This is a genomic window from Rhodanobacteraceae bacterium, from assembly GCA_024234055.1.
Lineage (GTDB): Bacteria > Pseudomonadota > Gammaproteobacteria > Xanthomonadales > SZUA-5 > JADKFD01.
Genome location: JACKOW010000003.1, coordinates 115,344 through 173,014 on the forward strand (window position 1 = coordinate 115,344; position 57,671 = coordinate 173,014).

Annotated in this window: 46 protein-coding genes and 1 pseudogene (2 of these 47 cut by a window edge); 23 read left to right on the forward strand and 24 right to left on the reverse strand. The window is 64.0% G+C overall.

Features of this window, described 5'->3' with window-relative positions:
• The 3 genes in view from H7A19_07895 to H7A19_07905 are tightly spaced (at most 7 nt apart) and all read left to right on the forward strand, a layout consistent with a single transcriptional unit that may run on beyond the window.
• On the forward strand, positions 1–1,156 hold the 3' portion of the coding sequence (locus H7A19_07895; GenBank protein MCP5474752.1) for a transglutaminase domain-containing protein. 287 nt of this gene lie to the left of the window's left edge; 1,156 of the gene's 1,443 nt are visible here — the last part of the coding sequence; its start codon lies beyond the left edge, outside the window; its stop codon occupies positions 1,154–1,156.
• The gene (locus tag H7A19_07900; GenBank protein ID MCP5474753.1) at positions 1,156–2,103 is read left to right on the forward strand and encodes a hypothetical protein; all 948 of its coding nucleotides are present in this window, start codon (positions 1,156–1,158) and stop codon (positions 2,101–2,103) included. Before H7A19_07895 ends, H7A19_07900 begins: the two co-directional genes overlap by 1 nt.
• Positions 2,104–2,110: 7 nt before the next feature.
• Positions 2,111–2,839: a D-alanyl-D-alanine carboxypeptidase family protein gene (locus H7A19_07905; protein ID MCP5474754.1), complete on the forward strand. Its 729-nt coding sequence runs from the start codon at positions 2,111–2,113 to the stop codon at positions 2,837–2,839.
• A gap of 192 nt (positions 2,840–3,031) precedes the next feature.
• Here the strand turns inward: H7A19_07905 and H7A19_07910 are convergent, their stop codons facing one another.
• From H7A19_07910 to rpsP, 7 genes are all read right to left on the reverse strand, one after another.
• Positions 3,032–3,496, reverse strand: a complete 465-nt coding sequence (locus H7A19_07910; GenBank protein ID MCP5474755.1) for a hypothetical protein — start codon at positions 3,494–3,496, stop codon at positions 3,032–3,034.
• Positions 3,493–4,059, reverse strand: coding sequence for a DNA-3-methyladenine glycosylase 2 family protein (locus tag H7A19_07915; protein MCP5474756.1), 567 nt, complete (start codon positions 4,057–4,059; stop codon positions 3,493–3,495). Before H7A19_07915 ends, H7A19_07910 begins: the two co-directional genes overlap by 4 nt.
• A 200-nt stretch (positions 4,060–4,259) precedes the next feature.
• The gene (locus tag H7A19_07920) at positions 4,260–7,109 is read right to left on the reverse strand and encodes a penicillin acylase family protein (protein MCP5474757.1); all 2,850 of its coding nucleotides are present in this window, start codon (positions 7,107–7,109) and stop codon (positions 4,260–4,262) included.
• Positions 7,110–7,523: 414 nt separating this feature from the next.
• Positions 7,524–7,886, reverse strand: a complete 363-nt coding sequence (rplS, locus tag H7A19_07925) for a 50S ribosomal protein L19 (GenBank protein ID MCP5474758.1) — start codon at positions 7,884–7,886, stop codon at positions 7,524–7,526.
• 35 nt (positions 7,887–7,921) lie between these two features.
• Positions 7,922–8,674, reverse strand: a complete 753-nt coding sequence (gene trmD / locus H7A19_07930; GenBank protein MCP5474759.1) for a tRNA (guanosine(37)-N1)-methyltransferase TrmD — start codon at positions 8,672–8,674, stop codon at positions 7,922–7,924.
• Between the two features lie 341 nt (positions 8,675–9,015).
• Positions 9,016–9,501, reverse strand: coding sequence for a ribosome maturation factor RimM (rimM, locus tag H7A19_07935; GenBank protein MCP5474760.1), 486 nt, complete (start codon positions 9,499–9,501; stop codon positions 9,016–9,018).
• Positions 9,502–9,556: 55 nt separating this feature from the next.
• Entirely contained in the window at positions 9,557–9,826 is a 270-nt protein-coding gene (gene rpsP / locus H7A19_07940) for a 30S ribosomal protein S16 (protein ID MCP5474761.1), read from the reverse strand.
• Positions 9,827–10,242: 416 nt separating this feature from the next.
• Between rpsP and parC the strand changes: the two genes are divergently transcribed.
• The 5 genes from parC to H7A19_07965 all read left to right on the forward strand — a co-directional run bounded on the left by parC (position 10,243) and on the right by H7A19_07965 (position 18,688).
• Positions 10,243–12,483 carry a DNA topoisomerase IV subunit A gene (gene parC, locus H7A19_07945; GenBank protein MCP5474762.1) on the forward strand — a complete coding sequence of 747 codons (2,241 nt, stop codon included), beginning with the start codon at positions 10,243–10,245 and terminating at the stop codon, positions 12,481–12,483.
• Positions 12,484–12,516: 33 nt separating this feature from the next.
• On the forward strand, positions 12,517–13,191 hold the full coding sequence (gene rnt, locus H7A19_07950) for a ribonuclease T (GenBank protein ID MCP5474763.1): 675 nt from the start codon (positions 12,517–12,519) through the stop codon (positions 13,189–13,191).
• 10 nt (positions 13,192–13,201) lie between these two features.
• Positions 13,202–13,492: a zinc ribbon domain-containing protein gene (locus tag H7A19_07955; GenBank protein ID MCP5474764.1), complete on the forward strand. Its 291-nt coding sequence runs from the start codon at positions 13,202–13,204 to the stop codon at positions 13,490–13,492.
• 661 nt (positions 13,493–14,153) lie between these two features.
• Complete coding sequence (locus tag H7A19_07960; protein MCP5474765.1) at positions 14,154–16,313, forward strand: S9 family peptidase; 2,160 nt, start codon at positions 14,154–14,156, stop codon at positions 16,311–16,313.
• Positions 16,313–18,688, forward strand: a complete 2,376-nt coding sequence (locus tag H7A19_07965; protein ID MCP5474766.1) for a penicillin acylase family protein — start codon at positions 16,313–16,315, stop codon at positions 18,686–18,688. The genes H7A19_07960 and H7A19_07965 overlap by 1 nt, the downstream gene beginning before the upstream one ends.
• Positions 18,689–18,912: 224 nt before the next feature.
• Here the strand turns inward: H7A19_07965 and lolA are convergent, their stop codons facing one another.
• The 5 genes from lolA to ald form a co-directional block, all read right to left on the reverse strand.
• Positions 18,913–19,572: an outer membrane lipoprotein chaperone LolA gene (gene lolA, locus H7A19_07970; GenBank protein ID MCP5474767.1), complete on the reverse strand. Its 660-nt coding sequence runs from the start codon at positions 19,570–19,572 to the stop codon at positions 18,913–18,915.
• Positions 19,573–19,675: 103 nt separating this feature from the next.
• Positions 19,676–21,304, reverse strand: coding sequence for an ATP-dependent Clp protease adaptor ClpS (locus tag H7A19_07975; protein MCP5474768.1), 1,629 nt, complete (start codon positions 21,302–21,304; stop codon positions 19,676–19,678).
• Positions 21,305–21,505: 201 nt separating this feature from the next.
• Positions 21,506–21,916, reverse strand: coding sequence for an ACT domain-containing protein (locus H7A19_07980; GenBank protein MCP5474769.1), 411 nt, complete (start codon positions 21,914–21,916; stop codon positions 21,506–21,508).
• Positions 21,917–21,921: 5 nt separating this feature from the next.
• Positions 21,922–24,225 carry a DNA translocase FtsK 4TM domain-containing protein gene (locus H7A19_07985; protein ID MCP5474770.1) on the reverse strand — a complete coding sequence of 768 codons (2,304 nt, stop codon included), beginning with the start codon at positions 24,223–24,225 and terminating at the stop codon, positions 21,922–21,924.
• A 258-nt stretch (positions 24,226–24,483) separates the two neighbouring features.
• The gene (ald, locus tag H7A19_07990; protein MCP5474771.1) at positions 24,484–25,539 is read right to left on the reverse strand and encodes an alanine dehydrogenase; all 1,056 of its coding nucleotides are present in this window, start codon (positions 25,537–25,539) and stop codon (positions 24,484–24,486) included.
• A gap of 462 nt (positions 25,540–26,001) precedes the next feature.
• Here ald and trxB point away from each other — a divergent pair, with 462 nt between their 5' ends.
• From trxB to H7A19_08005, 3 genes are all read left to right on the forward strand, one after another.
• Entirely contained in the window at positions 26,002–26,946 is a 945-nt protein-coding gene (gene trxB / locus H7A19_07995; GenBank protein ID MCP5474772.1) for a thioredoxin-disulfide reductase, read from the forward strand.
• A 282-nt stretch (positions 26,947–27,228) separates the two neighbouring features.
• Positions 27,229–28,119: a hypothetical protein gene (locus H7A19_08000; GenBank protein MCP5474773.1), complete on the forward strand. Its 891-nt coding sequence runs from the start codon at positions 27,229–27,231 to the stop codon at positions 28,117–28,119.
• Between the two features lie 46 nt (positions 28,120–28,165).
• A complete protein-coding gene (locus H7A19_08005; GenBank protein MCP5474774.1) occupies positions 28,166–29,329 on the forward strand; it encodes an N-acetyltransferase in 1,164 nt (387 codons plus the stop codon).
• Between the two features lie 346 nt (positions 29,330–29,675).
• On the opposite strand, the gene H7A19_08010 is transcribed toward H7A19_08005, so the two are convergent.
• The 5 genes from H7A19_08010 to smc form a co-directional block, all read right to left on the reverse strand.
• Positions 29,676–30,854: an aminotransferase class I/II-fold pyridoxal phosphate-dependent enzyme gene (locus H7A19_08010; protein ID MCP5474775.1), complete on the reverse strand. Its 1,179-nt coding sequence runs from the start codon at positions 30,852–30,854 to the stop codon at positions 29,676–29,678.
• Between the two features lie 225 nt (positions 30,855–31,079).
• The gene (locus H7A19_08015; protein MCP5474776.1) at positions 31,080–32,657 is read right to left on the reverse strand and encodes a M56 family metallopeptidase; all 1,578 of its coding nucleotides are present in this window, start codon (positions 32,655–32,657) and stop codon (positions 31,080–31,082) included.
• The gene (locus H7A19_08020; GenBank protein ID MCP5474777.1) at positions 32,650–33,036 is read right to left on the reverse strand and encodes a BlaI/MecI/CopY family transcriptional regulator; all 387 of its coding nucleotides are present in this window, start codon (positions 33,034–33,036) and stop codon (positions 32,650–32,652) included. The genes H7A19_08015 and H7A19_08020 overlap by 8 nt, the downstream gene beginning before the upstream one ends.
• A 406-nt stretch (positions 33,037–33,442) precedes the next feature.
• The gene (locus tag H7A19_08025) at positions 33,443–34,465 is read right to left on the reverse strand and encodes a threonine aldolase (GenBank protein MCP5474778.1); all 1,023 of its coding nucleotides are present in this window, start codon (positions 34,463–34,465) and stop codon (positions 33,443–33,445) included.
• 193 nt (positions 34,466–34,658) lie between these two features.
• Entirely contained in the window at positions 34,659–38,165 is a 3,507-nt protein-coding gene (smc, locus tag H7A19_08030) for a chromosome segregation protein SMC (protein ID MCP5474779.1), read from the reverse strand.
• A 205-nt stretch (positions 38,166–38,370) separates the two neighbouring features.
• Between smc and H7A19_08035 the strand changes: the two genes are divergently transcribed.
• A complete protein-coding gene (locus H7A19_08035) occupies positions 38,371–38,817 on the forward strand; it encodes a hypothetical protein (GenBank protein MCP5474780.1) in 447 nt (148 codons plus the stop codon).
• Positions 38,818–38,917: 100 nt separating this feature from the next.
• Here the strand turns inward: H7A19_08035 and H7A19_08040 are convergent, their stop codons facing one another.
• Complete coding sequence (locus tag H7A19_08040) at positions 38,918–39,778, reverse strand: ribonuclease H-like domain-containing protein (GenBank protein ID MCP5474781.1); 861 nt, start codon at positions 39,776–39,778, stop codon at positions 38,918–38,920.
• Positions 39,779–39,809: 31 nt separating this feature from the next.
• Positions 39,810–42,207 (reverse strand): annotated as a pseudogene (locus tag H7A19_08045) (DEAD/DEAH box helicase).
• Between the two features lie 132 nt (positions 42,208–42,339).
• Here H7A19_08045 and lexA point away from each other — a divergent pair.
• The 3 genes from lexA (at position 42,340) to H7A19_08060 (ending at position 45,322) form a co-directional block, all read left to right on the forward strand.
• Positions 42,340–42,951: a repressor LexA gene (gene lexA, locus H7A19_08050; protein MCP5474782.1), complete on the forward strand. Its 612-nt coding sequence runs from the start codon at positions 42,340–42,342 to the stop codon at positions 42,949–42,951.
• A gap of 492 nt (positions 42,952–43,443) precedes the next feature.
• Positions 43,444–43,785: a hypothetical protein gene (locus H7A19_08055; protein ID MCP5474783.1), complete on the forward strand. Its 342-nt coding sequence runs from the start codon at positions 43,444–43,446 to the stop codon at positions 43,783–43,785.
• Positions 43,786–44,218: 433 nt separating this feature from the next.
• Positions 44,219–45,322, forward strand: a complete 1,104-nt coding sequence (locus H7A19_08060) for a cupin (protein MCP5474784.1) — start codon at positions 44,219–44,221, stop codon at positions 45,320–45,322.
• A gap of 142 nt (positions 45,323–45,464) precedes the next feature.
• Here the strand turns inward: H7A19_08060 and H7A19_08065 are convergent, their stop codons facing one another.
• Positions 45,465–45,893 (reverse strand): hypothetical protein, encoded by a 429-nt coding sequence (locus H7A19_08065; GenBank protein ID MCP5474785.1) that lies wholly within the window; start codon positions 45,891–45,893, stop codon positions 45,465–45,467.
• Between the two features lie 80 nt (positions 45,894–45,973).
• The gene (locus H7A19_08070) at positions 45,974–46,774 is read right to left on the reverse strand and encodes a helix-turn-helix transcriptional regulator (GenBank protein ID MCP5474786.1); all 801 of its coding nucleotides are present in this window, start codon (positions 46,772–46,774) and stop codon (positions 45,974–45,976) included.
• Between the two features lie 109 nt (positions 46,775–46,883).
• Here H7A19_08070 and H7A19_08075 point away from each other — a divergent pair, with 109 nt between their 5' ends.
• Positions 46,884–47,291: a phosphopantetheine adenylyltransferase gene (locus tag H7A19_08075; GenBank protein ID MCP5474787.1), complete on the forward strand. Its 408-nt coding sequence runs from the start codon at positions 46,884–46,886 to the stop codon at positions 47,289–47,291.
• Here H7A19_08075 and H7A19_08080 read toward each other — a convergent pair.
• A complete protein-coding gene (locus tag H7A19_08080) occupies positions 47,203–48,336 on the reverse strand; it encodes an AraC family transcriptional regulator (GenBank protein MCP5474788.1) in 1,134 nt (377 codons plus the stop codon). The two genes, H7A19_08075 and H7A19_08080, sit on opposite strands and share 89 nt — an antisense overlap.
• Before the next feature lie 32 nt (positions 48,337–48,368).
• Here H7A19_08080 and H7A19_08085 point away from each other — a divergent pair, with 32 nt between their 5' ends.
• Positions 48,369–49,325: a sterol desaturase family protein gene (locus H7A19_08085; protein ID MCP5474789.1), complete on the forward strand. Its 957-nt coding sequence runs from the start codon at positions 48,369–48,371 to the stop codon at positions 49,323–49,325.
• A 91-nt stretch (positions 49,326–49,416) separates the two neighbouring features.
• Here the strand turns inward: H7A19_08085 and fabR are convergent, their stop codons facing one another.
• Entirely contained in the window at positions 49,417–50,079 is a 663-nt protein-coding gene (gene fabR, locus H7A19_08090; GenBank protein ID MCP5474790.1) for an HTH-type transcriptional repressor FabR, read from the reverse strand.
• A gap of 126 nt (positions 50,080–50,205) precedes the next feature.
• Here fabR and H7A19_08095 point away from each other — a divergent pair, with 126 nt between their 5' ends.
• On the forward strand, positions 50,206–51,297 hold the full coding sequence (locus H7A19_08095; protein MCP5474791.1) for a 2Fe-2S iron-sulfur cluster binding domain-containing protein: 1,092 nt from the start codon (positions 50,206–50,208) through the stop codon (positions 51,295–51,297).
• Positions 51,298–51,313: 16 nt separating this feature from the next.
• Positions 51,314–52,402 (forward strand): acyl-CoA desaturase, encoded by a 1,089-nt coding sequence (locus tag H7A19_08100; GenBank protein MCP5474792.1) that lies wholly within the window; start codon positions 51,314–51,316, stop codon positions 52,400–52,402.
• Between the two features lie 482 nt (positions 52,403–52,884).
• Here H7A19_08100 and H7A19_08105 read toward each other — a convergent pair whose 3' ends face one another.
• Positions 52,885–53,313: a copper chaperone PCu(A)C gene (locus tag H7A19_08105; protein MCP5474793.1), complete on the reverse strand. Its 429-nt coding sequence runs from the start codon at positions 53,311–53,313 to the stop codon at positions 52,885–52,887.
• A 77-nt stretch (positions 53,314–53,390) separates the two neighbouring features.
• On the opposite strand from H7A19_08105, the gene H7A19_08110 reads away from it, so the two are divergent.
• The 4 genes from H7A19_08110 to H7A19_08125 all read left to right on the forward strand — a co-directional run.
• Positions 53,391–54,146: an enoyl-CoA hydratase/isomerase family protein gene (locus H7A19_08110; GenBank protein ID MCP5474794.1), complete on the forward strand. Its 756-nt coding sequence runs from the start codon at positions 53,391–53,393 to the stop codon at positions 54,144–54,146.
• Between the two features lie 163 nt (positions 54,147–54,309).
• Positions 54,310–54,969 (forward strand): ABC transporter ATP-binding protein, encoded by a 660-nt coding sequence (locus H7A19_08115; GenBank protein MCP5474795.1) that lies wholly within the window; start codon positions 54,310–54,312, stop codon positions 54,967–54,969.
• The gene (locus tag H7A19_08120) at positions 54,966–57,497 is read left to right on the forward strand and encodes an ABC transporter permease (protein MCP5474796.1); all 2,532 of its coding nucleotides are present in this window, start codon (positions 54,966–54,968) and stop codon (positions 57,495–57,497) included. Before H7A19_08115 ends, H7A19_08120 begins: the two co-directional genes overlap by 4 nt.
• Positions 57,494–57,671: the 5' portion of a carotenoid 1,2-hydratase gene (locus H7A19_08125; protein ID MCP5474797.1), read on the forward strand. It continues 980 nt past the right edge of the window; the window shows 178 of its 1,158 coding nt (coding positions 1–178); the start codon lies at positions 57,494–57,496; its stop codon lies beyond the right edge, outside the window. The genes H7A19_08120 and H7A19_08125 overlap by 4 nt, the downstream gene beginning before the upstream one ends.

A 57,671-nucleotide genomic window follows, 5' to 3' on the forward strand; every position in this document is an offset into this window, starting at 1 on the left:
AACCGCTGGCCAGGAGCTGCGTTATGTCGGTACCCGGGTGGGCCCGGAAGCCTTCGAAGTCCGCATGGATGGCGCCGGGGATACCCGCACCCAGACCATCCGGGTTCCGGCCCAGGCACTGTTCTTCGAAGGCCAGCGCAAGGCGCTGCTGGCGGGCCTGCGCGGCGAAAAGACGCTGATCGCGCTGGATGCCTTCATTCCCAGCCAGCTGATGGTGGTGCCCCTGGAAACCAGCTTCAAGCCCAGGCGCCGGATCGAGCTGATGAAGGACGAGGCCGAGCTGACCGAGGTCGAGCAGCTGGTGCGCTATCCGGACGGCCCGATGCAGGTCTCCGCCTTTGTCGACGATCAGTTCAACGCCCAGCGCATCCGCATGGATCTGGCCGGCATGAAGGTCGAGTTGCTGGCCTGTGATGAAGCCTGCGCCCGCGCCCCGAATCAGCCCATCGATTTCCTCGACAAACTGGTGATCGATGCGCCGCGCGCACTGAGCGCGAAGGAACGACAAGGCGCGCTGACATTCGAGGTCAGCATCCAGGGCACCGACATCGCGCCCACGTCGACCGGCCAGCAGCAGGTCCGTGAACTCGGGCCCGGACGCTTTTCGATCCGGATCGACCCGAAAGCCAGGTGGCCAGAGAGCGAGGTTCTGGCACTGTACAAGGAGCCTTCGGCGTGGGTGCAGTCGGACAGCCCGGTCATCAAGGACCTGGCGAAGCGCGCGGCAGGTGATGCCGCGGACGATCAGGCGCGGATGACCCATGCTGAAGCTTTCGTCCGCCAATACATCTTTGGCAAGACCCTGTCGGTGGGCTATGCCTCGGCGCTGGAAGTGGCGACGACCCGGCAGGGCGACTGCACCGAACATGCGCTGCTGCTGACCGCCATCGCCAGAGCTCTGGACATTCCGGCGCGGGTCGCCACCGGTCTGGCCTATGTACCGAGTTTTGGTGATCGCGACGATGTCTTCGTGCCCCACGCCTGGACCGAGGTGTATCTGGATGGCCGCTGGCAGGGCTTCGACGCCGCCCTGAACGGCTTTGATTCCGGACATATCGCCCTGGCCGTCGGCGACGGCGATCCGGTACGCTATTTCGCCGGTGTGGCGCTGCTGGGTCGTTTGCAGATCGATCGCGTCGCGCAGGTCCAACCCTGATGCGCCGGCTTGCGCTTGCGGCCCTCGGTCTGGCGCTGTCCGCGCCGCTGCATGCGGAGCCGCAAGCTCCGGTCAGTCGACTGGGAATTGCCGGCATCGTGACTGACCCTGCACTCGGGGAGCTCAGTGGCCTGGCGGTATCGCGGCTGGCGCCTGACCGTTTCTGGGGCATCAATGATGGCGGCAACGGCAATCGCCTGGTGTTGATCGATGGTCGCGGCCGGGTTCTGCGCGAGCTTCTGGTGACCGGCGCTGAAAATGTTGATTGGGAGGATCTGGCCAGCTTCGCCTGGAAAGGTGAGGACTGGCTGCTGGTGGCGGACACCGGCGACAACTCCGGAGACCGCAAGCAGGTGTCCCTCTGGCTGCTGCCGGAACCCGATCCCAACGGCAAGGCCAGTCAGACCAGCACCGCGCGCGAGCTGCGTTTCACCTATCCGGATGCGCCACACGATGTCGAAGCCATGACCGTCGATGCGCATGCAGGACTGATCTATCTGCTGTCCAAGCGCACGGTGCCGCCCATCCTGTTCCAGCTGCCGCTGAGCGGCTTTGATGGCGCCGAGCCGCTGGTGGCTGAGCGAGTGGCCACTCTGGATCGCATTCCGCAACCGACAGCAAGCGAGATCGAGCGCGATGGCAGCCTGAGCCGCTTTCGCTCGCAGACCACGGCCATGGAGCTGGACTGCACCGGCCTGAATTTTCTGGTGCTGACCTACGATGCGATCTACCGCTATAGCCGCTCGGAGCATCAAGGCTGGGCCGAAGCCATCGCCGATCAGGAACCCGCGCGATCCAGCATCAGCCTTCTGCCACAGGCTGAGGCCATGGCGCTGGATCAGGGCTGCCAGCATGTCTATGTAGGTAGCGAAAAGGCACCGGTGCCGCTGCTGCGCTTTCGTTATCGGCCCGCGAAACCGGTGCAACTGACACCCGTAGAACACTGAAGCGCCCATGCACGCCCGAACAGTCGCACATCATCGGCGAGCGCCGTCCCTGGCCCTGGATCGGGCATTTCTGCATGGATTGCGCTCGGGCAGATTGCGGCTGACCAGCCTGCCGGTCAAATTGCGCGGCAGCAGTTTTGCGCGCATACGCCAGCGCCTGGCGGAACTGGATTTGCGCCAGCTATCGAGCATCGACAAGGCCCGGCAGCTTCAGACAGCGGAACAACCGTGCGCGGTAGAGCGACTACCCCATGCCGAACTGTGGCTGAGTACCGCGGACGCACGACATCTGCCTGCGCATGGCGAAGCCGCCCTGCTGGAAAACGCCGGCCGCGATCGCTTTGGCCGCACCCACTGGCTGCAACCGGCCGCCCTGCGCGCCTTGCGACGCCTGCACCATGCTGCAGCGCTGGATGGCGTGGAGCTGGAGTTGATCTCCAGTTTCCGCAGCGCCAGGGACCAGCTGCGGATCCTGCTGCGCAAGCACGCCAGTGGCCAGAGCTGGGAGCAGATCCTCAAGGTCAATGCGCCGCCAGGTTTCAGCGAACATCACAGCGGTTGCGCCGTGGACCTCGCCGTACCCGGCGCTCCACCGCTGACCGAGGCCTTCGAATCGACGCTCGCCTATGGATGGCTGCAGCGGAACGCGGGAAGATTCGGATTCGAGTTGTCCTACCCCCGCGGTAATCGCTGGGGTTTCATCCATGAGCCCTGGCATTGGTGTTATCGGGGCTGAGGCTGGTCCTTCCAAGAACAAGCTACCCTTTGAGTTCGCTGCTCGAAAGACAGGGGGCAAGGGGCAGGGGTCCAACCTCGACGCATGATCTGATCGTGCCGCAACGTGGGTCCCCTGCCCCCTGCCCCCTGCCCCTTTCTGATGCGCGAACAACCGCACCGACCGGGGCGACCAGGACTCCCACCGACTGCGTCAGTTCAGCACCACCGGGCCGGCGGTGGGTGGGTTCTGGTTGAGCTGCTGCGGCAGGTCCATCGGCAGGCGGATATTGTGCAGCCCCAGATCCTGCAGCAGGGTCTGGGCGCGAATGGAGAGTACCGGGAACAACTGTCGCGCCAGCACTGTGTGATGAGTTGCGAAGTCGGTGGCGTTCAAGCCTTCTCCGCCGATCTGCCGGTACAGGGCGACGGCGCGTATCTCCAGATCGAAGAGCTTGGTGCCGGGCACGCCTCTCACCGGCGTACCGACGCAGGTCAGGCGGGTTTGCAGGGCAAACTGGGGTGGTACCGTGCCTTCAACCGCAGAAGGTGTGAGCTGAAACTCCACGTGGGCATTGCACTCGGTGGTGCGGGCTTCGTTGCCGTGCAATGCGGCCTGCATGCCCGTCAGGCTGAGATTTTCCAGCGTCAACCAGCGAAACAATTCGTCTGCAGTCATGATGTGCCGTCCCTGGCGCTATCCAAAGCCCGCCAAAGATACAGGCTTGCGAGGCTGCGGTACGGACTCCAGGCAGCACCGAGCTGCGATAGCTCAGCTGTCGAGGGCAAGGCTGGCAGTTCATGCACCAGTTGGGCCCCGGCACGCACGCCATAGTCGCTCAATGGCAGGATGTCGCAGCGACCCAGCCTGAACATCAACAGCATCTGCACCGTCCACGGTCCCACGCCGCGAACCACCGTCAGGCGCGCAACCGCATCCTCATCGCTCATCTCATGCAAGGCGTCCGGTGATGGCAATCGGCGCGCCCTGGCGTGCTCGGCCAGATCCTTCAGCGCCCGAGCCTTGGCATTCGAAACGCCAGCAGTGCGCAGTTCCTCCACCGACACGGCTGACAACGCTCGTGCCGTGACCTGGCGTACGCCCAGCAATTGCTGCATGCGGCCGAAGATGGTTTCCGCGGCCTTGCCATTCAGTTGCTGAAAGATGATCGAGCGCGCCAGCGCATCGACCACCGTGAAGCGCGTGCGGCAAGGCAAGCCAAGGTCGCCAATGCGTTCCATCCACACGGCCAGTCGCGGATCAGCCCGCCGCAGATGGTCTCGAGCTTGGGCGTCAGTGGTCAAGGGCGTGCGTCTTCAGACATGCGATAAGCCACTGAATTGAGGGCACGAGGGCAAGAGGGCGCGAGGGCACGAAAATCAGGAGCTCGCGTCGAACCTGCCTTTGCGTGCCCTCTTGCCCTCGTGCCCTCGCCTTGCGACTACGGACGGAAGTCCAGGCGCTCGCGTTCGGCGGCCAGTGCCTGATCGCGGTTGATGATGAGGGTCTTGTAGCGATTGGTCAGCCAGCGGCCAAGCTGACTGGCATAGGTCGGCGAGCCGAGTACGCCGGACTGACCGCCGGGGTGAATGTTCTCGGCGCTGATCGGTGTGTTCAGGTCGCCGACAAAACGTCGCGCCGGTCCTGATCCGAACATGAAGCCGTTGACCGTATTGGCCCGGACCGAGTGACCACCCACATCGAGCGTGTCATAGCCACCCGGACGGGCAACACCGGGCAATTGCGGCGACAGATTCGCGAAACCGTAGGGATTGGCGCCCGGCAGATTGAAGGGCCCGCCCAGCGGATGATCGAAGACGATGCGATGCAAGCGGCCCCAGCGGTAGTCGTCGAGATTGGTGGAGTTGCCGAAGGCCGCTGCGAAGCTGTCCCCGGAGAGCGCGTTCAGGCTGTCACGCAGTGCCCGCAGCAACACTACATCCCGAGCGGCCTCTGGACTTGGCGCACCCGCCACCTGGAAGAAGTTGACGCCACTGGCGCCCACGCCATGTGCCGTCGGATAGTTCTTGAGCAGATTGAGCAAGGCACGGATCGATTCCTCCGATCCGGGCGTCTGGCTGCCCAGGCCGATACGCGTCAATGTGCTGTCGACGACGCCACGAATCGCGAAGGAGCGCCACACTGCAAACAAGGTCGCCGCCGTGGAATTGCGGATCTCGGTGGCACTCGGCTGCGGCAGATTGCCCGGATCATCGCCCGGATCGAAGCCCTCGGCGATGCCGGTGGGGGTTGAATAATCCCAACTCGCCAGGCGATCGATCGCAGCCGCCACCCTGGCGTCGTTGATCAGTGTCCGCAACTCTGACCAGGCATTCGGCGCGCTGGCATTGGCGGCGGCCGTCAGCAGATACGGCGTCAGCTTCTCGGCATCCAGCGGCTGGTTGTTGGCCTGCGTCTGCTTGATGAAATCGACTGTCACGGGCTGCCCGGATTCAAGTCGCTCACTCAGCAGTCTGTCGATACGCCCCTGGCGGAAGCCGGAATAGGCGATGTCGAGGTAGTAGAGACCACCGCCCGGCCGCAACTGGTTCAAGCCGTTGTTGTCCAGCGTGTTTCCGACCGGATCATTGTTGCAGTTGGCGATGTAGCCCGACTGCGGATTGATCACGAAGGGCATTTCGCCCGGCGGCAGGATCTCGTAGGGCAGCGACTGATTCGGGTAGTTGCTGGTACGCGGCAACCAGTCGTGCTTGCGCGCCCCTGAACCGTCGCGAATCAGGAAGGGCGGAATGCCACCATCGGGCGCGCCCAACGTCTGCAGATCGGTGCGCAGTGGCGATTCGGCTGTCGTGAAATAGGCGATGTTCCCTTCGACGTCAGCATAGGAAAAGTTCTGCGAACCCACGTCGAAATAGGACAGGTTGTCGCGGAATTCCTGCACGTTGCGCGACCGCGGCAAACGCCGGAAGGTCTCCAGTTCGTTGGTCGCACCCCAGCCGGTATACGCTGCCGACAAGCCGGAGCTGCCGCTGATCTGCAGCACCGGGCCGTTGTTGCGCCGCGGCACGATGATGGTCACTCCGCCATTGGTGTAGCCGATGGCATTGCTGCGGGTGATGTTGTTGGCGATGCCGTCACCAAGATTGTTGACGAAATAGCTCTGGAAGATCCAGACCACCGGCTCGGCCACGCCATTGTGGATGGTATGGGTGGGCAAGCCGTAGGTGTTGAGGCGGAAGGTTTCCTGGAAGACGTCGGTGACGTCCATGGGGTTGGTGGTCAGACCCCAGCAGAAGCTGTCGGTACAGCCGAGCAGCGGTCCTGGCGCGCCGGCGACCGAGGAGCCGCTGAAGTTGTAGGGCACCGGAAAGCGGCCGTCGGTGGAATACAGACGATTTTCGTAAAAGGTGGACGGGGTATCCAGGCCCAGATGGGGATCATTGGCCAGAATCGGCTTGCCGTCGGCGGTCTTGGACCCGGACACCACCCACCAGTTGCTGGCGCCACGGTCCTCGCGGAACTTCAAGGCCGGACCGATCAGGGGATGATCAGCAATCTTGTCACGATAGGACTGGGCCAGCGCCACGGTCTGTTGCGACACCTGAGGCACTTCATCGGCGAGGCGCTTGTCGGCTTCGCCCTGTCCACCGATGGAGGCCAGGAAGCCCGGAATCGAAACTCGATCATCACCCGGCTGGGTGCGGTGGGTATCTTCGAAGAACAGCGCCGTGCCGTTGAAGTTGCCGGCGGCACCGGCGGCCTGGTAAGCAGCGAGGCGCAGGGTGAAATCGATATCCAGATCGAAGGAGAGCTGGAAGGCCAGTGCCTTGCCGATCACCAGCGAATCCACCGGCGACCACGGTTCGGCCTGGGTCAACTCCAGCGCACCGTACTCAGGCGGCAGCGCCGGCGTGGTACGCAACCAGTAGTTCACGCCGTTGGCGTAGGCCTGAAGAAACTCGCGCATGTCCGGCGACAGCTTGACGTAGGTTTCCCAGGCTGCCCGCCGCAGTCCCAACGTGCGGATCTGTACATCGTTGGCCAGCGCCGCCGCGCCCACGAGTTCGGAAACAGTCCCGCTGGCACCGCGGCGGGTGAAGTCCATCTGCCAGAATCGGTCCCGAGCATGGGCATAGCCCTGCAGATAGGCCATGTCCAGGTCGTTGCTGGCAACGATGCTGGGCACGCCCTCGGCATCGTAAGAGATTGATCCGTTGGCAATCAGGCCCGGAGCAACGGTAGGCGTCGATTGCGCCAGTGATGCGCCAGTCCAAAGTAGAAATGCGGTGGCAACCGCCAAAGGTCGCCGCGCCAGTTTGGCAATGCTCATGATTCACCCTCCCAGGCAGAACGCCACCGAGAGGCGGCGAGTCGCTCGATTATGCTCCTACGAAGGCGCAGGCGAGCAAGCGTCTCGGAGCCGGGTTGCATGGGAATGGGGAATGAATCTGCCGTGCTTTTGAGAGGCACGGGGCACGGGAAAAGCTACGGGTTTCGGGCTCTGGTAGGTCCAGACTTGTCTGGACGCTTCTCCAGCCATGTACCGAAAGCGTCCAGACAAGTCTGGACCCACCAGAGCACGCGTCATTGCGGGCCACCTGTTTCAGGCCGAAACAGGTGGCTCGCAATGACGCCGCGAGGCGGTATGGGGGCCGGGGCACCAGGCAGGATTATCGAGCCTGGGCTGCATGCAGAAACAACAAGGGCGCCCTGAGGCGCCCTTGTTGTGGAAAGTATCCGGCGCTCAGCGCTTGGCGTAGGCCGCCAGATCTTCCTTGATGCGCGCTGCCTTGCCTTCCAGCTCGCGCAGGTAGTACAGCTTGGCCGCGCGGACCTTGCCGCGACGCTTGACCTGCACCGAATCGATCGCCGGGCTGTAGGTCTGGAACACACGCTCCACACCCTCGCCGTGCGAGATCTTGCGCACCGTGAACGAAGAGTTCAGGCCGCGGCTCTTGATCGCAATGACCACGCCTTCATAGGCCTGGATGCGCTCACGAGCACCTTCCTTGACTTTCACATTGACCACGACGGTATCACCGGGGGTGAACACCGGCAGTTCGCGGTTCATCTGCTCAGCTTCCAGCTGTTGAATGATTTTGCTCATGGCACGTCCCTCGCAGTACACACAGACTTAGCCCGTCATTGTACACCGATTTTTGCTTTATGTTCATCCATGAATTCAAGCAAGAGCGCTTGATCCACTTTGTTCAGATTCAGCTGGGCCAGCAGGTCCGGGCGCCGCAGCCAGGTCGCTCCAAGCGACTGCTTTCGGCGCCAGCGCGCGATCAGCGCATGGTTGCCTGAAAGCAGCACCGCCGGCACCTCGCCCTCCTCCGACTTTTCCGGGCGCGTGTAGTGCGGGCAATCCAGCGTGCCGTCCATGAAGCTGTCTTCAATGGCTGAAGCATCAGTGTGCAGCACGCCCGGAAGCAACCGGGTCACGGCATCGATCACCGCCAGCGCCGGCAACTCACCGCCTGAGAGGACGAAATCACCAATGGACAGTTCCTCATCGACGTAGTGGTCGACGAAACGCTGATCCAGACCTTCATAACGCCCACAAACGAAGATCGCACCGCATCCGGCCGCCATGGATCTCGCCCGCGACTGATCAAAGCGCGCCCCCTGCGGGCTCAGCAGGATCACGGGATTGCCGGGAGCGACTGCTCGGGCAGCCTGCACCGCGCGGCGCAACGGCTCGATCATGAAGACCATACCCGGTCCGCCGCCATAAGGCCGGTCGTCCACGGTGCGGTAGTTGTCCTCGGTGTAGTCGCGCGGATTCCAGCAATCGAGCGCGATGATCTTGCGATCGAGCGCGCGGCCGACCACGCCGATGGCCATCGCCTGACGAATGAACTCAGGAAACAGGGTGATGACGTCAAAGCGCATGATCAAGTCCGGCGATTGCTGGGAAAGGGCAGCATCAATCCACGCTCAGCATACTGCCAGGCACCTGATTCGGCCCGACATGGCAAGGAGCAATGAACGGCGACAGGGCTGGAGCGGCCTTGAGGAGGGCCGCGCGCCTGCGCGGCCGCTCTTGAACTTCCGGTAAAGCAAAGCAGCGCCGCAGCGCGGCGCCCTCCACCGTGGCACCCTGCACTCTAGTGAGGGCATCTCTCGCACGTGGCTCATGGAGGACCACGCCTTTCGACCTGACAGGGCACCATCGACAGCCTGGGCTATCCGCAGCATGCCCTGCATCTGGCCCAAGCCTTCCCGCAACGATTCTAGAAATCGGCATCCCAGTCGACCCGAATCTGACCTGCGACCAGATCGACAGACACGACATGGTGATCCATCACAAAAGGGATCAGACGCTCACGCTCGCCATCGCGGACCACCAGGATCGGGTGCGCACCATTGCTGAACAAATGATCGACCCGACCGAAGTCGACCCCGTCCTGATTGAGCACTTGCAGGCCTTCGAGATCAGCCCAGTAGTATTGCTGCTTGCGCAGCGCAGGCAGCAGCTGGCGGTCGACGGCAATTTCCAAACCCTTCAAGGCGGCGGCAGCATCGCGATCGCTGATCCCTTCAAGGTCGGCGATCAGACCCTTGGTCGACACGCTGCCGCGCAGCAGCTTGACAGCCTGCACGCCGTCATCGCGGCGTAGCCACCAGGTCTTGAAATCGAGCAATCGACCTGGCGGCTCGCAGAAAGAGGCCACCATCAGCGAGCCTCGCACCCCGTGGGCGCCATGGATGCGCCCCATCGTGATCAGCCGCTCGGGAACCGAAGCGGCGCGATCCGACGCCGGTAACACTGCCTCAGGCAGCTGCGGCGGCGGGCTGCTGAGCCTTCTGCGCAATCTTGATCAGCTGGCGGACTTTCTCGGTCGGCTGCGCGCCAACACCCACCCAGTGCTTCACGCGCTCCAGATCAACCGTCAGCGGCACTTCCTTGCCCTGGGCGATCGGGTTGTAGAAGCCCAGACGTTCGATGCTGCGGCCGTCACGCGCATGGCGCTCATCAGCGACGACGATGTAGTAGAAGGGCCGCTTCTTGGCACCACCACGGGCAAGGCGAATCTTGACCATCTTTGATTCCTTTCAAAACTTCTATGGAACGAGCTAAGCCCGCAAGTTTAAATGATTCGGCGGGCTACGCCAAGAAAGAATCTGAACAATTGCCCTTGATCGCGAGCCATCCACGAATTCCCACTCCCACTGCCGCTCTCCCCGACGTCATTGCGACTCCGGACCTGATCCGGGGGAAACAATCCAGTCCTTTGATTTACATAGCCTTTCTGGATTTCTTCGTCGCTACGCTCCTGGCAATGACGCCAAGTGAGGGCCTACCCTACAAGCTGGAACAACGACTGCTCAAGCGCTCTGACCCGCAAGATCCAGTGCTCTTGGACCACCCAAGATCCAACTGCCAGCGCCCTGCCCGTGCCCGCGATCGCGCTTCGATGTAGAGTCCGCGACCTTCCGAACTGTCATTCGATCCCGCGATGAGCACTGGCGAATTGTTGCCCTTCGAGCAGATTCCGCTGAAGGAATATGCCGAGAAGGCCTACCTCGATTACTCCATGTACGTGGTGCTGGACCGCGCCCTGCCCTTCATCGGCGATGGTCTGAAGCCGGTGCAGCGACGCATCGTCTATGCGATGAGCGAGCTGGGCCTCAATGCGGCGGCCAAGCACAAGAAGTCGGCGCGCACCGTGGGTGATGTCATCGGCAAGTACCATCCGCACGGTGACTCGGCCTGTTACGAGGCGCTGGTGTTGATGGCGCAGTCCTTCAGCTTCCGCTATCCGCTGATCGACGGCCAGGGCAATTTCGGTTCGCCGGACGACCCCAAGAGCTTCGCGGCGATGCGCTACACCGAATCCAAGCTCACGCCCTTTGCGCGTTTGCTGCTGGAAGAACTGGGACAGGGCACGGTCGAGTGGGAACCCAACTTCGACGGCACCCTGGAAGAGCCGTCCTGGCTGCCTTCGCGGGTACCGCATGTGCTGCTCAACGGCACCACCGGCATTGCCGTCGGCATGGCCACCGACATTCCGCCGCACAATCTGCGTGAAGTGCTGAGCGCCTGCATCCGGCTGCTGGACGATCCGGACGCCACCACGGCCGATCTGTGCGAACACGTGCGCGGCCCGGACTACCCGACGGTGGCCGAGATCATCACTCCGCGTGCCGACCTGATCCGCATGTACGAAACCGGCAATGGCTCGGTGCGCGTGCGCGGCGTGTACACGCGCGAAAACGGCAATGTGATCATCACCGCGCTGCCGCACCAGGTGTCGCCGACCAAGATCATCGAGCAGATCGCCGATCAGATGCGATCCAAGAAATTGCCGATGCTCGAGGATCTGCGCGACGAGGGCGATCACGCCCAGCCGATCCGCATCGTGCTGATCCCGCGCTCGAACCGCGTCGACATCGACGAACTGATGCGGCACCTGTTCGCCACCACCGACATGGAGAAGAGTTTCAGGGTCAACGTCAATCTGATCGGACTGGACGCACGCCCACAGGTCAAGTCGCTGAAACTGTTGCTCAGCGAATGGCTGCAGTTCCGCACCGACACCGTGCGTCGACGTCTGCAGCACCGTCTGGGCAAGGTCGAGCGCCGGCTGCACCTGTTGGAAGGCCTGCTGATTGCCTTCCTCAATCTGGATGAAGTGATCCGCATCATCCGCAGCGAGGATGAGCCCAAGCCGGTGCTGATGGCGCGTTTCGGCCTGAGCGAAGAACAGGCCGAGTACATTCTCGAAACCAAGCTGCGCCAGCTGGCACGCCTGGAAGAGATGAAGATCCGCGGCGAGCAGGCGGACCTGGAAGCCGAGCGCACCGAGCTCAAGGCCATTCTGGACTCGAAATCGCGGGTCAAGGCGCTGATCAAGCAGGAACTGGAGCACGACGCCCGCGTCTACGGCGACGATCGGCGCTCGCCGCTGATCGAGCGCGAACAGGCCAAAGCGCTGTCGGAGGCTGATCTGACCCCGTCCGAGCCGATCACCGTGATCGTCTCCGACAAGGGCTGGGTACGCGCCGCCAAGGGTCATGAAATTGATGCCACGGCGCTCAGCTATCGCGAAGGCGACAGGTACCTCGCCAGCGTGCGCGGACGCAGCAATCTGCAGGCGGTGTTCCTCGACTCGACCGGCCGTTCCTACGCCACGCCGGCGCACAGCCTGCCCTCGGCACGTGGCCAGGGTGAACCGCTGACCGGGCGCTTCGATCCGCCCACGGGAGCCCGTTTCCTGGCGACAGTCTGCACCGACGCCGATACCCGGCTGTTGTTATCCACCAGCGCCGGCTACGGTTTTGTCACCCGCTTCGAGAATCTGATCTCACGCAATCGTGCTGGCAAGCAGGTGCTGACCGTGCCCGATCGCGCCGAAGTGCTGGCCCCGAGCCTGGTCCCCGGTGCCGTCGAGACGGCCCTGGTGGCAGCGGTGTCGCTGGACGGCCACCTGCTGGTCTTCCCCTTGAGCGAACTGCCAGAACTGGACAAAGGCAAGGGCAACAAGATTCTGGCGCTGCCCGGCGGCAAGAACGCCGCCGGCGCCAAGGTCATTGCGGTGGCGGCTTTCCAGCCGAATCAGGAACTGGTGGTGGTCGCTGGCGGGCGTATCACCCGGCTCAAGGGCCACGACCTGGACGCCTATCGCGGCGCTCGCGCGCAGCGTGGCGGCCTGCTGCCGAGGGGTCTGCAACGCGTGGACAGACTCGATGTAGTGTGAGCGCTTCAGCTTGAGCCTGTTATCGTGCCGGTGATGAATGAATCGAACCTGCCTGCACAGACGCTCGCTGACCGCTTCCGCGGTTTCTATCCCGTGGTTGTCGATGTGGAGACCGGCGGCTTCGATGCCGCCGGCGACGCGCTGCTGGAAATCGCCGCCGTTCTGCTTGACATGACCGCTGACGGTCGTCTCGTGCGCACGCAGACGGTGTCCACCCACGTCAACCCCTTCCCCGGCGCGAATCTCGATCCGCGCTCGCTGGAAATCACCGGGATTGATCCCACCCATCCGCTCCGCAATGCGCTCGATGAGCGGGAAGCGCTGGAATTCATCTTCGAGCCGATTCGCAAGGCCATGAAGGCAGCCGAATGTCAGCGCGCCATTCTGGTCGGCCACAATGCCGCCTTCGATCTCGGCTTCATCAATGCGGCAATTCGCCGCACCGGCCACAAGCGCTCTCCCTTTCATCCCTTCAGCACTTTCGATACGGTATCGCTGGCCGGATTGGCCCTCGGTCAGACGGTGCTGGGCAAGGCCCTGAGAGTGGCGGGTCTGGAATGGGACAGCAAGTCGGCGCATTCGGCGGTTTACGACGCCGAGCAGACTGCCGATCTGTTCTGCGGCATCGTCAATCGCTGGCTGGATCTGCACTTGAATGCCGGCGCGACGGCCACATCCATGGCGGATGAAGTCGCTGTCACTCCCTGAGAATCCGAGCATGCCGATCTACGAGTACACCGCCACCGACCCAGCCCAGAGCTGCGAGCAGTGCGCCCACTGCTTCGAGATTCTGGCACGCATTAGTGACCCGGAACTGGCCCAGTGCCCGAACTGCGGCAACCCGGTCAAACGCGTGATTTCCGTTGCCAGCGTCATCGGCGGCAATGCCCATGTGCTCAAGGAAAGTCATTTCTCCAAGCACGGCTTCACCCAGTACAAGAAGGCCGGCGGCGGCGTCTACGAGAAGACCGCGGGCGACGGGCCGAAGTACATCAGCGGCGACGAATAGCGGCTGCGGGGCACGGGGCACGGGGCACGGGGCACGGGGCACGGGGCACGGGAAAAGGCTACGGGGTTCGGGCTTTTGTGGGTCCAGACTTGCCTGGACACTTCTGAGAACATGCTGCAAGAGCGTGCAGACAAGTCTGGACCTACAAGGAGCGCCCTTGCGGCGCGACCGCTGCTTCGGACGTGCGGCTTGCCGGTCGCGACACGAGGTCGCTCCTACGGGCAAGATTGTGATTCATGGCCCGCGTGCAATGCCGCGACTTCATACGCGGCTCTCCATGAACCGCATTCCAGGTGCCGCGCACCGGGGGTATCGGGTCGCTGTCGTGGAGGGCGCCTCGTTGCGGCGCCGCTTTGCGCTGAGCGGAGATCAAGAGCGGCTGCGCAGGCGCGCGTCCCTCCTCAAGGCCGCTTTGTACCCGCCAGGGTTCATGGCCCATGTGCAGTGTCGGGCCGATACAAGTGGCTCTGCATGAACCCATATCGCAAGTTGTTGATGCGTCATTGCGAGGAGCGCAGCGACGAAGCAATCCAGGGACCAATCCGGCGGGGCATCCACCCACGCCCGGTCGCGATTCTTGCCATCTACCCCGCGCCCGCGAACGCCCTCGCGACCGACCCTGGGCTATGCTCGGCGGCTAGTCGATTGCCGGAAAGCTCCCATGCGTCTCAGCTTGCTCACCCTCGCCACCCTGGCCTGCATGGCCTGCACGCCCTCTCCCGAGGCCACCGCGCCGGTCACCGCACCTGAGCAGAAGCTGGCTTATCCGGCAGCTCGAACCGTGGACCAGGTCGACGACTATCACGGCACCCAGGTCGCCGATCCCTACCGCTGGCTGGAAGAACTGGACGCCGCCGACACCCGGCAGTGGATCGAAGCCGAGAACGCCCTGACCCAGGATTATCTGAAGAAGATTCCGCAGCGCCCGCAGATCCACGCGCGCATGACCGAATTGTGGAACTACGAGCGCTTCGGCCTGCCCAGCCACGAAGGTGATCGCTACTTCATCACCCGCAACGACGGGCTGCAGAATCAGGCCGTGCTCTACACCCTGACCGCGCTCGATGCCGAGCCGGTGATGCTGCTGGATCCGAACACGCTGTCCAGCGACGGCACCGTCGCCCTATCCGGCACCAGTGTCTCGCCTGATGGCCGCTGGCTGGCCTACGGTACCTCCTCGGGCGGCTCCGATTGGCAGGAATGGCGGGTCCGCGAGATCGCCACCGCCACCGACACGGATGAGGTCATTCAGTGGGTCAAGTTCTCGGGCGCCACCTGGGCCAAGGACAGCAGCGGCTTCTACTACGGTCGCTATGACGAGCCCATGGGCGAAAATGCGCTCAAGGCCGTCAACGAATACCAGAAGATCTACTTCCACACCGTCGGCACACCGCAGGCGGCCGACACTCTGGTGTACGAGCGTGCAGACCAGCCCAAATGGGGCTTCCAGACCGACATCAGCGAAGACGGACGCTACCTGATCATCTCGGTCAGCCAGGGCACCGACGAGCGCAACCGCCTGTTCTATTGGGATCTTTCCGCGCCGGATTCAACGGTAGTCGAACTCATCCCGGAACTGGAAGCCGCCTATCAGTTTCTCGGCAACGAAGGTCCGGTGTTCTGGTTCAAGACCAATCTGGACGCACCTCGCTATCGGATTATCGCCATCGATACCAGCGCGCCGGATCGCGCCAACTGGAAGACTCTGGTACCGGAATCGGACGCCACGCTGGTGGACAGCACCGTGGTCAATCACCAGTTCATTCTGGAATACCTGCGCGACGCCCGCAGCGAGGTGCAGCGCTTTGCGCTGGATGGTACTCCGATCGACACCATCGCCCTGCCCGGCATCGGCTCAGTGGCCGGTTTTCGTGGCAAGCCGGAAGACACCGAAACCTTCTACAGCTACACCAGCTTCACCGTTCCCACCGACATCTTCCGACTGGATCTGAGCACCGGTGTATCGACGCTGTTCCGCAGTCCGAAGGTCGCATTCGATGGCAGCCGCTTCGAAACCACCCAGGTGCGCTACACCAGCAAGGATGGCACCAGCGTGCCGATGTTCATCACCGCGCGCAAAGGTCTCAAGCTGGATGGCAAGCAGCCAACGCTGCTGTACGGCTATGGCGGCTTCAACATCCCGATCACGCCCAACTTCACGGTGCCGATGGCCACCTGGCTGGATATGGGTGGCGTCTACGCCGTGGCCAATCTGCGCGGCGGCGGCGAGTACGGCGAGGAATGGCACCAGGCCGGCACCAAGCTCAACAAGCAGAATGTCTTCGATGATTTCATCGCGGCCGGCGAGTATCTGATTGCCCAGGGCTATACCAGCCCCGACAAGCTGGCCATCTATGGCCGATCCAACGGCGGGCTGTTGACCGGCGCGACGCTGCTGCAGCGCCCCGACTTGTTCCGCGCGGCGCTGCCGGGTGTAGGTGTGCTCGACATGCTGCGCTTCAACCAGTTCACCATCGGCTGGGCCTGGGAATCCGACTACGGTTCGCCGCAGAATCCCGACGAGTTCAAGGCGCTGTACGCCTACTCGCCGCTGCACAACATCAAACCGGGCACGCGCTACCCGGCCACCCTGATCACCACCGGTGACCATGATGACCGTGTCTATCCAGCCCACAGCTTCAAGTTCACCGCCGCGCTGCAGGCAGCAGGCGCCGGTCCCGGCCCTTATCTGGCGCGCATCGAAACCCGTGCGGGCCACGGTGCGGGCAAGCCCACCAGCATGCTGATCGATGAATGGACCGACATGCTGAGCTTCCTGGCCCATGAGTTGTCGATGACGGCGGCGCCGGCCCAACCCTGATGCGCTGGCTGCGTCGCGCCCTGATCTTCGTACCGGCGCTGCTGGTGTTGGCGCTGGTCAGCGGCTGGCTGGTGCTGCGCGCGAGTCTGCCGCAACTGGAGGGCACGCTGGCGGTTTCCGGCATCCACGCAGCCGTGAGCATCGAGCGCGACTCGCTCGGCACCGTCACTCTGCGCGGAGGCGATCGGCTCGATGTCGCCTTTGCACTCGGCTATGTGCACGGACAGGAGCGCTTCTTCGAGATGGATCTGTTGCGCCGTCGGGCGGCAGGCGAACTCTCGGAGCTGATCGGGACCCCGACTCTGGCAGCAGACCGCAGCGCGCGTCTGCACCGTTTCCGCCATCGCGCAGCGGGCTTCCTGCTGGCCTTGCCGATGGCGCATCGCCGGCAATTGCAGGCCTACACCGCCGGCGTCAATGCCGGCATGGAGGCGCTGGCAGCACGCCCCTTCCCCTATCTGCTGCTGGGTCAGGCGCCCAAGCCCTGGACCGAAGAGGATTCCCTGCTGGCGCCGCTGGCCATGTATTTCGATCTGCAAAACTCGATGAACACGCGGGAGTTGAAGTTGACGCAGATGCGGGCGGCGCTCCCGGCTGCCACCTTCGCCTTTCTGACCGCTCCCGGCACCGAATGGGACGCCCCGCTGCAAGGTGCTGCTCTGCCGGATCCGCCGTTCCCGGCCATGCAGGAACTGGATCTGCGCAACACCGAGATCGCCGCCCCGGGCGTGGACACACCGCCCAGCAGCGAAGGCATCGGCAGCAACAACTTCGCCGTCGCAGGCAACCTGTCGCCGCACGGTGGAGCCATTCTCGCCAATGACATGCATCTGGGCCTGCGGGTGCCCAACATCTGGTTCCGGGTCGAGCTGCGCTATCCCGATGCGCAGGGCGAACAGCGCGTCATCACCGGCCTGAGCCTGCCGGGCACGCCTTTTGTGGTGGTGGGCAGCAATCGCCACGTGGCCTGGGGCTTCACCAACAGCTATGGCGACTGGCTCGATTTCTTCGAACTGGGTGTGGATCCGCAGAACCCCGACCGCTACGCCGGCGTAGATGGTTGGGAAAACCTGAACTCGGTTGCAGAGACCATCCACGTGCGCGGCGCCGCCGACGAACACCTGACCGTGCGCGAATCCAGTCTCGGGCCGATCGTCGCCGAATCCCCGGAGGGCAAACCGCTGGCGCTGTCCTGGACCGCGCACCATGCTGAAGCCGTCAACGCCAGCCTGGCCGATATGGAGGGCGCCGAAACACTGGAGCAAGCCCTGGAAATCGCCCACCACGCCGGCATTCCGGCCCAGAACGCGCTGATGGCCAGCAGTGATGGGCGCATCGCCTGGACCATCATGGGCCGCATCCCCAAACGCGGCGCAGGCAGCGATCCGCGGTTTCCGCTGGATCCGACCGTGGCCGGGAACCGCTGGCAGGGTTGGTATGACAGTGCCGAGATTCCCGCCGTGGTGAATCCGGACTCCGGGCGCCTGTGGACGGCCAATGCTCGAGTTGTCGACGGCGATGAAGTGGCCATGATCGGCGATGGCGGCTACACCATCGGTGCCCGGGCGCGGCAGATTCGCGACGATCTGATGGCCAGACGGACGCTGTCGGAAGCCGAGTTGCTGAAGATTCAACTCGATGATCAGGCGGTGTTTCTGACCCGCTGGCAGGAACTGCTGATCAAGACGCTGGAACCGGCCGGAGAACCGCGCCTGATTGCGCTGCGTGAGGCTCTGTCCGACTGGAACGGACGCGCCAGCGCCGACAGCAAGGCCTACCGCCTGGTGCGGGATTTCCGGCTACGGGTGCATCGACGCTTTCTGCAGCTGTTCGAAGCTCCACTGCTGGCGAAATACCCGGACTGGACATGGCCCTCCCTGCCGCAGATCGAGGGCGTGGTCTGGAAAACCATCCAGGAACGCCCCGCGCATCTGCTGCCGAAGAACTTCGCCAGCTGGGATGGCTGGCTGCTGGCAGCGGCCGGCGACACCCTGGACCGGCTCGATGCCAGCAAGACGCCACTGGATCAGGCCACCTGGGGACAGCTCAACACCACCGCCATCCGCCACCCGCTGAGCGCCGCGCTGCCGCTGATCGGCAAGCTTCTCGACATGCCGGCGCAGGCACTCGATGGCGATCAGTACATGCCGCGCGTGCAAGGTCCGCGCTTCGGTGCCAGCGAAAGGATGGTCGTGGCACCCGGTCACGAATACCGCGGCTACCTGCACATGCCCGGCGGCCAGAGCGGCCACCCACTGTCGCCCTACTACGGCGCGGGTCACGCCGACTGGGCCGCAGGCAAGCCGACGCCTTTCCTCCCGGGAACGGCCGAACACACGCTGACGCTGGTGCCGCGATCAGATCGCGCTCCTTGAACCACCCGTAGGTCACGTTGCGCCGCAGGCGCTACGTGATCCGGCGACGCGCCGAACCCGGAGCTGATGACCGCGCCGCCATCGCCGGCCTGGCGCTTCACATTGTCACGTAGCCCCTGCGGGGCAACGTGACCTACGAGCGTTCCGTGCATGGGTGAAGAAGCGTCCAGACAAGTCTGGACCCACAACAGCCACGCCGCCTGCGCCTACGCCGCTCCGCCTGATCAATCCGCGATCGGTCGCACCTGCGCACCCGGCTTGATGTCGCCCACCACATCGACGCCCGGCGGCGGATCGAACACGAAGGTCGCCGGCGGCAAGGTGGAATTGCGCTTCCAGTCGGCAAACACGATCTCGGTGCGCTGACCGACGATGTCCACCATCACCATGCGCACCAGCTCGTTCTGGCGCAGGCCGAGATCCACGTAAGCAAACTCGGCGTCCTTGGACTTGGGCGTGAGCCGCAGCCACTGGGCATCGGCCACCGCCGGGCGCTCTTCGGTGTCGAACTGCAGGTCCAGCGAGGGCAGATCCAGCAGCACCGCCAGCGGACTCTGCTGCTCGTCGAAGGACTGCGGGCGCACGCTGACCTGCTCCAGCTCTACATCGTAGATCCAGATATTGTCGCCATCGGCAATGATGCGCTGCTCTTCTGGCTTGAGATAATCCCAGCGAAAGCGATTCGGCCGCGCCAGGGCCAGCGTGCCCGAGGCCGAATCCAGGGCGTTGTCGCTGTCGTCATAGACCTGCTGCACGAAGCGCGCCGTCAGATTGTTGATGTTCTCGCCAAAGCGGTCGAGCTCGGCGCGAGCGGGCCCTGGCGTCGCCGCCCACGCAGGAGCAGCCAGACTGCATAGCAGGGCCAACGGAATCAGAAGGCGCATCGGTACCAATCCATCGAAATAGCTGCCGCAAAGCTAACCCATGGCAGCCCAACGTAGCCTGTCGGGGGAATTCGCACGAAGGTTGCGGAATTGGCTTGCTAGCTCAATGACTGTCCCAGTTGAACATCACCCGGGAAAAGTCTGCTCCGGAAAGGTCCTCTGCGGGAATGAAGAAGTTGGCAACGCCGGCGTCTCCCCACATCAAATACTCATCCGAATCCAGTTGCAGCAGTAGTTGCAGATTCGTATCCGGCCCGCGCGGATCATCCTGGGCAAAATCCGGCCAGCCACCGACCTTGTGTCCATACCCGGCGGCCAGTGGCATGGCCTCAGCCACGGCGTATTCCGAAACGCCAAGCTCCTTGGCAAGACCCTCAGCCAGTTCGAAGGGATCGACGCCGACCCGCTGAGGAAAGCTCGCATCCGCCGGCGTGATGGCTTCTTCCGCCGCCGAGAACTTCATGCGCAGGACCAAGCCGGACCTCAGCGACATGGGCGCCGGCAGCTGCGCAGGCAGCTGCTCCAGTTCGGAGAATTTCTCTGGCCAGTACACAACCCGGAAATAGCTCTGCCGACTTTGCTGTGCCACACGATCCCCACGAAAATCGCCGAAATGTTGCAACTTCGGATCCTCGGCGACAAAGAATTGCAGCAGGCCAACGCGCGGATAGCCTTCCATGGCCGGCAGTTCCGCGAAATCGATCTGTGCCAACAGGGCCATCGGGCGTCCTGGGTAATCCGGATCAAGGGGAAGCTCCCTACCCTTGGGCAAATAGGGCCTGCCGCCGATCTTGCTGGACCAGGGTTCGTCGTCGGATGTCGGCGTCAATTCAATACGAGCGTAGCTTCGGACGGTGGATTGCAGCGCGGCATCAAATGGGGCAAACGCTGCCCGGACTGTCGCGGCTTGTTCGGATGTCAGCTTGGGCACCGCCAAGCTGGCCGCAGGAACGTCGGTCCGATCAGGCCCCCGAAACATCCCCGAAAACAGCAACAAGATCCCGACAACCACAATCACCAGGAGCACCGGGAGGTAGTTGGTCCTCGCCCGTACCTCGCGTGCGGCGGCTGGCAGCATGAAGGCCGCCACGGCCTCCGGATCAGTCTCGATTCGAAAGCGCAATCCAAGCAGCTGTGAACGACAGGCTCCATCGAGCGCTTCCAAGCGCTGCAGCGCATCCGGTCCGGACAAGCGCATGATGGATGCCCCACCCTTCTCATGGACCGTTTGCGTCAGTTGAAACGCGTCATATGGCTCAAGGCCGCACACCGACTTGAGCAACCGAACCACGGCGTCTGCTGGCGTGTAGTTGTCGTTCAAGGCTTCGATCAACACTTCCTCATCGCCGAAAGAAGCGGGGTCCGGCGGTGAGGGTCGTGGCGAGCCGTGCGTGATCAGATCGACAAGGGCCGGCGCTGACACGTCATGCCTTGCGAATGCGCCGGTGAGCACTTCAGGTGCCCCACGGAAGATCACCGTCAGCAAGAAGCGAGCATCATTGGCCTCGGCGCGGGGGCGGCTGTTCAGCACATCCATCACCACGGCCTCAATGCCCGGGGACAGGAGATCCGGGTTCTTCAACTCGGCCAGCAACGCTCCGGGCATCGGCCCGATCAGTTCGACGATCTCAGCTCGCTGGAGTAGCCGGGCGAGCATGAGTGCCACGCGATCCTCAGTTTCTGCGCGAAGCACGTCCACCAGCGTCTGATCATTGTCGGTTGGACTGGCCATGGTGCGCTCGTTAAAGAATGCTTCAGCCTACCAGCCTGTCGGACTTGAAAGGGATCGGCTGCAAATTCACCTGTGCGGTCCATATCTCGCTGGTTTCTTGGGCAATAGAGAAGCTATTGTCCTGCGAAATCGTCAATATCTGGCCTCGCACAGTCGAATTTTCGCTTCGATCTTTCAAGTTCGACAGGCTGCAGCAGGAAGTCAGCAAATCTGCACAGATTGCTGCAGTTCTCTCAACACCATCAACGCCCGCTGCCCCTGATCGATCGGCACAAAGATATGGTCGTGCAGCGCGCCGGCGATGACGTTGCAGCTGATGCCGGCATCGCCCAGGGCGGTTGAAAAGGCGGCGGTGAGGCCGACGGCCGCCAGATCGGAATGTACTTGCAGGGTGATCCAGGCGGCCCGGAACAGGATCGGCAGTTGCAGACGAATGGCATCGGCTTCGGCGAGAACCACGGTGATGCCTTCGGGCTCCCGGATCAGGGCGATGATCTGTTCCAGCGGCACCGTGCCCAGATCGTCGACCTGGCAGTAGACGTAGCAACCCTCGTTGAGCGCCGCCTGCATCGATCGCAGCAACACGCCGAGATCGGAGATCCCGCCGCTCACGAGCGTCAATCCTTGGGCGGTGGCGGTGCCAGCACGGTGCGATTACCGTTGTGCTCGGGCGCGCTGACGATGCCGGCGGCTTCCATCACTTCGATCAGTCGCGCGGCGCGGTTGTAGCCGATCTTAAGCCGCCGCTGCACGCCGGAGATCGAGGCACGGCGGGTCTCGGTGACGATGCGCACCGCCATGTCGTAGAGATCGTCGGCCTCGCCATTGGCTTCTTCCGGCAAGCCGGTCTCGCCGACCACACGGCCGTCGCCCAGTTCCTGGGTGTCCTCCAGAATGCCTTCCAGATAATCGGCGGTGCCGTGGTTCTCGCGCAGGTACTTGACCACGCGATGCACTTCCTCGTCGGACACGAAGGCGCCATGCACGCGCTCGGTGGCGGCGGTGCCGGGCGGCAGATAGAGCATGTCGCCGTGCCCCAGCAGGGTTTCTGCGCCGGACTGGTCGAGAATGGTGCGCGAGTCGATCTTGCTCGACACCTGGAAGGCCACGCGGGTGGGAATATTGGCCTTGATCAGACCAGTGATCACATCCACCGAAGGCCGCTGCGTGGCCAGGATCAGATGGATGCCGGAAGCACGGGCCTTCTGCGCCAGACGCGCGATCAGCTCTTCGACGTTCTTCTTGGCGACCATCATCATGTCGGCGAATTCGTCGATGATCACGACGATGTGCGGCATGGTGTCGAGCGGATTCGGATGTTCGCCGGGGGCGGCCTTGGCCACATTGAACAGCGGATCGAGGATCGGCTGCCCGCTGTCCTTGGCCTCACGTACCTTGCGGTTGTAGCCGGCGAGGTTACGCACGCCGACGGCAGCCATCAGCTTGTAGCGGCGCTCCATCTCGGCCACGCACCAGCGCAGCGCGTTGGAGGCTTCCTTCATGTCGGTCACGACCGGCGCCAACAGGTGCGGGATACCCTCGTACACCGAGAGTTCCAGCATCTTCGGGTCGATCATGATCATGCGCACATCCTTGGCGCTGGCCTTGTACAGCAGCGACAGGATCATGGCGTTGATGGCCACCGACTTGCCCGAACCGGTGGTGCCGGCGACCAGCAGATGCGGCATCTTGGCGACATCCACGACGGTGGGTCGGCCACCGATATCCTTGCCCAGCGCCAGCGTCAGGACACTGCTGGCCTTGTCGTACTCGCGTGAGCGCAGGATTTCCGACAGGAACACCATCTCGCGGTGCTGGTTGGGAATTTCCAGACCGACCACGGACTTGCCCGGAATCACGTCGACCACGCGCACGCTGACCACCGACAGCCCTCGGGCGATGTCCTTGTCCAGCGAGGAAATCTGGCTGCCGCGGATACCGGGCGCCGGTTCCAGCTCGAATCGGGTGATCACCGGGCCCGGGTAGACGCCGACCACGCGCGCCTCGATGCGGAAGTCCTTGAGCTTGAGTTCCACCTGTCGCGACAACGCTTCCAGCGCCTCTGGCGAATAGCCCTTGCCGGTCTGGCGGGCTTCATCGAGCAGGGCCAGCGGCGGCAGATCGCCGGAGGGAATGTTCTCGAACAGCGGCATCTGCAGCTCACGCTCGGCGCGCTCGCTCTTTTCCATCACCGGGGCGACGGACTCGATCTTGACCGGTTCGCGCTTCTTGCGCTTGACCTTCTCTTCTTCGCGGACCACCTCGCGCTCGGCGCGGGCCTTGCGGCCAATTCGCCAGTCGGTAAATTGCTGGCGCCAGACGCCGATGCGTGCGATCAGGGCGATAGTGAACGCACCCACCCGATCCATCGCCCGAAACCAGGACACGCCGGTGGCAAAAGTCGACCCGATCAGGAACAACACCATCGAGAACACCGTGGTGCTGCCGCGTCCCAGGCTGCGCACCAGAAAATCGCCGGCAAAACTGCCGAGCACGCCGCCGGCGCCGCCGGGCAGGCCGTCCGCGCGCATCTGCGCGTGGCAGAGGATGGTGCCACCGATCAGCGCCACCACCAACCCGGCAATGCGCGTCAGCGGCACCAGTGGATTGGCGCCCCCCGGTCCATCGACCGGGTCACGCAGGAAGCGCCACGCATACCAGAGCAGCACCAGCGGCAACAGAAAGGCCATCCGACCAATCAGATACAGCAGCACATCGGCCAGCCAGGCACCAGCACGCCCGCCCCAGTTGTGGACCTCAAGACTGGAACCCGCATGCGACCAGGCCGCATCGTTGATGTCGAAACTGCTCAGTGAAACCAGCAGATAGGCAGCCAGCGGCACCAGGAGCACAAAGGCGCTCTCGCGGATGGCCCTTTGAAATCGGTCGCGCCAGCCCATCATGGCCACAGTCATCGCCATTCGAATTCTTGATCCCTTACGCGAACTATCGCACGCAAGGTATTCAGTCTATTCGAAAAGCAGGTAAAACGTAAAACGGAAAACTTCAATTGAGGCATTGGCAGCAGTGGCGATCTCGCGGACGAACCGTTCGAAAGAGCCTGGGACTGCCCGCCTTCATTGACGTTTTACATTTTACGTTTTACCCGCCGCTGAACCCCCGAAATCAGGGACAGCGATCAGGCCCGGGCGACACCATGCCCCCCGGGCCCCAACGCCTCACAGCAACGCCGGATGCACCACCTTGCCACCGTCGATGTTGATGCCGGTACGCAGCGGCTCGTAGTCGCGCCACTTTCCGCTGGCCAGACGCATGGTGTACGGCAGAATCGCCGCAGAAATGGCCTGCGATGAGGTCTGCGGCACCGCACCTGGCATGTTGGTCACGGCAAAGTGGGTCACGCCATGCTCGACATAGGTCGGTTCGGCGTAGGTCGTCGGGCGAATGCCCTCGACGCAGCCACCCTGATCGATGGAGATGTCGACAATGACGCTGCCGGGCTGCATCGACTTGATCATGGCCGTGGTGACCACGCGCGGCGCGCGTGCGCTCGGCACCAGCACGGCACCGACCACCAGATCGGCCGAAGCGACTTCGCGGGCGACGTAGCTCTCGTAGGGATATAGGGCCGTGACGTTGGCACCCAGCGCCATCATCTGCTCCAATCGATCCGGACGCTTGTCGAAGACCACCACGTTGGCACCCATGGCCGCGGCCAGCGCAGCCGAATTGCCACCAGCAGCACCGGCACCCAGCACCACGACCTTGCCGCGCTCGGCGGACGGCAGACCGCCCAGCAGCTTGCCTTTGCCGCCTTCGGGCTGGTGCAACAGATGCGTGCCCACCTGCACCGCAATGCGCCCGGCGATGATGCTCATCGGCGCCAGCAGCGGCAGACCGCCATGACCATCTTCCACGCTCTCGAAAGCAACGCCGGTGAGCCCGATGTCGACCAGACGCTGGGTCAGCTCCGGCAGCGGCGCCAGATGCAGATAGCAGAACAGCAGGTGGTGCTTGCGCAGCAGTTCCAGATCACCGGCAATCGGCTCCTTGACCTTGACGATCAGCTCGCCGGCTTCGTAAAGCGCCGCGGCATTGGCCGCAATCTTGACGCCAACCCGCTCGAAATCCGCGTCCGAAAAGCCACTCTTCAGCCCTGCGCCCTGCTCGATGAAGACTTCATGCCCCGCGTTGACCAGATCGCCGCAGGCGGCTGGCACCAGCGCAATGCGCCCTTCCAGAGTCTTGGTTTCCTTCGGTACACCAATGCGCATGACTGCCTCCCGGGCGTTTGGGCGCTGAACAAAGAAGCGGAATTCTAGCCCGCATTTCTCACACCTGCGCGTGCAGATGCCCCGAATTCTTTGTGGCGTGTGTTCGATACATCGCTTGCGGCAATCGCAGGGTGTACGCCTGCATCCGCCCGCTTTGCGGCCCTCGCTGGTTCTTTGCACCGATGGCTGCGTTGCTCGTCGTCGCAATGGAACAACCATTCCTTCTCCTCGCGCCTTGCCCTCGGTGCAAAGCCCTGCGCGATCTTCCGCAACAGGTGTGAGAAATGCGGGCTAGCAGCAGCTCTCGCGCGCGCCATCGCAGCACCCGGAAATCCGGTCACGCGGCCGTTCAGGGATGCTCTGAATGTGCCCGATCACCCCAGGCCACTTGAATAGCTGTCATCGGCCCCCTAGTTTGCCGGTCTTCCCGCCATTCCCCGCATCCCGCGTCTGGAGCCTCACATGTCTGCACCCAAGCACTGCCGAGTCCTGATTCTCGGCTCCGGCCCCGCCGGCTACGCCGCCGCCGTCTACGCGGCCCGCGCCAATCTGCAGCCGGTATTGATCACGGGCGTCGAGGCCGGCGGCCAGCTGATGACCACCACCGAAGTCGACAACTGGCCAGGAGATGCTCACGACCTGACCGGTCCGGTGCTGATGGAGCGCATGAAGGCCCATGCCGAGCGCTTCGATACCGAGATCGTGTTCGACCACATCCACACGGCCGAGCTCGGCGAACGTCCCTTCAAGCTGATCGGCGATGCCGGCAGCTACACCTGCGATGCGCTGATCATCGCCACCGGCGCCTCAGCCAAGTATCTGGGCATCGACAGTGAGACGGCGTTTCGTGGCAAAGGCGTTTCCGCCTGCGCCACGTGCGATGGCTTCTTCTACCGACAGCAGGACGTGGCGGTCATCGGCGGTGGCAATACCGCGGTGGAAGAGGCGCTGTATCTCTCGAACATCGCCCGCAAGGTTACGGTGGTGCACCGTCGCGACAAGTTCCGCGCAGAGAAGATCCTGCAGGACAAGCTCTTTGCAAAAGCCAATATCGACGTCATCTGGGATCACACCGTTGATCAGGTGCTGGGCGACGATTCCGGCGTGACCGGCGTGCGCATCGCCCCGCGCGAGGGCGGCCCTACCCGCGACATCGACGTGCATGGTTTGTTCATCGCCATCGGCCACACCCCCAATACCGGCATCTTTGCTGGCCAACTGGCCATGGAAAACGGCTACATCACCGTCAAGAGCGGATCCAACGGCTTCGCCACCATGACCAGCATCCCCGGCGTGTTCGCCGCCGGCGATGTCGCCGATCCGATCTACCGTCAAGCGATCACGTCGGCAGGTGCCGGCTGCATGGCGGCACTGGATGCCGATCGCTTCCTCGAGCAGCACGGCTGAGAGCTGGTTGTTGGTTGTTGGTTGTCGGTTGTCGGTTGCTGGTTGTCGGTTCTTGGTGCACCGGCATGGGATGCTTTTGTTGTCGTAGGTCCAGACTTCTCTGGACGCTTCTCCAGCCAGGCATCAAGAGCGTCCAGACCAGCCTGGACCCACAAGAGCTCGCCGGCCGTCGGAGGTCTTGTTGTCCGCCTCAGCGGACGTGTGACATCAAGTTGCCACACGTAGCTCGCTACGCGAGCAACGTGACCTGCGAGAGCCTGTCAGGATCAGCCGCAAATGCTCATGAGCCAACAGCCACCCGAATCCCGAAGCACACCGCGCCTGCTGGTCTTCGGCGCCACTTCGGTGGTCGGCAGCTACCTGTTGCCGCGACTGGCGAGCACGCGCTGGCCGGTGACGGCGGTATCGCGCCAGCGCGCCAGCGCGCACAAGCCGATCGATGCGCGTGTAGCCTGGCAGCTCGGCACGCTGCCCGACGCGTGCCCGGCGCTGGATCTGGAGGTCACACACATCCTCAGCCTGGGCCCTTGCGATGCCTTTGTGGCCTGGCTGGCACGGCAGTCTGCCACTACCGCCGTGCGCCAGGTGATCGCCTTCGGCTCGACCAGCGCCCAGACCAAACTCGATTCCGGTTCGGCGTCAGAGCGCGAGCTGGCGCAGCGTCTGCTGGCCTCGGAAGCGGCGCTGGCCGGGGAATGCGCGCGCCTGGGCGTGCGCTGGACCCTGTTGCGCCCAACCTTGATCTACGGCGGTGAGGATGACCTGATCGCCCGTATCGGTGCCTTCGCGGCGCGCTGGCACCTCCATCCGCAGCTCACCGGGGCAGCCGGTCGCGCCCGACGCCAGCCGGTGCACGCCGACGATCTGGCCAGCGCGGTCATCGCTGCCATCGATTGTGAAGCCGCCTTCGACCAGCGCATCGACCTGCCGGGCGGCGAGGAACTGAGTCTGGCGCAACTGATCGCCCGGGCAGCGCGCGCCCGTACCGGGCTGACCCTGCCGATACCGATTCCCTTCACGCTCGGCGCCCGACTGGCGACCAAACTACCTTGGATCGGTGGCCGTTCGGGACTCAGCGTCGAAGCCGCTGCACGTATCAGCCGCGATCAGGTCTTCGACCCGGCCCCCGCCGCGCAGGCTCTGGGATTTGATCCGCGGCCATTTGAGCCCTGACGGCTTGCTCACACACAGCCGCTGCGGCTTGACCTAGTCTCCAACGATGCCCTCCTCTCCCGAGATCGACCACCGCCTGCAGCTGACCATCCGCCACGGCGTGGCGGACATTGCTGCTGCCGAGTGGGATGGCTTGATCGGCGCGGACGACCAGCCCTTCGTGCGCCATGCCTTCCTGTCGGCACTGGAGCAGAGTGGCAGTCTGCAGCGCGAGCTGGGTTGGTCGGCAATGCCTTTGCTGCTCTTCGAGGGAGACGCGCTGATCGCTGCGGCGCCGGGCTATCTCAAGGCCAATTCGCACGGCGAATTCGTGTTCGACTGGTCCTGGGCCGACGCCTATCGGCGCCACGGAATCGCCTATTATCCCAAGTTGCTGATTGGCGTTCCGTATTCGCCGATCACCGGACCGCGATTACTGGTCGGTGATGGACCCGAGGCCGCCACACGCCGCGACAAGCTGGCGCGGGCCATCGAAGGCACAGTGGCGCAACTGCGGCTGTCGAGCGCCCATCTGAACTTTCTCAGCGACAGCGACGCCGCTGCGCTGACCCATGATCCCTGGCTGTCGCGATTCGACTGGCAGTTTCATTTCCACAATCGGGGCTACGCCGATTTCGAGGCATTGCTCTCTGAGTTCACGTCGAAGAAGCGCAAGAACATCCGCCAGGAGCGGCGTCAGGCCGCGCAGTGCGGCCTGGCCGTCGAATGGCTGGAGGGTGCCGAGATGAGCGAGGCCAATCTCGACGATCTGCACGCACTCTACATCGAGACCTTTGACCGCAAGGGCAACACGCCCGCCCTCACCCGCGAGTTCTTTTCGATGATCCGCGAACGCATGCCGCAATGTCTGCATGCCGCCGTGGCCCGCAGTGGATCGCAGATCATGGCTGCGGCGATCTATTTCTCGTCGTCGACTACGCTCTACGGCCGCTACTGGGGCGCCCGGGCCGATCTGCCAGGCATGCATTTCGAGCTCTGCTACTACCAGGGCATCGAGTACGTCATCCGCCGAGGCCTGACGCGCTTCGAGCCCGGTGCCCAGGGCGAACACAAGATCGCTCGTGGTTTCCTGCCCACACGCACACGGTCGGCGCATCTGATCATCCATCCGGATTTCCGCCGTGCCATCCGCGGGGCACTCGACCAGGAGGCGCAGGCTCTCAGAGCCTACAAGGCCGAACTCGACACGCATTCGCCGTATCGGGAGTAGCAGCAATCAGCGGATGGCGGTTAGCGACTGGGGCGCCGTGTGCGAACCTGGGATCGCCGACTTGCAGTCGGCGCTCTGGCTCCTGCCTTTACTGACGCCCGATCAAGATCAAGCCAGTAGCCCGGGTAAGCCTAAGGCGCACCCGGGGCTCTTGGGCGCTCGATCCCAGGTGCGCTGCGCTGGGCTACATCCGGACCGTGTTCGCGGACGGAGTCCGCTCCCACAGTAGAACCGCTGCCAGCCTGGGATCGCCGAGTTGCACTCGGCGCTCTTGCTTTCGCCTCTTCCGGTGGCTCGACCAAGATCAACAGCGCCGAGTGCAACTCGGCGATCCGGGTGAAGGGTCCTAAGCCTTCGCCAGCGCCTGTTCCAGATCCACCATCAGATCTTCGGGCTCTTCCAGTCCTATCGACAGCCGAACGAGATTCCACGGCAACCCGGTACGATTGGATTCGGCCTTGCCATCGCGGATGACCACCGCCAACGGCCAGACCAGCGATTCGTGCCCGCCCCAGGAGACCGCCATCAGGAACAGCTTGAGGCTGTCGCAGAAGCGCTCGATGCCGGCGACGTCTTCGGCCTTCACCTCGATCGCCAGCATGCCCGACCCACTGCGCATCTGTGCCTGGGCCAGTTCGCGCTGCGGATCGCTGTTGCTGCCAGGGTAGTAGACGCGGGCGATCTTGGGATGCTGCTGCAGATACTCGACGATCCGCGCGGTCGTTCGCACCACCCGCTCCATGCGCACGCCCAGGGTGCGCAGGCCGCGCAGCATCAGCCAGGCTTCAAACGGCCCGGGTATCGCGCCAAAGGTCATGAACGGGCCGCGGAAGACTTCCTGGATCAGCGCCCTGGAAGCACAGAGCACTCCAGCGACCACATCGCTGTGGCCGTTCAGATACTTGGTGGCCGAATGCATCACCAGATCGATACCCAGATCGGCGGGACGCTGCAACAGGGGACTGGCGTAGCTGTTGTCGCACAGGGTACGCACGCCACGAGTCTTGGCCAGAGCCGCAATCGCGGCCAGATCCTGCAATTCCATCGTCAGCGAATTCGGGCTTTCGAGCACGATCATGCGCGTCCGCTCGGTCAGCGCGGCCTCGATGGCGGCCACATCGCCACCGTCGACAAAGCTGACGCTCACACCGAAGCGCGGCAGCCAGTCGCGCACCAGCACTCGGGTCCAGGCATAGGGTTTCTGCACGCACAGCACATGATCGCCGGCACGCACGGCCGCCAGCACACCGGCTGCGATGGCCCCGGCGCCAGAACCGAACACCAGCGCATCCTCGGTGCCTTCCAGCGCCGCCAGCTTGCGGCGCAGGATCTCCACCGTGGGATTGTTGCCGCGGGTGTAGAAGGCAGTGGCCAGCTCGTCCTGACCCGCAGCGCGCATCGCCGCCACCGTGGGAAAGGCGAAATTGCTGGTCTCGAAGATCGGCGGCGTCACGGCACCGCGATAGCTCTCGCGGTCTTCACCCAGATGATTGAGGATGAAGCTCAGAGTGTGTTCGTCGGTCATCGGTGGCGGCGGTGCGTGCGGGGTGACACAGACTGACGGCGGCCGGGACCTGATGCAAGGGTGGCTTCGGAGGGCTGTGCGCCTGCACGGCCGCTTCGTAACCGCCTACCCTCCGCAGCAGCGCCGCCGCGCGGCGCCCTCCGGATCAGCGACTCACTGGATCGGGAGTCCAGCCCGACATGAGCTCAAACTCGCATTTCTCACACCTGCGCGAGCAGATGCGGGCTAACAGTCCTCGCCGACTGGGTCGGTGATGAAATGACTCTCGAAGATATCGGGCTCGATCAGCCTTCGCAGCGGCGGCAAGGCAGAAACCTGGCTTCTCCGGATTTCCACCCGACGCTCCGATGGCGACGCCGGCGCTATGGGTGCCACTGGCGCCGGTGGCGCTACCGGCGCCACCGGCGCTTCGGGGGCGCGCCCGGCAGGCGGAGTTGGCGCCGCGGGAGCCACCGGTGCTGAGGGTGGTGTCGGCGGCGTCGGCGGTGTCGGCGCTTTCGACAGTGCCACTGCGCCAACCACCGGAGGCGCGGGCGGCGCGGGTGCAACTGGTGGTGCTGGAGGCGTTGGAGGCTCGGGTATCTGGGCCACAGGCGCAATTGGCGTCGCTGGCACGGCAGGCGGTGCTGGTGGTTTCGGCGCGGTAGGCGGTGGCGGCGGTTCCGGCACTTCGGATAGCGCCGGTGCGGCGATCGCATCTCTCAGGCCTACGCCCGGCAGGGCCACACAGGCAGCCAGCAGCGCCAGGACCAGCGCAGACTGACGAACGACGGACAACGGTTCGAATCCCATGGCTTGCTCCTTGGTCAATCGGTAGACGCGCTCGATCAGTATCGAACGCGGTTCTGCCATCGCCGCAGCGAAGATCGAGGGCTTGCGCCCGGCATATCCATATGCGGCACATGCGGCCAGCGATTCGGCCAGCGCGCGCCCGCCACCCGAACGCTGCGCGGCCCAGGCGTCGCAGGCAAATTCGGCCAGTTCCGCCAGGCGCCGCCTGGCCAGTGCACCGAGCGGCTGCGGCAGCACCTGAGACACCAGCACGCAGGCACACTGCCAGTAGGAATCGCGACGGCGCAGGTGCGCCACCTCGTGCGCGAGCATCGCCCGACGCTGCGCCCTGTGCAGTTGCGACAGCGCCCAGGGCGGCAGACAGATCAGCGCAGGCGGCAGTGATACTGGACTGGCCAGTTCGGGGTCCAGCGCCAGGCGTATCGGCGGCAACCCGGCGAGGCGCTGCAATTCCCGCGTCTCGGCGACCACGTCAGCCTCATCAAGGTCGGCAAGCAGAGCCGAGCGGCGATGTTCGCGTCGCCAGTGCCAGCCGAGTCGCAGCAGCATGAGCAGCGCAAACAGCGACCAGATCCAGCCCACGAACGCCACCACCCCGGCTGCACCCCAGCTTCGAGCCGACGGCGTGCGCACGGCCTGGCCAGTCGAATCCAGCTCAGAGCCGGTCGCGACATCGGAAGGTCCGCCTGCCACAGTCGACAAAGCTGCGCTGGCTTGCTGCAATCGGCCTCCCGACGACGGCGAGTCGGGCCGCAGCTCAGGGGCGGGGGCCTGCGAATCGGAACTGACGGCCAGCAACACTCTGCCCGCCCAGGGATGATCGACGATCAGCGTCTGCACGCTGGCGGTGAGTAGCGGCGCCAGCACGGCCAGACGCCAGGCAGCCTCGCGCAGTGATGGCGCCTTCAGCAGGGCAAGGCGCTCGCCCAGATACACCAGCAGCAACATCAGGCCGCCATGCACCCAGGCCGTGAGCCACCAGGACAACAGCAGCAAGCCGGTCTCAGTCATGGCGAGAATCCTTGTTTGAAAGCAGCTGGCGCAGTTGCTCAAGATCGCCGGGGGCGATCTCGTCTTCGCGCAGGAGATGCGTTACCAGCGCCCGCGCATCGCCTCCGAACAGACTGCCGAGCAATCCCGACACCATTGAGCGACGCACCGCGCCCTCCTCAACCAATGGCCGATACACCAACTGTCGACCATCGCGGTGCGATTCGACCACGCCGCGTTTCTCCAGTCGCGACAACAAGGTGGCGATCGTCGTATGCGCCAGTCCCCGGCTCTGCGCCAGAACTTCAGCCACCTCTGCCGTGCTGGCCTGTCCGCGGCGCCACAGCACCCGCATCAGTTCCAGTTGCAGCTCACTGAGGACAGTATCGTCGTCGGCCATCGCGCACTTCTACAGTTGTCGTACTACATTTGTAGAAGATAACAGTCATCTCGTCAAGCAGGCCGGAAGTCATTGCCCACGGTCATTTCAGCTCGATTGAACATTTGCCTGATGCCGATAACGAGCGAGGCCGACATCCCGCCTCTGCGTGAACCCATGTCGTCAGTTGTTGAAGCGTCATTGCGAGCCACCTGTATCGGCCTGAAACTGCCCACCGGCCATGAACCACAAGCTTGCCTGTAGGAGCGACCTTGCGGCGCGACCGCTGCTGCGGACGTGCGGCATGCCGGTCGCGACGCGAGGTCGCTCCTACAGGCGAGCTTGCCGACCGGCGAGCTTGGGGATCAGGGCCCATGGACGGTGTCGGGCCTACACAGGTGGCTCGCCAGGAGCCGGACAGGACGCCTCAGAAGCGGAGCTGGCGCAACACGGCGCAAGCCTGCTCGATGGCCTCGCCACCCACATCCAGATGGGTCACGAAACGGACGGTTCTCGGACCGAATGCCGACGCACGTACACCCTGCTCTTTCAGCCCGGACAGGAAGCGCTCGGCGCTGAGCTCACCGGCCAGGTCGAAGATCACGATATTGGTGTGCACCGGGCGGATGCCGGCGACATAGGGCTGCTGGGCAAGCACCGCAGCCAGTTGCCGAGCGTGGGCGTGATCCTCACGCAAACGTTCCGTGTGATGCTTCAATGCATACAAGCCCGCTGCCGCCAGGAATCCGATCTGGCGCATGCCGCCACCGAAGCCCTTGCGCAGCCTACGAGCCTTGGCGATGAAGGCTTTCGTTCCCAGCAACAACGAGCCTACCGGCGCACCCAATCCTTTGGACAGGCAGATCGAGAGGCTGTCGAACTCGGCGCCCCATACCCGAGGGGACTCGCCGGTTTCCGCCAGCGCGTTGAACAGCCGTGCGCCGTCCAGATGCAAGCTCAATCCGCGTTCACTGCATAGCGCGCGGATCGGACGCACCTGGTCGATCGTGTAGTAACTGCCGCCAGCGGCATTGCAGGTGTTCTCCAGCACCACCAGGCGCGAGCGTGGCAACCAGTCGGCTGGCGGTTTGATCGCCGCCGCGATTTGCGCTGCATTCAGCCGGCCGTGGTCGCCGGGAATGGTCTGAATGGCGATCTGCGAATGGAAGGCATAGCCGCCGTTCTCGTAGCGGAACACATGCGAGGTCTCTTCGCAGATCAACTCGTCCATCGGCTCGGTATGGGCCTTGATGGCAATCTGGTTGCTCATCACGCCCGAGGGCATGAACAGCGCCGCTTCGTGGCCGAAGAGATCCGCGGCGTAATCCTGCAGCGCATGCACGCCCGGGTCTTCATTGAACACATCGTCGCCGACTTCGGCGGCACACATGGCCGCGAGCATGCCCGGCGTTGGGCGGGTGACGGTATCGCTGATCAGGTCGATGGGCATCGTCGCGAGTCGAGTGGTCGAAAGGGAACACAGATTGTTCGCGCCGCAAACAGTCCTGCTGCGGTGGCGAAGTAAAACGTAAAACGTGAAACGTCAATTTGAAGCCACAGCCCCGGAAACCCAAATTGACGTTTTACGTTTTACGTTTGACGTTTGACCCCTGCCCCAGCGCGCTCAACAAGATTTACGACAATCACGCCGCCTGCATGGTCAAGCGCGTCGCCTCGGCCAGATCGACGCTGACCAGTCGCGACACGCCGGGTTCGCGCATGGTCACGCCGGCCAGCTGGTTGGCGGCTTCCATGGTGACCTTGTTGTGCGAGACCACCAGGAACTGCACGCTCTTGCTCATCTCCAGCACCATCTGACTGAAGCGGCCGACATTGGCCTCATCCAGGGGCGCGTCAACCTCGTCCAGCAGACAGAAGGGCGCCGGATTCAGGCGGAAGATGGAGAACACCAGAGAGACCGCCGTCAGCGCTTTCTCGCCGCCGGAGAGCAGACCGATGCTGGCCGGCTTCTTGCCGGGCGGGCGGGCAATGATGTTGACGCCGGTGGACAGCAGGTCCTCGCCGGTCAGCTCCAGATAGGCGTGTCCACCGCCGAACAGACGCGGAAACAGCTCCTGCACGCCGGCGTTGACGCGGTCGAAGGTCTCCTTGAAACGGGTGCGGGTTTCGCGATCGATCTTGCGGATCGCTTCTTCCAGGGTTTCCAGGGCTTCGGTCAGGTCGGCGTGCTGGGCATCCAGATAGGTCTTGCGCGTGGATTGTTCTTCCAGCTCCTGGATGGCCGCCAGATTGACCGGTTCCAGGCGCTTGATGCGCTGTTCCAGATCGACCAGGCGTGCTTCCCAAGCCGGCAATGTGGCCTCGGGATTGAGTTCGGCCAGCACCGCTTCGCGCTCGTAACCCTCGGCATGCATGGCCTCTTCCAGGGCCTCGGCCTTGATCCGGATGGCCTGCTCGGCCAGTTGTGCCTGACTCTTCTTCTCGCGGGCCTGGGCCAGCTGATGATCGATGCGCTGGCGCTCGAAATCCTGCTTGCGCAGACGCTGATCCAGCTGCTCCAGCTGCTGGCGGGCCGTGCTCAGCTTCTGGTCGACAATCACGCGTTGGTCCAGATGCAGCCTCAGCTCTTCCTCGAGCTTGGGCAGTGGCCCGTCAGTTTCGGTCAACTGCTGCTGCAATTGCACACGGCGACCTTCCAGTTGTGACAGCTGCAGCTCGATGCGCTCGATGGCAGCGGTCAGCGAGCGCGCCGCAGTGCGCTTGGATTCCACCGACAGCGCCAGCTGGCGCTCGCCTTCCTGAGCTTCGCGCGCTCCGGCGCGTACGCTTTCACGCGCCTGCGCCAGCTGCTGGCGCTCGATCTCCAGCTGCTCGCGTTGTTCGGCCAGGGTTTCCAGTCTGGACATCTCGCCGTTGAGCTTGCCGCGCGCTTCCTTGACCTGCTGCTCCGCCTGGGCAATCTGTTCGGCCAGCTGCTCGCGCTCCTTGGCGATGGCCTCGCGACGCTGCCGCTCCTGCTCGACCTTGCCTTCGTGACTGCGTACGCGGCCGGCGAAATCGGCCAGTTTGCGATGTGCCGCGTATAGACTCGTCTGCGCCAACTCGCGCATGCGCTCGGCTTCAGCCAGGGCACTGCGGCTCTGGGCCAGCGAATCTTCCAGCTCGGCCGAACGCGCATCCATGGCCTCGATGCTGGCCTTGAGTGTCTCGATCTCACGACCGCGCTGGATCACGCCTTCGTGTCCCTGGCTGCCGCGATCGATGCGCCGCCAACCGGGGCCGAACCAATGGCCATCGCGGGTCATCGCACTCTGATGCGGCGCCAATGTGGGTGCCGTGGAGCGCGCTGCGAACTCGTCCTCGACTGCCATGATCCCGCCCAGCCAGCAGGCCAGTGCTGCCGGACCTCGAACTTTCTCCGCCAGGCTACCCGGGGGCAGCGCCACACCGGCGCTGTAGGCATCGACCAGCGTCAACACGCCCTTGGGCAGGCTGGCGAGTTCGATCTCGCGATCGGTCGCCGCTTCAATGACGATGGCCTCGAGCGCCATGCCCAATGCGGTTTCCACGGCCGCTTCCCAACCGGGCTCGACCTGCAACAAGGTGCCGAGCCTCGGTGCCTGCTGCAAACCCTGCTTGCTGAGCCAGGCACCGAGATCGCGCTTGTCCTCACCCAGGGCCGCATGCTGCAGGGCCTCCAGCGAGGCCAATCGGCCGCGCGCGGCGCTTAGCTGCTGGCGCTCCTGGTTCAGTTGCGTCTGGGTGCCGCGCAGGGTCTGTTCGGCCTTGGACAAGGCCGACTTGCGATCATCCAGCTCAGCCGACAGCGTCTCGACGGTGGCTTCTTCGGCAGCGAGTCCCTCGCGCAGTGCGTTCAACTCGTCGGCACTGCCGCGCGAGCTCAGCATCGCGGTTTCCGAATCGAGAATCTCGCGGCGCTTCAGCGCCTGATGCACCTGGCGTTCCAGATAATCGATGCGGGTACGCTCGACTTCGGCGGCCTTGGTGGCTTCTCCCTGACTGCGATTGAGCAGATCGGCACGACTCTGCCACTGCGCCAGCGCGCCTTCCGCTGCCGCCAGCGCTTCGCTGCGTTCTTCGGCAGCATCGGCCAGCGCATTGAGCCTGGGCTCTTCGCGTTGCAATGCCTGCTGCAGCATCTGCTCCTGCTCGCGGTCCAGCCGGCCCTGCTCGCTCAGATGCTCACGCTGGCCAGCCAGATCGGCCAGTTCGCGCTTGAGGCGAGCTACGCTGTCGCGGCGGAAATTCAGCTGCTGCTCAACCCGGGCGATCTCGGCGCCCACTTGATAGTGCTCGGCCTGGACCGAGCGGAAAGCCTCGGCGGCCTCGCCGTGCTGGGTGCGTGCGGCCTCGATATCAGCCTCGTTGCGGGTCTGATCGGTGGCGAGTTGTTCCACCAGCAATTCGGTCTGTCGCAGTTTGGCAATCTCGGCCTCCAGCTGCTGCGCCAGCGCTCGCCAGGCCAGGGCCTTGGCCTCGGCATCCACCTTGCGCTGTTCGGCGCGAAGCTCGGTCCAGCGTTCGGCCTGCTTGGCCTGCCGGCGCAGATGTTCCAGATGTTTGTCGACCTCGTCGCTGACGTCTTTCAGACGCTCCAGATTCTCGCGCGTGGCGCGCATGCGCGACTCGGTTTCCTTGCGACGCTCCTTGTACTTGGAGATGCCGGCGGCTTCTTCGAGATGCACGCGCAGGTCTTCGGGCGCCGCTTCGACGATCTGCGAAATCATGCCTTGCTCGATGATCGCGTAGGAACGCGGTCCAAGTCCGGTGCCCAGAAACAGATCGGTCACATCGCGGCGACGGCATTTGGTCCCGTTCAACCAGTACTGCGACTGACTGTCGCGGCCGACCACGCGCCGCACCGAGATCTCGTTGTAGGCAGCGTATTCACCGAGGATGCTGGCGTCGGAATTGTCGAAAATCAGCTCCACCGAGGCCTGGCCCACCGGCTTGCGCTCGGTGGTGCCATTGAAGATCACATCGGTCATGGAATCGCCGCGAAGGCGGCTGGCGGCGGATTCACCCAGCACCCACTTGACCGCGTCGATGATATTGGACTTGCCGCAGCCATTCGGACCAACTACCGCCGTCATATTGGTGGGCAGGTGCAAGGTCGTCGGGTCGACGAAGGACTTGAAGCCGGCCAGTTTGACAGTGGCTAGACGCATTGCGCGGACGATTCTCGGGGATCAATGGTGACTTCGAGTGCCGTGGCGCCGCTGGGCTGCCCGGTCAAACGGACCGCGAACTATAGCACCGCGATCCCGAGCGCCAATTCCAGCGATGGATCTGGATGGCATGCGAGCGCACAGGACTTGTTGCCGAGCCCCTCCAAGTTCATGCTGGTTGGCGTCCTCCCGATCGGCCGATGCCATGGATACCCTGACTACTGGCACCATCGTCGCAGCCATTGTGCTGCTGGTTGTTGCTGCGGTCTTTATCCGTATGCGCCGTCACCGAGCCCTGCTCGGCGAACTGGGGCAGCTGCCGTCCCGGGTGACCAATCCGCGTCTGTACACGGCCCTGCGCAGCATTCGTGCCTGGGAACTCAAGGCCGGTGAAGGTGCCCGTGCCTGCAACTGGGCCCGCGAGAGCGACGGCCAGCGTTTCCGTACCGAACAAGCCATACGCCTGCCGATCGCTGGTTGCGGGCGAGCCTGCCAGTGTGAATACCTGCCCGTCACCGAGGGACGGAGACGCCAGCGGCGGCGTGTGATCAACGACCAGACGGTGCTGAACATGGGCGACAGCAAGGCCGGCAATCGACGCAGCAAGGATGGACGGCGCAAGGACGACCATTGGGGCGGCGATCAGCGCTGATCCTGGACGGAGTCCGCTCCCACCGTAGGAGCGACCTTGCGTCGCGACCGCAGTCCAGCTGCCACGCAGCTGTTTAACGACAACCAGCCCCGGCAAGCTGCTAGGCCGCCCTCACCCTGCTTTGCCGCGGCGCCGATGCAGGCACCGTCAGCATGACTCGCAGCACTCGCAGCAGGGCCTCCAGGTCATAGCGGTTGTGTTGCATGACGCGCAGCAGATCACGTGTCTGGCCAGTGGCAAGGAACTCGCGCCAGGCCCGCGGGGCTTCGCTGCCGGGCAAGTCGTTCTCGCGCGCCCTCCCCAGCAGCATGCGTTCGGCGGTGGTCAACTTGCAGTTGGGCCATTGGCCACGAAAAGCCCGACGGACCGGATGCAGCAAATCCCAATGCCCTGTCGCCGCCGATCCGGACTGGTGACCATGCAGGGTTTCCAGCGTGCGCATCGCCGGCACATCGAAGGACTTGCCGTTGTAGCTGACCAGATGTGCTGCCCCGGCGCATTCGTCGATCCAGGCAGCCACCAGCGCGGACTCACCACAGGGCCGGGTCATCAGGTACTGGCGCAAGACCCAACCATCATCAATCCACCGCAGCACACCGAGCAGGAACACCTTGAGCCCGACCCCGCCGCTGAGACCGCTGGTCTCGGTGTCGAACAGCCGCAGATGCTCCAGCGGCACCGCCAGATCCGGATCCCAGGGCGGCCGCAGCACCTCGGGCAGATCCAAACCCGCGAGCTTCAGGCGTAGAGCGCTGACGCGCACTTCGTGCAAACGCAAACCCGGCGCCAACTCGTGACCGGGAAGCTCCGCGGGCCGACTATCGGCCACCTGGCCGCTGCGCTCACGCGCCAGCAGGCGCAAGCGGCCCAGGCGCTCGCTCCACTCGGCATCGACGACCGGAGGCGCCGCTGGCGGTGTGTGACGACCAGCAAGTTGCCCCAAGCGCTGGCGCAGATCCATGCTGCCCCGCTCCCTGTCCCGGGCCAGCGCGCTAGTGCCGACTGGCAGTCGCCGGCGTGGCGTCGACCAATGTCGGCATCGGGGCGCTGCTCTGGTGCTTGAGCAGGGCCAGCACCCGCAGCGCGCTGCCCTTGGGCGAACGCAACTCATCCGTGCCCAATATGGGCCCTACACAAGCCGGGCAACCCGGGCCGCAACGGCAACCGGAAATCAAGGCACTGGCCGCAGATACCAGCTCTTCGCGCCGCTCGAACAGCGGTCTAGACAGCCCGATGCCACCCGGGTAGTTGTCGTAGAGATACACCGCTGGCGCAAAGGCGGCCAGCGATTCGAGGTCCAGCGCCTCGCCGCCAGGCCCCCGCAGCTCGCCTCGTCCTTTGCTGGAAACCTGCGCAGACCAGTCGTTGTCGCCACTCCCCACGGCCTTGCCCAGATCCCGCGGCTCTGACATGGACAGCAGTGTAGCCACGGTATGCAGGGCATAAGCCGCGCCGAGAAAGCCATCAAGCGCCTCGAAGCGGGTCTTGAACGTCCGGTCAATGGCTTCAGGCGACAGCCGCCACCAGACCGAGGTGGTCTGCAGTTCCTGATCCGGCAGATTGACCGGCCCGTAGCCGATGTTCTCGTGGCTGTAGTAGCGGATCTTCTTGTAGCCCGTCACCCGCCGAACCACGTGGACTTCGCCATGCTGGGCCGCGCCCTCGCCGGAATCCGCCTGCCCAAATTCGGCCAGAGGCTTCAGGCGGGTGTAGTCGATGGCATCGGTGTAGTAATCGACATGGGTGCGGGTGACATAGGCCTTGCGACCCACCCAGTCCAGCTTCTCCACCTGCCAGGGCACGGATTGCACCATGTAGATCGCGCCCTCATACAAGGTCAGCGCGGCCGAAGAGAAATCTACTTCGGCGATGATGGTCTGCTTGCCGCCGGTGCGGTCGACCACCACGAAGTTGCCGTCGGCCACCGAGCGCAGATTGACAGCGCCGGCCGGATAACTGTCGTCGATCCAATGCCAGCGGGTGCCGTCGCGATGCAGCACGCCCTCTTCCGCCAGATATTCGAGGAATTCGCGGATATCGCGTTCGCCGTAGCGATCATGATCGGTGAAGGGCAGCTCGAAGGCAGCGCAGCGGATATGGTCGAGCATAATCAGCAGCTGGTCCGGATCGATACGCGCATGTTCGGGTGACTGCTCGAGGAAATAGGCCGGATTGCGCACCACGAACTGATCCAGCGCCTCGCTGCTGGCGACCAGCACGCCCAGCGCCGATTGTTGCCGGCGTCCGGCCCGGCCCAGGCGCTGTCGGGTGGCGGCAATGCTGCCGGGATAGCCACATAGCAAGGCGACGTCGAGCGCACCGATATCGACGCCCAGTTCCAGTGCCGAAGTCGAGACGATGGCATCGATGGAGCCGGCGCGCATCAGTTTTTCCGTCAGCCGGCGCTCTTCCGGCAGATAACCACCGCGATAGGCGCGCACCCGGGCCGGCTTGCGCGGATCGTGATCGAACACGTCTTTCAGGTACTTGGTGAGCACCTCGACCATCAGCCGCGACTGCGCAAACAGAATGGCCTTGAGCCCGGCCTTCACGCTCATCCGTGCCAGCTTGCTCACCTGCGAGCGCGCCGACGCACGGATGCCGAGGTCGGGATTGATCGGCGGCGGATTCCAGAACAACAGATGGCTGGCGCCGCGCGGCTCACCGCTGTCGGTCACGGCCTGCATGGCCATTCCGTCAGCGCCTGGGCGTGTTCGCGCGGATTGCCGATGGTGGCCGAACAGCAGATGTACTGCGGGCGCACGCCATAGAAGGCGCAGACGCGCTGCAGCCGCCGCAACACATTGGCGACATGGGCGCCAAACACACCGCGATAGCTGTGCACCTCGTCAATGACGATGAAGCGCAGCGACTGGAAGAACTGCGCCCATTTGGTGTGGTGCGGCAGGATCGCCTGATGCAGCATGTCCGGGTTGGTCACCACGACATCGCCCTTGGTGCGCACCGCCTGGCGCGCATCCGAGGGGTATCGCCATCAAAGGTGTAGGCGCGCACGCCGAGTTCGCCGGCGCGGTTGAGCTCCATCAGTTCCGCCACCTGATCCTGCGCCAGAGCCTTGGTAGGGAACAGATACAGGGCCTTGGCCTCATGCTGCAGCGCGGCATTGAGTACCGGACCGTTGAAGCACAGAGTTTTTCCGGATGCCGTGGGCGTGGCCACCACGCAATGCCCGCCGTCATCCAGCACGCGCCAGGCCTCGGCCTGATGGCTGTAGAGCTCGCGCACGCCGCGTGACTGCAGCGCCTGACGCAAGCGTGGATCGATGCTGTCGGGTATGGGTGCGTAGCGGCCGATCTGCGCCGGCGTCACCGCTTCGGCGGTGATGCAGCCACGGTACTTGCGCTTGAGCTTGGCTGCCAACGCGGCCACCCGGTCGGGTGCCGGCGCTTCAGGGGCTCAAATCCAGACTCGACATCTGACAGCACGGCGTTTAAGCTCACGACTCGTTCTCTTTTCGTTCTCCCGATGACTCAGCGTAGAGAACCAATGGAAAACACGCAAGTGCTTTCATTGACCCCAGGGCAACGCCAGCTCTATCAGCATCTGCTCAAACGCCATGAGGATGGCGCCGACCCGGCAACGCTGGATCAGCTGTGCGCTGAACTCAGGCTGGCCTCGCGTGGTTCACTGCACAAGCAAGTGAGCGCGCTGATCTCAGCGGAACTGGTCGAGCCCATGGACGGCAAACAGCGCGGTGTGCGCTTGCGCCAGTCGCCACCCAGCGATGACGAATACGAGGGCACCCTGCCCTTGCTGGGCCGTATCGCCGCCGGCAGGCCGATCGAGGCCATGGCGTCCGATGAGCGCATCGCGGTGCCGCCACCGATGCAGCCGCGCGGCGCCGGTTACGTGCTGCAGGTACGCGGCGAGTCGATGCGCGACATCGGCGTGCACGATGGCGACCTGGTGATCATCGAATCGCGCGATCAGGCCCGCTCTGGCGAAATCGTGGTGGCCCTGATCGATGGCGAAGCGGCCACGCTCAAACGCCTGCGTCCGCGATCGGGCTGGATCGAACTGGAATCGGAAAACCCCGACCACCCAACCCAACGCTACGAGCCCGAACGGGTGCAGATTCAGGGCGTGCTGGTGGGGTTGATGCGGCGGTATTGAGCGCGGGTTGGCTTCAGCAAATCGCAGCCGGCACGTCTTACGGGCAATGAACCACAAGCTGCCTGTAGGAGCGACCTCGCGTCGCGACCGCCAAGCCGCAGTTCCACAGTAGTGGTCGCGCCACAAGGGCGCTCCTACCTGTGGACGAAACCGTCGCTGCGCTCCTCGGAATGACGCATCAACAACTTGCGATATGGGCTCAAGGAGAGCCGCATGTGTAGTCCCGACACTGCACGCAGGCTCAAGAATCTGGCGCACTCTTGGATCCAGACTTGTCTGGACGCCTTTCGCTCGTTGATGCAGAAGCGTCCACACAAGTCTCGACCCACCGAGAAGCGGCTTGCCGTCTGCACGAACTGCGTCGGCTCCTTGTTGCGCAACCGTAAAAATCCAGTTCAGTCCAGCTGAATGCCTGGATTGGAGCATGCAACCTTTGCCTTCCCGGAGGCTCAGAATCGAAGTCGCAACAACCACCCAGTGAGGACATTCACGATGCAAATCCAGGTGATTGATCAACTGCAGGCCGACCCCCAGAGACTGCGCGCCATGTTTGTCGTTCGAGCGCTCCGGGCGCTGGATCGTATGGCGCCGGGCATCCTCAAGCTGGTCGGCAAATTTCGTGACCTGAACGGGCCCAAGGGCGGTGTGGATCACGCCTGCAGCATCGAAGTTGCACTTCGCGATGGCAGCCACTTCCGGGCCGAAGCGCGTTCGGCCCAGTTGCTGGAAGCACTGGACGGCGCTCTGGCGCGACTGGTGCGTCGTATCGACGCTGCACACAAGCGGCAGTTGAGCAAGCGTCGTAGCGGCTTGCTGGCGCTGGATGTGGGTTAGTCCGTAGAGCGGGCGTAACTTAGGTAGGCACGGTCGCCCCTGTCGGCGCGCTTATTCGCGCATCAAACGGTGGGCGATCTCAGAGTTCATTTTTTGTCCGCAAAGGACGCAAAGGACGCGAAGATTTCAATGGACTGGCCGGCTGAGCACGATCTCTGGCGACATCGCTAGCTGACATCTTGGAATCGCTCTACTTTGCGTCCTTTGCGTCCTTTGCGTCCTTTGCGGAAAATTCTTTGATTCAAGTACTTGCGGTATGTTTGGTGAGAGCGGGCGCCGCCCGCGACAGTCAGCAGACACATTGGCCAGCTTGATCGCCGACAGAGTCCGCTCCCACAGTGGAGCGGGCATGGCCGCAGCGAGTTGGCCGATTGCCGTCTAACCTGTCCGCGGAAAAGCGATACTCCGAAGCCTCCTGCATCGGACATCCCTGATGAGCCTGCCTGATCGACTGGCGATTGCGCCGCCGCTGGCCCGCGCGGAATTGCAACTGGCGACTGCCGATCTGGATGCCGCCCTCGACTTCTATGTGGACCAGCTCGGCTTCAGGCTGGAGTTGATCATGCCGGCCGATGACCCACGGATGGCGCTGGTGTCCGGCCACGGCATCCAGTTGCGCCTGGACGCTACTGCGGCACAGACATCAACGACGCCCGTACGGCTGCGTCTCCCCCTGGCGGCCCGGGCCGCGCATCTGCCGCAGGAATTGCTGTTGATTTCGCCGGACGGCGTCCAGATTGAATGGGCGGATCTGGAACAGGCACCGCTGAATCCGCCGGGCACTCAGGAGTTCGTCCTTTGTCGCGCCGCACAGAATACATCCTCGGTCCGCGGCCGTGCCGGCATGCGCTATCGGGATCTGCTGCCGGGGAGACTCGGCGGACGCTTCATCGCCTCGCATATCCGCATTGATGACGGCGGTCCGGTACCCGACTACGTGCACTACCACGAAGTTCAGTTTCAGCTGATCTACTGCCATCGCGGTTGGGTACGCGTGGTCTACGAAGATCAGGGCGAGCCCTTCACGATGCTGCCGGGCGACTGCGTGCTGCAACCGCCGACCATCCGCCATCGAGTCCTGGAAGCTTCCGCCGGGCTGGAGGTCATCGAATTCGGCTCACCGGCCGAACATCCCACTCGCCGCGACCATGAACTGGAACTGCCCAACGCAGCCATTCAGCCGGGTCGGCGTTACGGCGGCCAGCGCTTCATCCATCACCAAGCCGCCACGGCCCTGTGGCAGCGGGATCAGGACTCAGGCCTAGAGTTTCGTGATCTCGGCATTGCCAAAGCCAGCGCCGGCCATGCGGACCTCAGGGTCTGGCGCATCCCGGGTGGGCGTTCGCTGGTCAGTGCCGGGCACAACAATGCGCTGCAGTGGTACGCCCTGCTGTCGGGCGAACTCTGCTTGAACAGCCGGGCGTTGGGGCAATACCTGTTGGTCAGCGGTGATGCCTTCACCGCTCCCGCTGGCGCCGATCTCCAGCTGTCAGCGACCAGCGCTGGTGAATTGCTGGCGCTGACGATTCCTGCCTGAACTGCTCGACGAGTCCGAGGCGAGCCGCGCAACGGCTTACCGGGGCGCCTTGTGGTCGTTGCCCGGACAGCGCTGCGCCCAGTTCGGGCTACCAAAGCCCGCGCCCTTGTCGGCAACCGACAACTGTCAACCGACAACCAGGTCAGCGTAGAGCCACATTCCCGGCCATCGGCCGAAATGCCGAGTCATCGGGGAATTCGCTGCGGACGGGCAGATCGGCCAAGGCCATGCGATTGGGCGCCTTGGGTGTGGACTCGTCGTAGGCCGCCTTGGATGCCAGCTGTGCTGCCTTGTGCGCGATCCGGCACAGATGTCCGCTGTCGTAGAAGGAGCTGTATTTGATCCAGCGCGGCCCGCCGGTCTTGCCCTTGGGGGCGATCCCCTTGCGACCGGGTCCGGGTCCGGCAAACAGCGGCACCCACAGCGCATCCTTGGGATTGGCTTCGATGCAGACGTAGAACTGCTGTGGCGAGTATTCGACGTCATCGGTGCCGGTGAAGCTGGCGCCGTCGGATGCGAGAGTCTGCGGGTCAAAGCGCAGCACCAGACCTGGTGCATGAACGTGGGGCATGAACATCCTTGAGTAGGTGCGCCGGCGGCGCCGGCTGCCGCATTGTAGCCCCCGCAAGCCGACTGCGCCGGTCGCGAGGCTCAGTCCAGCGCCGCCAGTTGTCGAAGTCGGTCGGCCGTGGTCGGGTCGGCCGGATAAAACGCCTCCAGCGCCAGCTCGGAGAGCGTGATTTCGGTCGGCGAGCCAAACACCGTCAAGGTTCCAAACAGGGCCAGATCCCCGACCGGACTGCGCAGGCGCAGCACCATCATCACATCGGGCAGCACCGATTCAGGCGCAGCGGCCGCGTCTTCACCCGGCAAGCTCGGGTACGCGGTCAACTCTTCGCTCAACTGCTGCAGTTGCGGGTCGTGAGTCTGCTCGCACAAGCGCTGCAGCCGCGCCAGCAGATAGCGGCGCCACTCTCCCAGATTGATGACCGCCGGGGCCAAACCCCGCGGATGCAGACTGACCTTGAGCACATTGACGGGCGCCGCCAGCAACTCGGGAGACGCCATCTGCAACAGCCGCTCGGCGCTGCGATTGCTGAGCAAGAGATTCCAGTGGCGATCCACCGCCAGTGCCGGAAAGGGCTCGTGGCCATCGAGCACGCTCTGTACCGCCTGCCGCGCCGCCTGCATGGGGGCGTCATTCAAGGCCTGCTCGACAAACTGCGGCGCAAAGCCCCCTGCCAGCAGCAGACGGTTGCGCTCTCGCAACGGCAGGTCCAGCGCTGCTGCCAATTCCAGGATGACTTCACGGCTGGGTCTGGAGCGACCGGTTTCCACAAAGCTGAGATGCCGGGTCGAAATCCGGGCATCGGCCGCCAGATCCAGCTGGCTGCGCCGGCGCCGATGGCGCCAGTCCCTGAGCAATAGTCCAACGGCGGATTCGCGATTCATGCGTCAATCCTAACCCTCCCACGGAAGCGTGGACATGACCTGCCAGGTAATCGACGGGTGCCAGCGCAGGTGCCAATCTGCGACGGTCACAGCCACAAGGGTCAAGCCGATGCAAGCAGAAAAACCGGCACGCGAATGGTTGATCCAGGGGGCTCTGCTGCTGGCAGGGCTGATTCATCTGTTGCCGGCCGCCAGCTTCTTTCAAGCCGGGCTATTGACCGAGCTGTACGCACTGTCGCCCGGCTCCAATTTGGACCTGATTCTGCTGATGCGCCATCGCGGCGCCATGTTCGGGCTGCTGGCGATGGCGCTGCTGGCGGCCATCTGGCACCGGCCATGGCGCGGACTGTGCATTGCCTGGACCGCCCTCAGCGATCTGGCCTTCCTGCTGCTGATGATCTCAGCGTGGCCACCCAGCGCAAGTCTGCTCAGGATCTTCCAGGCTGATGTGCTGTCCCTGGCACTGTTGCTGAGCGCTGCGATGGCGATGCGTTCTGCTCGGTCAGCGCGCGCCTGAACTCGCCCGCGGACACCCCAAACCAGCGCTTCACCGCATGTTGCAGTGCCGCAGGTTCGGAAAAGCCGAGCAAATAGGCGATCTCGCTGAGCGACAGGCGCCCGGCCAGATGCACCCGTGCCAGATCGCGGCGGCAGTCGTCCTTCAGCTGCCGGAAACTCAAGCCGGCGTCGGCCAGACGTGATCGGAGCACGTCCCGGCTGACCTCGCAGGCCCGCGCCGTCTGCTCCAGGGACAAGGGTCTGCCACCCAGCCAGCCTAGACGCAGCTGTTCGGCGACGCGCTCGCCGAAGCTCTCGACCGCCGCTGGCAAGCGGTGGCTGGCAAACTGCTCAAGGATGTCGCGCAGGTACTGGTCGTGGGTCTGCAGCGGCCAAGCCAGAGCCTGCTGATCGAAGCACAGGGCGTTGCGCGCAGTCGAGAATTCGGGATCGATACCGAAACGATGTCGATAGGCCGCCAATGGCGCCTGTGGCGGCGCCCGAAACTGCACCCGGCGCAGCGGCAGCTGGCGACCCGCGGCCTGGGCCATGAACACGCAGCACATGCTGTAGAAGTGTTCGACAATCCAGGGATTGTGTCGATGTCCCTGATCCAGCGCGGCGTTGGCATAACCGAGGCAGGCTTCGGCGCCGTCCCGCGCCAGCATCATCCGGTCATCGGCATCGGTCAGGCGGATGTAGCGCACCACCGATTCCAGGGCCTCTCCGACGCTGGCACAACGCAGCGCCAGATGCGTGACCACATGCATCTGTCCGGGCGGAAACTCATCGACCAGACGCAGACCGATATCGACACGCAAGCTTGCGGCCATGCTCCAGAGCTGATCGAAGGCCTCCAGCGGAAACTGCATTTCCGGCGACGACAGCTGTTCACGGCTGACGCCGGCGCGCTGCAGCAGGGCATCCGGCGCCACCCCGAAACGATCGAGTTCGGCGACCAGAAACCTCACGGTAATCGACGTGGTGGTGCCGCGCGCCACTGGGCTCCGATCATCAATTTCCCATGTCGGATCATCGCCAGCGCGAACGACAGTGTCCACCATGACAACATCCGCCGTCCTGGGAGGGGCACAGCATGCTGCAGTGGATTTCCGAGCACACCGCACTGGCGATCGTCATCATCTTCGTCGGATTTGCGATCGCCGAATGGCTGCGCGGGCGCTTTCGCAGTCCGCATGAAACCCACGAGGACGCGCCGCTGGAAGGCGCGATGACCATGCTCTTTGCCGGTGCCATCTACCCCGGCATTCTGTTGCTGGTGGGCTGGCTGGCCGAGTGCTACACGCCGGAAATGGCCGGTAGCCTGGCACACCTGCCGGTCTGGGCCATGATCGGGCTGTTGCTGATCGGCGATGATCTGACCCAGTACTGGTGGCATCGGGCCTCGCATTCGCCACTGCTCTGGCCTCTGCACCGCGCCCACCATTCGGCACCGTACATGGGCATCCGGGTGGTCTACCGCAACAATTTCTTCTACTACGCGATGATGCCCGGGCTATGGATCAGCGCCTATCTGGTGTTCATGGGTCTGGGGGCGGTCTATCCCTGGTACGTACTGGTGAAGATGCTGGTGATCTTCGGCGCCCACAGTGAAGTGCGCTGGGATTCAGTGCTCTATCGCCATCGCTGGCTGCACCCGCTGGCGTGGCTCGTCGAACGCACGATCTCCACCCCCGCCACGCACTACGCCCACCACGCCATGACCCAGGCCGATGGCATTGGCCATTACAAGGGCAATTACGGCAATCTCCTGTTCTTCTGGGATGTACTGTTCGGCACGGCGCGGATCACGCGGCAGTATCCTGCCCGATCAGGGCTCTATGACGATGTGGTCTACGGGCCGGAGCGCTGGACGGTGCAGCTGTTCTATCCGCTGCTGCGCTCGAAGCGTGAGCAGTCGGTGCTGACCGGCACGACCGCGCCGCAGGTTGCCGCCGCGACGCTGGATCCAAGCCCCGAGGAGCTCAAGCAGCCCAGCCCTTGGGCGCGCGGACCGTTTCGGGCTTCGCTATCCGAGCCGGTGCTGGAGTGAATCCTTGGCCGAGGGCGCGAGGGCACGAAAGATCAAAAGCTCGCGCCGATGCTGCTCTTGCGCGCCCTCGTGCCCTCGTGACCTCGGCCTGCTACTCCTCCCGCCAATGCCGCGCGCCCAGAAAGATCAGCCGCAGCTGGCGCACGAAGTTCTCGACGAGCTCGGTCTCCTGGCGCGATCGACCCTGGGGCAGATCGAGGATGTCGGACGCGGCGTTGAGCATGGTCGTGACCACCAGCCCGCAGATCATCTGCAGGCTGCTGCTGGAAAGATCAGGCAAGGTGCCAAGTGCGCGCAGATCCTGCGCCATCTCCGAGGCGAAATGGCTTTCCTCGGTGCGGATGGCTTCGCGGATGACCCGGGATCCACCGCCGCGTTCGCCGGCGATGAAGCGGAAGACCAGACTGCGCTCCTCGACGAAGCGTTTGTAGATCAACACCGATCCACGCAACATGTCGGTGGGAGGCACGCCGTCACGGCGGGCCTCGCGCAACAAGCGCCTGAGCGTGACTCCGCCCATCTCCACCAGGGCCAGTCCGAGTTCGTCCAGATCGCGGAAATGTCGATAGAAAGCCGCCGGAACAATGCCGGCCTCGCGGGTGATTTCGCGCAGCGAGAGTGAGGTGAATCCTCGGCCTTGACCGAGCAGCACCAGTGCCGCCTCGATCAGATGCAGACGCGTGCGTTCCTTGCGTTCACCGCGAGTGCCCGATGCCTCGCCTTCAGCACGCGGCGCTTTCTTGATGGCGGGCAAACACTTCCCCTGCTGAATCCCGATTCCAGCGTCAGTATAGGCTCTGGTCCCCTGCACTCGGTTTTTCGAGTCGCTGCTCCAATCATTTGGGTGAACATATGTTCACTCACTTTGAACGCGAGCGCCATGATCCTGACCGAATCAGCAGCACCGAAGCCCTCCCTGGGACAGTGGCTGAGGCACCCGGCATGGGCGCCGCTGAACGATGCTGCAGCCTGGCAGCGCCTGGCCACAGCGATCAACCCACTCTGGTCGCTGGGCGAAGTTCGGGCCCGGATAGTCCGCAACGTGATCGAAACACCCCATGTGCGCAGCTTGTGGCTGAAGCCCAATCGCCATTTCCGCGGCTTCCAGCCGGGTCAGCATCTGATGCTGGAACTGGAAATCGCAGGTGTCAGGCACTCGCGCTGCTACAGCCTGTCGGCAGCGCCGCGCCGGGATGGACTGCTCAGGCTCACCATCAAGGCCAAGGATCGGGGGCTGGTCTCATTAGCCGCCCATCGACTCGAACCCGGTCAGATCGTGCGCATCAGCCAGGCCAGCGGGGACTTTGCATCCAAGGTCAGCACGGCGCCGCTGCTCATGATCAGCGCTGGCAGCGGGATCACGCCAATGCTCTCGATCCTGGACGGACACGCCAATACCGCGGCGACCACCGACATCTGCCTGATTCATGGCGCCCGCGACTCTGGCGACTGGATCGGCGCCGACGAGCTGAAGCAGCGCGCCCTGCAGCTGCCCGGCCTGAAGATTCACTTCCACGGCAGTGCCGAATCCGGTCGCTTGCGGGCGCAGGATTTGCACACCCTCGTGCCCGACTGGGCCGATAGAAATGCCCTGCTCTGCGGCCCGGACGACTTCATGCAGGCCGTCGAGGTGCATTACGCCGAGGCCGGGCTGTCGTCGCGACTGCAGAGTGAGAGTTTCGGGCGCCGCGCTGCCCTGATCGATACCGACGCCAGCACCCACGCCATCACCCACGGAAAACCGGAACAGATGTTCACTGCAAACAGCGGACAGAGTCTGCTGGAGGCTGCAGAAGCCGCCGGATTGCAGCCCCGCTTTGGCTGCAGGCGCGGCATCTGCATGAGCTGCCAGTGCCGCAAACACTCGGGCACGGTCAAGAACCTGCTCACAGGACAGCTGTCCTCGCCCGGTGAAGAACTGATCCAGTTGTGCATTTCAACCCCGCAAAGCGCTGTTGAACTGGCGCTCTGAACCCAAGGACCTGCCCATGAATCCGAAGACACGATTGAGCCCCGAGCAACTGGGCCGCTTCGAAGCTGAACTGGACGCACTGCGGCTACAGGTGGTCAACGAACTCGGCGACCGCGACGCTCGCCACATCCGGCGCATGCGCGCCACAGCCCAGGGCGCCGCTATCGGCGGACGCAGCTTGTTGATGTTTGGTTTTGGACCCATCAGCTGGGTGCTGGGCGTGATCAGCCTGGCCTTCGCCAAGATCCTCGAGAACATGGAGATCGGCCACAACGTCATGCACGGTCAGTATGACTGGATGAACGATCCCAGCCTGAATTCACAGAGCTACGAGTGGGACATCGTCTGCGACGGCGATCACTGGCGCCATTCGCACAATGTCGAGCACCACGATCACACCAATGTGCTGGGCAAGGATCACGATTATGGCTACGGCATGCTGCGCCTCACCGAGGCCCAGCGCTGGTCGCCGGCCGCGCTGTTCCAACCCTTGTGGTACCTGCTGCTGGCGATCAATTTCCAGTGGGGCGTGGCCATCCACGATCTCAAGATCGGACGCTGGTTCAAGGGCCGCATGAGCAGCAGTGAATTGATGACTCGCTCACGCCCATTCCTGCGCAAGGCCGGGCTGCAACTGTTCAAGGACTATGTGCTGTTCCCGGCGCTGGCCTTCTGGCAATGGCAGCGCGTGCTGCTCGGCAACCTCGCCGCCAACCTGATCCGCAATGTGTGGACCAATGCCATCATCTTCTGCGGCCATTTCACCACTGAAGCGCACATCTTCACCCGGGCAGAAGTCGAAGGCGAAAGCCGCGGCCACTGGTATCTGCGGCAGATCCAGGGCTCCAGCAATCTGGAAGGCGGTCGCTGGTTCCACATCATGAGCGGCCATCTCAGCCACCAGATCGAACATCATCTGTTCCCGGACATCCCGGCGCCCCGCTACACCGAGATGGCACCGAAAGTGCGCGAGATCTGCGCCCGCTACGGCGTGTACTACAACACCGGCGGCTTCTGGCGCCAGTATGGCGGAGTGCTCGCACGGATCTTTCGCCACGCCCTGCCCACACGCACCCGCACCCTCGAGGCAGCACCGGGCCTGTAGGAGCGACCTCGCGTCGCGACCGCCGGCCGACAACACTGCGCTGAGGCGGAGATGGACCAGAAGCTGGACGCGAAGGACGCGAAGGAAAAGCAGAAAGGGCGCGAAGAAGAACCTTCAGACATTCAGAAATGCTCTGTGACTACTGTGATCGCGCAGGACCTTGGTCACCCACTGTGCGCCAGGAGTCGGCCGGAGCGGCATTGAGGAGGGCCGCGCGCCAGCGCGGCCGCTGTTGCCCCGCGCAAGGCGGCGCGGCGGCGCGGCGCCCTCCAGGGCAGCTGCGCGATCGCTGGTGAAATGATCGCGCTGAATAGTTCACCTGTGGAGCGACCTCGCGTCGCGACCGCCAACCTTCGCGTCCCAGGCAGAAGCAGGACGCGAAGGGCGCAAAGGAAAAGCAGAAAGGTCGCGAAGAAGCTCAGTCAGCCGCTGCGCGGATCCACTTGGCCGCGCAGCGGGTGATTCTGTCTGCATCCACTACCTCAGGGCGCCGACTCCCGCACCGTGAACTGGACCAGCTGCTGCTTGTCTTCACACAGATTCAGCGCCACCTCGATCTGATCGCCGGCCTTGAAGCTACGTTTGGGCCCGATCAGCATCAGGTGGTTGCCGCCCGGGGCCAGCTTGATTTCCTGACCGACCTTCACCTCGATCAAGTCGAGCTTGCGCATCTGCATGACGCCACCATCCATGCTCATGCTGTGGAGCTCGGCCTTGTCGAAATCCGCTGAACTGGCGCCCTGCACCAGCACCGATTGCTCGCTGCTGTTCGACAGGGTCAGATAACCGGCCATGACCGCAGCGCCCGGCGGCGCCAGCCGCACCCAGGCATCGGCTGTGGTGAGCTCGCCGCAGGCCCAGGCCTGGGAAGCGGACAGACCCACAATCAGTGCAAACATCCTGGTTTTCATCTGCAAATCTCCGTTGAGCGTGAATTCCATGCGCCGATGCTATGTTCGGGCACCTGAACCTGCCACCGGTGAACCGCATGCTGGACAAGATCAAGCACGAGGACATTCTGGAACTGCGTCTGGCCCGACCACCGGTCAATGCGCTGTCGCCTGAACTGATTGCGCTGCTGCACCAATCGGTGCGCGCCGCGCCCGACAGCGGCGCCCGCGCCGTGGTGATCTCGGCCGGCCCCGGCCTGTTCAGTGCTGGCCTCGATGTGCCGGCCCTGCTCAAGCTGGACAAGGCGGGCATGCTGGCGATGTGGGCCGATTTCTTCGGCGTGCTCAGCGCGATTGCCTGCTCACCGATCCCGACGGTCGCGGCCATCACCGGACATAGCCCGGCTGGCGGCACCGTCGTCGCCCTGAATTGCGACTATCGGGTCATGGCCGACGGCCCCTACAAACTCGGCCTCAACGAAACCCAGGTGGGTCTGGCGCTGCCAACCGCGATCCTGGCCTCCCTGCGCAGGCTGCTGGGCCCGCATCAGGCCGAACGCCATATCGTCGCCGGCAACATGATCGACGCCAGCGAAGCGGCCCGGATTGGTCTGGTGGATGAGCTGGTGGCGCCGGATCAGGTGATCCCGCGGGCGCTGGAGTGGTGTCATTTCCACCTCGGCTTGCCCCCGCGGGCCATGCGCATCAACCGCGAATCGGCCCGCGCCGATCTGCGCGCGATCTATCAGACGCCCAAGGCCGATCAGGTCGACGAATTTGTCGAAGGCTGGTTCCATGCGGAAACCCAATCGGTGCTGCAGGCCCTGGTCGCCCGTCTCAAGGCCCGCGGATAACCGGTAGCCCGCATGCTTTCGTAGCCCGGGTAAGCCGCAGGCGCACGCGGGGCAATCCCGCGATGAGCTCCCAGGTGCGCTGCGCTTGCCTGGGCTACGGTTGCAGCCGCACTGAAGTAGGGCAACATCAGGGCTTCACCTCGCTACTGACAAGCTGCGCGACATGGATATCAATGTCTCCGGCCTGACCCGCGGTTTCGGCCCTGTCCCCGTGCTCGACGCTGTCGATCTGCTGATCGAGCCCGGCCAGTGCGTGGCGCTGGTCGGACGCAGCGGTGCCGGCAAGTCGACCCTGCTGCATCTGTTGGCCGGCATCGACACGCCCGACAGTGGGCGGGTGGTATACGGCGACGTCGACATCACCGCCTTGAGCGAAGACCGCCGCACCGCCTTCCGGCGCCAGCATCTGGGGCTGGTGTTTCAGAACTACAACCTGGTGCCCTCGCTGTCGGCGCTGGACAATCTGCGGCTGCCGCTGGAGCTGAACGGCGCCGACGCGCGCAGCTCGCGCGTCCGCGCCTCGGCCCTACTCGACGAACTCGGTTTGGGAGAGCTGGCAACACGTTACCCCGATCAGCTCTCGGGCGGCCAGCAACAGCGGGTGGCCGTGGCCCGGGCGCTCGTGCACCAGCCGGCTGTACTGCTGGCCGACGAACCCACCGGCAGCCTCGATGCCGACAACGCCGCCGCGGTGATGCGTCTGTTGACCAGTGCCTGTCGCCAGCGCGGCGCCAGTCTGGTCATCGCCACCCACGCCCAGGAGGTGATGGGTCAGGCGGATCGGCTGCTGCGCATCTCCAACGGCCGACTGGTCGACGCATGAGCGCACTGCGACGTTTGCTGCTGGCTCTGTACCAAGGGCACCGCCGGGCACCGGGGCAAGCGCTGCTGATGCTGCTGGGGTTGAGTCTGAGTGTGGCTGTGGTGGTGGCCATCGACGTGTCCATCAACAGCGCACAATCTGCTTTCGCCGACGCCCGGCGAGCCCTGTCTGGCGCTGCAACCCATCAGATCATCAGCGATGCCGATCCGGTGCCGCAGTCGCTGCTGGCCGAGCTGCGCAAACAGGGTCTGCGCCGCAGCGCGCCGGTGATTGATCTGGAAGCGATCCACGCAGCGGATGGGCGGCGTCTGCGTCTGTTCGGCATCGACCCGATGAGCGAACTGCAGATGCGCCCCTGGCTCTCCGGCGACGCCGGCAACACCGATATCGAGAGCCCTGGCTTTCGTCAGCTCATAGGCGATGTTGACGGCGCCCTGATCGCAGCCGGAATGGCGCGGCAGCTCGGACTGGCTGCCGGATCCACGCTGAATGTGCGTGTTGACGGCCACGACCTGGCCTTTGTGGTGCGCGGGCTGATGGCCGACGAAGCGCTCCCCGAAGCAGCGCGCGATTGGATCATTCTGGACCTCGCCGCGGCACAACGGGCTCTGGGCAGCAACGGCTACAGCCGCATCGACCTGCAGATCGATCAAGTAACCGCCGAAAGTATCGCCCGGACACTGCCCGCGGGACTGCGACTGCTGGCCACCACCGAGCAGGACACCCAGCTGGCGTCGATGAGCCGGGCCTTCGAGATCAATCTCAAGGCGCTCAGCCTGCTGGCAATGCTGGTGGGGCTGTTTGTGGTGTTCCAAACCTTGAGTTTTCTCACCCTGAGACGGGGCGCCATGATCGGCCTGTGGCGCGCCCTCGGTGTCGGTCGTCGATTGCTGGCGGCCTTGCTGTTGGCCGAGGCCGCCCTGACAGGCCTGATCGCGGCACTGATCGGCATGGCGCTCGGCATCCTGCTAGGTCGACTGCTGCTGCTCGGCATCGACGGCACCTATGCCGAGCTGTACGGCCGCGGCGCCAGCGGCGGGCTGAGCATCTCGCCGTGGCTGTTGGCCAAGGCTGCAGGCCTGTCCATGCTGGGCGCGCTTTTCGCGGTCACCCTGCCGCTGCTGGATATGCTGAGGCTGAGCACGCTGAGCGCCCTGGGGCGGGCGCGCTCTTCCGCCCTTGAGGACAACCCGCAGACGCGCCGGGTCCGCGGCCTCGCCCTGCCCGCGCTGCTGCTGTTTGCGCTGGGTGTCGCCCTGTTGAAGCTGGGCCCGGAGAATCTGAGCAATGCCTTTGTCGCCCTGTTCATCTGCCTGATTGCGGCACTGGGTCTGGTGCCCTGGCTCGCCTACGGCGTACTGCTCGGGCTGGAACGCGTTCTGGGCCAAGCCCGGGTGCTGCCGCAATGGCTGCTGGCCGGCAGCCGCCGGGGCCTCGGCCGTACCGGAATCGCTCTGGCGGCATTGTCTCTGGCCATCGCCACGGTGATCGGCATGAGCAGCATGATCCACAGCTTCCGCAGCGCGGTGTCGCAATGGATCGATCGCAGCCTGCAAGCCGATGTCTACGTCTCGGCACGAGGTCGGGGTGCGCTGCCGCCTGACCTGATAGAGACTGCCGCCGCGCTACCCGGCGTACGCCAACTCAGTCAGACCCGGCGCAGCCAGAGAATGCTGGACAGCGGCCCGATCGACGTCGTCGGTCTGAGCCTGCCGATCGAAGCTCGCGACGGTTTCGACTGGATCGCTGCCGATCCGGACATGGTCTGGCAGCAGTTTGCCGCAGGCGAAGCACTGATCAGCGAGCCTCTGGCAACCCGCTTGAAACTGCAGCTCGGTGACAGCCTGGACCTGCCTGGCGCCGAGGGCCTGGCGCCCGTCAGAGTTGCCGCCATCTATCGCGACTATGCCTCGTCCCAGGGCGTGCTGACACTGGCGCTGGACCATTATCAAAGCCGCTTTGCCGATATGGCGGTCGGCGCCATCGGTCTCTATGCCGATGCAGACTCGGTAGCAGCGCTGACCCGCAATCTGGAGGCCTTGAGTGCTGATCAGCCTGGAGTGCAAGTGGTATCGGCCGAGTCCATTCGCGAGCGCACATTGGCCGTCTTTGCGCGCACTTTCGCGGTCACCGATCTGCTGCGGCTGCTGGCCGGATTGATCGCGGTCGTGGCCGTGGTCGGCGCGCTGTCGGCGCTGGCAATCGAACGCCAACGGGAATTCGCGTTGCTGCGCAGCCTGGGACTGTCTGGCTCCAGTTTGTTGCGACTGCAATGGCTGCAGGCCAGTCTGTTGGGATTGATGGCCGGCCTGCTGGCCTTGCCGATCGGCATTGGTCTGGCGGTGCTCTTGATTGACGTCATCAACCGCCGCTCCTTCGGCTGGAGCATGCAGCTGCAGCTGCCCTGGGATCAGCTGCTGACCGCGATCGGCGTCGCCGTGGTCAGCGCCATGCTCGCCGGCACGCTGCCGGCCCGAACCCAGCGCCGCAAGACCCTGGCGCAGCAGCTGCGGGAATCGCCGTTGTGAGAAAAAGCTCAGGACTGCGCCAGCTGTGGGAGCGGGCTCTGCCCGCGATCCTGGTTCTGATGCTCACCGCCTGCTCTACCCCAGCGCCGGAAACTGACTCGAGCACTTCGCTGTCACGAACGCTGTCTTCCGCCAATAACCTGAGCTTCGAGAGCATCGAATCTCCACTGCAAC

Excerpts from the sequence above, each read along its gene's own strand:
- H7A19_07900 (MCP5474753.1), top strand. The coding sequence starts at position 1,156 with ATGCGCCGGCTTGCGCTTGCGGCCCTCGGTCTGGCGCTGTCCGCGCCG.
- H7A19_07905 (MCP5474754.1), top strand. The coding sequence starts at position 2,111 with ATGCACGCCCGAACAGTCGCACATCATCGGCGAGCGCCGTCCCTGGCC.
- H7A19_07910 (MCP5474755.1), bottom strand. The coding sequence starts at position 3,496 with ATGACTGCAGACGAATTGTTTCGCTGGTTGACGCTGGAAAATCTCAGC.
- H7A19_07915 (MCP5474756.1), bottom strand. The coding sequence starts at position 4,059 with ATGGAACGCATTGGCGACCTTGGCTTGCCTTGCCGCACGCGCTTCACG.
- H7A19_07920 (MCP5474757.1), bottom strand. The coding sequence starts at position 7,109 with ATGAGCATTGCCAAACTGGCGCGGCGACCTTTGGCGGTTGCCACCGCA.
- rplS (MCP5474758.1), bottom strand. The coding sequence starts at position 7,886 with ATGAGCAAAATCATTCAACAGCTGGAAGCTGAGCAGATGAACCGCGAA.
- trmD (MCP5474759.1), bottom strand. The coding sequence starts at position 8,674 with ATGCGCTTTGACGTCATCACCCTGTTTCCTGAGTTCATTCGTCAGGCG.
- rimM (MCP5474760.1), bottom strand. The coding sequence starts at position 9,501 with ATGGGGCGCATCCATGGCGCCCACGGGGTGCGAGGCTCGCTGATGGTG.
- rpsP (MCP5474761.1), bottom strand. The coding sequence starts at position 9,826 with ATGGTCAAGATTCGCCTTGCCCGTGGTGGTGCCAAGAAGCGGCCCTTC.
- parC (MCP5474762.1), top strand. The coding sequence starts at position 10,243 with ATGAGCACTGGCGAATTGTTGCCCTTCGAGCAGATTCCGCTGAAGGAA.
- rnt (MCP5474763.1), top strand. The coding sequence starts at position 12,517 with ATGAATGAATCGAACCTGCCTGCACAGACGCTCGCTGACCGCTTCCGC.
- H7A19_07955 (MCP5474764.1), top strand. The coding sequence starts at position 13,202 with ATGCCGATCTACGAGTACACCGCCACCGACCCAGCCCAGAGCTGCGAG.
- H7A19_07960 (MCP5474765.1), top strand. The coding sequence starts at position 14,154 with ATGCGTCTCAGCTTGCTCACCCTCGCCACCCTGGCCTGCATGGCCTGC.
- H7A19_07965 (MCP5474766.1), top strand. The coding sequence starts at position 16,313 with ATGCGCTGGCTGCGTCGCGCCCTGATCTTCGTACCGGCGCTGCTGGTG.
- lolA (MCP5474767.1), bottom strand. The coding sequence starts at position 19,572 with ATGCGCCTTCTGATTCCGTTGGCCCTGCTATGCAGTCTGGCTGCTCCT.
- H7A19_07975 (MCP5474768.1), bottom strand. The coding sequence starts at position 21,304 with ATGGCCAGTCCAACCGACAATGATCAGACGCTGGTGGACGTGCTTCGC.
- H7A19_07985 (MCP5474770.1), bottom strand. The coding sequence starts at position 24,225 with ATGGCGATGACTGTGGCCATGATGGGCTGGCGCGACCGATTTCAAAGG.
- ald (MCP5474771.1), bottom strand. The coding sequence starts at position 25,539 with ATGCGCATTGGTGTACCGAAGGAAACCAAGACTCTGGAAGGGCGCATT.
- trxB (MCP5474772.1), top strand. The coding sequence starts at position 26,002 with ATGTCTGCACCCAAGCACTGCCGAGTCCTGATTCTCGGCTCCGGCCCC.
- H7A19_08000 (MCP5474773.1), top strand. The coding sequence starts at position 27,229 with ATGAGCCAACAGCCACCCGAATCCCGAAGCACACCGCGCCTGCTGGTC.
- H7A19_08005 (MCP5474774.1), top strand. The coding sequence starts at position 28,166 with ATGCCCTCCTCTCCCGAGATCGACCACCGCCTGCAGCTGACCATCCGC.
- H7A19_08010 (MCP5474775.1), bottom strand. The coding sequence starts at position 30,854 with ATGACCGACGAACACACTCTGAGCTTCATCCTCAATCATCTGGGTGAA.
- H7A19_08015 (MCP5474776.1), bottom strand. The coding sequence starts at position 32,657 with ATGACTGAGACCGGCTTGCTGCTGTTGTCCTGGTGGCTCACGGCCTGG.
- H7A19_08020 (MCP5474777.1), bottom strand. The coding sequence starts at position 33,036 with ATGGCCGACGACGATACTGTCCTCAGTGAGCTGCAACTGGAACTGATG.
- H7A19_08025 (MCP5474778.1), bottom strand. The coding sequence starts at position 34,465 with ATGCCCATCGACCTGATCAGCGATACCGTCACCCGCCCAACGCCGGGC.
- smc (MCP5474779.1), bottom strand. The coding sequence starts at position 38,165 with ATGCGTCTAGCCACTGTCAAACTGGCCGGCTTCAAGTCCTTCGTCGAC.
- H7A19_08035 (MCP5474780.1), top strand. The coding sequence starts at position 38,371 with ATGGATACCCTGACTACTGGCACCATCGTCGCAGCCATTGTGCTGCTG.
- H7A19_08040 (MCP5474781.1), bottom strand. The coding sequence starts at position 39,778 with ATGGATCTGCGCCAGCGCTTGGGGCAACTTGCTGGTCGTCACACACCG.
- H7A19_08055 (MCP5474783.1), top strand. The coding sequence starts at position 43,444 with ATGCAAATCCAGGTGATTGATCAACTGCAGGCCGACCCCCAGAGACTG.
- H7A19_08060 (MCP5474784.1), top strand. The coding sequence starts at position 44,219 with ATGAGCCTGCCTGATCGACTGGCGATTGCGCCGCCGCTGGCCCGCGCG.
- H7A19_08065 (MCP5474785.1), bottom strand. The coding sequence starts at position 45,893 with ATGCCCCACGTTCATGCACCAGGTCTGGTGCTGCGCTTTGACCCGCAG.
- H7A19_08070 (MCP5474786.1), bottom strand. The coding sequence starts at position 46,774 with ATGAATCGCGAATCCGCCGTTGGACTATTGCTCAGGGACTGGCGCCAT.
- H7A19_08075 (MCP5474787.1), top strand. The coding sequence starts at position 46,884 with ATGCAAGCAGAAAAACCGGCACGCGAATGGTTGATCCAGGGGGCTCTG.
- H7A19_08080 (MCP5474788.1), bottom strand. The coding sequence starts at position 48,336 with ATGGTGGACACTGTCGTTCGCGCTGGCGATGATCCGACATGGGAAATT.
- H7A19_08085 (MCP5474789.1), top strand. The coding sequence starts at position 48,369 with ATGCTGCAGTGGATTTCCGAGCACACCGCACTGGCGATCGTCATCATC.
- H7A19_08095 (MCP5474791.1), top strand. The coding sequence starts at position 50,206 with ATGATCCTGACCGAATCAGCAGCACCGAAGCCCTCCCTGGGACAGTGG.
- H7A19_08100 (MCP5474792.1), top strand. The coding sequence starts at position 51,314 with ATGAATCCGAAGACACGATTGAGCCCCGAGCAACTGGGCCGCTTCGAA.
- H7A19_08105 (MCP5474793.1), bottom strand. The coding sequence starts at position 53,313 with ATGAAAACCAGGATGTTTGCACTGATTGTGGGTCTGTCCGCTTCCCAG.
- H7A19_08110 (MCP5474794.1), top strand. The coding sequence starts at position 53,391 with ATGCTGGACAAGATCAAGCACGAGGACATTCTGGAACTGCGTCTGGCC.
- H7A19_08115 (MCP5474795.1), top strand. The coding sequence starts at position 54,310 with ATGGATATCAATGTCTCCGGCCTGACCCGCGGTTTCGGCCCTGTCCCC.
- H7A19_08120 (MCP5474796.1), top strand. The coding sequence starts at position 54,966 with ATGAGCGCACTGCGACGTTTGCTGCTGGCTCTGTACCAAGGGCACCGC.